This window comes from Streptomyces gottesmaniae, from assembly GCF_031845845.1.
Lineage (GTDB): Bacteria > Actinomycetota > Actinomycetes > Streptomycetales > Streptomycetaceae > Streptomyces > Streptomyces akebiae.
The window spans coordinates 1-57,671 of record NZ_JAVRFJ010000037.1; the positions used below are offsets into that span (position 1 = coordinate 1).

At 68.6% G+C, this 57,671-nt stretch carries 52 protein-coding genes and 1 tRNA gene (1 of these 53 running past the window's edge); 46 read left to right on the top strand and 7 right to left on the bottom strand.

Annotated elements, in window-relative coordinates; all coding sequences use genetic code 11:
- The 3 genes from RM704_RS33305 to RM704_RS33315 form a co-directional block, all read left to right on the top strand.
- On the top strand, window positions 1–1,807 hold a 1,807-nt coding region (locus RM704_RS33305; protein WP_311591751.1), incomplete at its 5' end, for an ATP-binding SpoIIE family protein phosphatase.
- Window positions 1,808–2,345: 538 nt separating this feature from the next.
- A complete protein-coding gene (locus tag RM704_RS33310; protein ID WP_033526594.1) occupies window positions 2,346–2,726 on the top strand; it encodes a hypothetical protein in 381 nt (126 codons plus the stop codon).
- Window positions 2,727–3,043: 317 nt separating this feature from the next.
- Window positions 3,044–4,162: a substrate-binding domain-containing protein gene (locus RM704_RS33315; RefSeq protein WP_033526593.1), complete on the top strand. Its 1,119-nt coding sequence runs from the start codon at window positions 3,044–3,046 to the stop codon at window positions 4,160–4,162.
- Here RM704_RS33315 and RM704_RS33320 read toward each other — a convergent pair.
- Window positions 4,119–4,601, bottom strand: coding sequence for a MarR family winged helix-turn-helix transcriptional regulator (locus RM704_RS33320; protein WP_033526553.1), 483 nt, complete (start codon window positions 4,599–4,601; stop codon window positions 4,119–4,121). The genes RM704_RS33315 and RM704_RS33320 overlap by 44 nt on opposite strands.
- A gap of 404 nt (window positions 4,602–5,005) precedes the next feature.
- Between RM704_RS33320 and urtA the strand changes: the two genes are divergently transcribed.
- The 5 genes from urtA to urtE all read left to right on the top strand — a co-directional run bounded on the left by urtA (window position 5,006) and on the right by urtE (window position 9,854).
- Window positions 5,006–6,259 carry an urea ABC transporter substrate-binding protein gene (gene urtA, locus RM704_RS33325; protein WP_033526552.1) on the top strand — a complete coding sequence of 418 codons (1,254 nt, stop codon included), beginning with the start codon at window positions 5,006–5,008 and terminating at the stop codon, window positions 6,257–6,259.
- A 97-nt stretch (window positions 6,260–6,356) separates the two neighbouring features.
- Window positions 6,357–7,244 carry an urea ABC transporter permease subunit UrtB gene (urtB, locus tag RM704_RS33330; RefSeq protein WP_033526551.1) on the top strand — a complete coding sequence of 296 codons (888 nt, stop codon included), beginning with the start codon at window positions 6,357–6,359 and terminating at the stop codon, window positions 7,242–7,244.
- Window positions 7,241–8,368: an urea ABC transporter permease subunit UrtC gene (gene urtC / locus RM704_RS33335; protein ID WP_033526550.1), complete on the top strand. Its 1,128-nt coding sequence runs from the start codon at window positions 7,241–7,243 to the stop codon at window positions 8,366–8,368. The genes urtB and urtC overlap by 4 nt, the downstream gene beginning before the upstream one ends.
- Window positions 8,365–9,156, top strand: coding sequence for an urea ABC transporter ATP-binding protein UrtD (gene urtD / locus RM704_RS33340; RefSeq protein ID WP_033526549.1), 792 nt, complete (start codon window positions 8,365–8,367; stop codon window positions 9,154–9,156). Before urtC ends, urtD begins: the two co-directional genes overlap by 4 nt.
- A 5-nt stretch (window positions 9,157–9,161) precedes the next feature.
- Window positions 9,162–9,854 carry an urea ABC transporter ATP-binding subunit UrtE gene (urtE, locus tag RM704_RS33345; protein WP_033526548.1) on the top strand — a complete coding sequence of 231 codons (693 nt, stop codon included), beginning with the start codon at window positions 9,162–9,164 and terminating at the stop codon, window positions 9,852–9,854.
- A gap of 285 nt (window positions 9,855–10,139) precedes the next feature.
- On the opposite strand, the gene RM704_RS33350 is transcribed toward urtE, so the two are convergent.
- Together RM704_RS33350 and RM704_RS33355 are read right to left on the bottom strand one after the other, a co-directional pair.
- A complete protein-coding gene (locus tag RM704_RS33350) occupies window positions 10,140–10,538 on the bottom strand; it encodes a hypothetical protein (protein WP_033526547.1) in 399 nt (132 codons plus the stop codon).
- Window positions 10,539–10,973: 435 nt separating this feature from the next.
- On the bottom strand, window positions 10,974–11,588 hold the full coding sequence (locus RM704_RS33355; protein WP_033526546.1) for a TetR/AcrR family transcriptional regulator: 615 nt from the start codon (window positions 11,586–11,588) through the stop codon (window positions 10,974–10,976).
- Window positions 11,589–11,700: 112 nt separating this feature from the next.
- Between RM704_RS33355 and RM704_RS33360 the strand changes: the two genes are divergently transcribed.
- From RM704_RS33360 to RM704_RS33370, 3 genes are all read left to right on the top strand, one after another.
- A complete protein-coding gene (locus tag RM704_RS33360; protein ID WP_052145957.1) occupies window positions 11,701–12,003 on the top strand; it encodes a hypothetical protein in 303 nt (100 codons plus the stop codon).
- Between the two features lie 82 nt (window positions 12,004–12,085).
- Window positions 12,086–12,730, top strand: a complete 645-nt coding sequence (locus RM704_RS33365) for an NADPH-dependent FMN reductase (protein ID WP_052145956.1) — start codon at window positions 12,086–12,088, stop codon at window positions 12,728–12,730.
- A gap of 290 nt (window positions 12,731–13,020) precedes the next feature.
- Window positions 13,021–13,296 (top strand): hypothetical protein, encoded by a 276-nt coding sequence (locus RM704_RS33370; protein WP_033526545.1) that lies wholly within the window; start codon window positions 13,021–13,023, stop codon window positions 13,294–13,296.
- A gap of 374 nt (window positions 13,297–13,670) precedes the next feature.
- On the opposite strand, the gene RM704_RS33375 is transcribed toward RM704_RS33370, so the two are convergent.
- Together RM704_RS33375 and RM704_RS33380 are read right to left on the bottom strand one after the other, a co-directional pair.
- On the bottom strand, window positions 13,671–14,876 hold the full coding sequence (locus RM704_RS33375; protein WP_311591760.1) for a restriction endonuclease: 1,206 nt from the start codon (window positions 14,874–14,876) through the stop codon (window positions 13,671–13,673).
- A gap of 613 nt (window positions 14,877–15,489) precedes the next feature.
- A complete protein-coding gene (locus RM704_RS33380; RefSeq protein WP_052145954.1) occupies window positions 15,490–16,527 on the bottom strand; it encodes a hypothetical protein in 1,038 nt (345 codons plus the stop codon).
- A 313-nt stretch (window positions 16,528–16,840) separates the two neighbouring features.
- On the opposite strand from RM704_RS33380, the gene RM704_RS33385 reads away from it, so the two are divergent.
- The 7 genes from RM704_RS33385 (at window position 16,841) to RM704_RS33415 (ending at window position 27,381) form a co-directional block, all read left to right on the top strand.
- Window positions 16,841–19,453 (top strand): Z1 domain-containing protein, encoded by a 2,613-nt coding sequence (locus tag RM704_RS33385; protein ID WP_157856671.1) that lies wholly within the window; start codon window positions 16,841–16,843, stop codon window positions 19,451–19,453.
- On the top strand, window positions 19,450–20,466 hold the full coding sequence (locus RM704_RS33390; protein ID WP_052145952.1) for a PD-(D/E)XK motif protein: 1,017 nt from the start codon (window positions 19,450–19,452) through the stop codon (window positions 20,464–20,466). Before RM704_RS33385 ends, RM704_RS33390 begins: the two co-directional genes overlap by 4 nt.
- Entirely contained in the window at window positions 20,463–22,301 is a 1,839-nt protein-coding gene (locus tag RM704_RS33395; protein WP_157856670.1) for a hypothetical protein, read from the top strand. Before RM704_RS33390 ends, RM704_RS33395 begins: the two co-directional genes overlap by 4 nt.
- The gene (locus tag RM704_RS33400; protein ID WP_033526542.1) at window positions 22,301–23,221 is read left to right on the top strand and encodes a hypothetical protein; all 921 of its coding nucleotides are present in this window, start codon (window positions 22,301–22,303) and stop codon (window positions 23,219–23,221) included. The genes RM704_RS33395 and RM704_RS33400 overlap by 1 nt, the downstream gene beginning before the upstream one ends.
- Entirely contained in the window at window positions 23,218–23,988 is a 771-nt protein-coding gene (locus RM704_RS33405; RefSeq protein WP_052145951.1) for a DUF6339 family protein, read from the top strand. Before RM704_RS33400 ends, RM704_RS33405 begins: the two co-directional genes overlap by 4 nt.
- A gap of 638 nt (window positions 23,989–24,626) precedes the next feature.
- Entirely contained in the window at window positions 24,627–25,124 is a 498-nt protein-coding gene (locus RM704_RS33410; RefSeq protein WP_033526541.1) for a hypothetical protein, read from the top strand.
- A 445-nt stretch (window positions 25,125–25,569) separates the two neighbouring features.
- Window positions 25,570–27,381, top strand: a complete 1,812-nt coding sequence (locus RM704_RS33415; protein ID WP_078937054.1) for an ATP-dependent nuclease — start codon at window positions 25,570–25,572, stop codon at window positions 27,379–27,381.
- A gap of 304 nt (window positions 27,382–27,685) precedes the next feature.
- Here the strand turns inward: RM704_RS33415 and RM704_RS33420 are convergent, their stop codons facing one another.
- Entirely contained in the window at window positions 27,686–28,576 is an 891-nt protein-coding gene (locus tag RM704_RS33420) for an HNH endonuclease (protein ID WP_078937053.1), read from the bottom strand.
- A 444-nt stretch (window positions 28,577–29,020) separates the two neighbouring features.
- Here RM704_RS33420 and RM704_RS33425 point away from each other — a divergent pair, with 444 nt between their 5' ends.
- The 13 genes from RM704_RS33425 to RM704_RS33485 all read left to right on the top strand — a co-directional run bounded on the left by RM704_RS33425 (window position 29,021) and on the right by RM704_RS33485 (window position 38,664).
- Window positions 29,021–29,875 (top strand): helix-turn-helix domain-containing protein, encoded by an 855-nt coding sequence (locus RM704_RS33425; protein WP_078937052.1) that lies wholly within the window; start codon window positions 29,021–29,023, stop codon window positions 29,873–29,875.
- Between the two features lie 98 nt (window positions 29,876–29,973).
- Window positions 29,974–30,369 carry an ATP-binding protein gene (locus RM704_RS33430; protein ID WP_033526539.1) on the top strand — a complete coding sequence of 132 codons (396 nt, stop codon included), beginning with the start codon at window positions 29,974–29,976 and terminating at the stop codon, window positions 30,367–30,369.
- 172 nt (window positions 30,370–30,541) lie between these two features.
- The gene (locus RM704_RS33435; protein WP_033526538.1) at window positions 30,542–31,393 is read left to right on the top strand and encodes a sigma factor-like helix-turn-helix DNA-binding protein; all 852 of its coding nucleotides are present in this window, start codon (window positions 30,542–30,544) and stop codon (window positions 31,391–31,393) included.
- Window positions 31,390–32,211, top strand: a complete 822-nt coding sequence (locus RM704_RS33440; protein ID WP_033526537.1) for a protein phosphatase 2C domain-containing protein — start codon at window positions 31,390–31,392, stop codon at window positions 32,209–32,211. The genes RM704_RS33435 and RM704_RS33440 overlap by 4 nt, the downstream gene beginning before the upstream one ends.
- 184 nt (window positions 32,212–32,395) lie before the next feature.
- Window positions 32,396–32,743 carry an SCO3933 family regulatory protein gene (locus RM704_RS33445; protein ID WP_033526536.1) on the top strand — a complete coding sequence of 116 codons (348 nt, stop codon included), beginning with the start codon at window positions 32,396–32,398 and terminating at the stop codon, window positions 32,741–32,743.
- A gap of 5 nt (window positions 32,744–32,748) precedes the next feature.
- The gene (locus RM704_RS33450) at window positions 32,749–34,119 is read left to right on the top strand and encodes an FtsK/SpoIIIE domain-containing protein (protein ID WP_033526535.1); all 1,371 of its coding nucleotides are present in this window, start codon (window positions 32,749–32,751) and stop codon (window positions 34,117–34,119) included.
- Window positions 34,120–34,205: 86 nt separating this feature from the next.
- Window positions 34,206–34,931 (top strand): DUF2637 domain-containing protein, encoded by a 726-nt coding sequence (locus RM704_RS33455; protein WP_033526534.1) that lies wholly within the window; start codon window positions 34,206–34,208, stop codon window positions 34,929–34,931.
- Between the two features lie 16 nt (window positions 34,932–34,947).
- On the top strand, window positions 34,948–35,127 hold the full coding sequence (locus RM704_RS33460; protein ID WP_033526533.1) for a mobile element transfer protein: 180 nt from the start codon (window positions 34,948–34,950) through the stop codon (window positions 35,125–35,127).
- Window positions 35,128–35,142: 15 nt separating this feature from the next.
- Entirely contained in the window at window positions 35,143–35,298 is a 156-nt protein-coding gene (locus RM704_RS33465; RefSeq protein WP_005476066.1) for a hypothetical protein, read from the top strand.
- Between the two features lie 19 nt (window positions 35,299–35,317).
- On the top strand, window positions 35,318–35,620 hold the full coding sequence (locus tag RM704_RS33470; RefSeq protein ID WP_033526532.1) for a hypothetical protein: 303 nt from the start codon (window positions 35,318–35,320) through the stop codon (window positions 35,618–35,620).
- A gap of 106 nt (window positions 35,621–35,726) precedes the next feature.
- Complete coding sequence (locus RM704_RS33475; protein WP_033526531.1) at window positions 35,727–37,091, top strand: replication initiator; 1,365 nt, start codon at window positions 35,727–35,729, stop codon at window positions 37,089–37,091.
- Window positions 37,091–37,261: a helix-turn-helix transcriptional regulator gene (locus tag RM704_RS33480; RefSeq protein ID WP_033526530.1), complete on the top strand. Its 171-nt coding sequence runs from the start codon at window positions 37,091–37,093 to the stop codon at window positions 37,259–37,261. The genes RM704_RS33475 and RM704_RS33480 overlap by 1 nt, the downstream gene beginning before the upstream one ends.
- Window positions 37,258–38,664 (top strand): tyrosine-type recombinase/integrase, encoded by a 1,407-nt coding sequence (locus RM704_RS33485; RefSeq protein ID WP_033526529.1) that lies wholly within the window; start codon window positions 37,258–37,260, stop codon window positions 38,662–38,664. The genes RM704_RS33480 and RM704_RS33485 overlap by 4 nt, the downstream gene beginning before the upstream one ends.
- A gap of 229 nt (window positions 38,665–38,893) precedes the next feature.
- On the opposite strand, the gene RM704_RS33490 is transcribed toward RM704_RS33485, so the two are convergent.
- Window positions 38,894–38,965, bottom strand: a tRNA-Arg gene (locus RM704_RS33490).
- Window positions 38,966–39,138: 173 nt separating this feature from the next.
- On the opposite strand from RM704_RS33490, the gene RM704_RS33495 reads away from it, so the two are divergent.
- From RM704_RS33495 to glyA, 15 genes are all read left to right on the top strand, one after another.
- A complete protein-coding gene (locus RM704_RS33495) occupies window positions 39,139–39,723 on the top strand; it encodes a response regulator transcription factor (protein ID WP_311591775.1) in 585 nt (194 codons plus the stop codon).
- A gap of 211 nt (window positions 39,724–39,934) precedes the next feature.
- Window positions 39,935–41,269 carry an ArgS-related anticodon-binding protein NrtL gene (gene nrtL / locus RM704_RS33500; RefSeq protein ID WP_078937051.1) on the top strand — a complete coding sequence of 445 codons (1,335 nt, stop codon included), beginning with the start codon at window positions 39,935–39,937 and terminating at the stop codon, window positions 41,267–41,269.
- Window positions 41,270–41,581: 312 nt separating this feature from the next.
- Window positions 41,582–42,973, top strand: coding sequence for a diaminopimelate decarboxylase (lysA, locus tag RM704_RS33505; RefSeq protein ID WP_033526527.1), 1,392 nt, complete (start codon window positions 41,582–41,584; stop codon window positions 42,971–42,973).
- Window positions 42,974–43,135: 162 nt separating this feature from the next.
- Window positions 43,136–44,428 (top strand): homoserine dehydrogenase, encoded by a 1,293-nt coding sequence (locus RM704_RS33510; protein ID WP_033526526.1) that lies wholly within the window; start codon window positions 43,136–43,138, stop codon window positions 44,426–44,428.
- A 6-nt stretch (window positions 44,429–44,434) separates the two neighbouring features.
- Window positions 44,435–45,493, top strand: coding sequence for a threonine synthase (thrC, locus tag RM704_RS33515; protein ID WP_033526525.1), 1,059 nt, complete (start codon window positions 44,435–44,437; stop codon window positions 45,491–45,493).
- Window positions 45,494–45,817: 324 nt separating this feature from the next.
- On the top strand, window positions 45,818–46,771 hold the full coding sequence (gene thrB, locus RM704_RS33520) for a homoserine kinase (RefSeq protein ID WP_033526524.1): 954 nt from the start codon (window positions 45,818–45,820) through the stop codon (window positions 46,769–46,771).
- A gap of 404 nt (window positions 46,772–47,175) precedes the next feature.
- A complete protein-coding gene (rho, locus tag RM704_RS33525; RefSeq protein WP_192829619.1) occupies window positions 47,176–49,206 on the top strand; it encodes a transcription termination factor Rho in 2,031 nt (676 codons plus the stop codon).
- 197 nt (window positions 49,207–49,403) lie between these two features.
- Window positions 49,404–51,119 carry a trypsin-like serine protease gene (locus tag RM704_RS33530; protein WP_192829622.1) on the top strand — a complete coding sequence of 572 codons (1,716 nt, stop codon included), beginning with the start codon at window positions 49,404–49,406 and terminating at the stop codon, window positions 51,117–51,119.
- A 244-nt stretch (window positions 51,120–51,363) separates the two neighbouring features.
- Window positions 51,364–52,506 (top strand): LCP family protein, encoded by a 1,143-nt coding sequence (locus tag RM704_RS33535; protein ID WP_033526522.1) that lies wholly within the window; start codon window positions 51,364–51,366, stop codon window positions 52,504–52,506.
- 294 nt (window positions 52,507–52,800) lie between these two features.
- Window positions 52,801–53,022, top strand: a complete 222-nt coding sequence (gene rpmE, locus RM704_RS33540; protein ID WP_028804216.1) for a 50S ribosomal protein L31 — start codon at window positions 52,801–52,803, stop codon at window positions 53,020–53,022.
- Window positions 53,023–53,121: 99 nt separating this feature from the next.
- Window positions 53,122–54,198 (top strand): peptide chain release factor 1, encoded by a 1,077-nt coding sequence (prfA, locus tag RM704_RS33545; protein WP_033526521.1) that lies wholly within the window; start codon window positions 53,122–53,124, stop codon window positions 54,196–54,198.
- 38 nt (window positions 54,199–54,236) lie between these two features.
- Window positions 54,237–55,082: a peptide chain release factor N(5)-glutamine methyltransferase gene (gene prmC / locus RM704_RS33550; RefSeq protein WP_033526520.1), complete on the top strand. Its 846-nt coding sequence runs from the start codon at window positions 54,237–54,239 to the stop codon at window positions 55,080–55,082.
- A 71-nt stretch (window positions 55,083–55,153) separates the two neighbouring features.
- Window positions 55,154–55,801 (top strand): L-threonylcarbamoyladenylate synthase, encoded by a 648-nt coding sequence (locus tag RM704_RS33555; protein WP_033526519.1) that lies wholly within the window; start codon window positions 55,154–55,156, stop codon window positions 55,799–55,801.
- On the top strand, window positions 55,798–56,469 hold the full coding sequence (locus tag RM704_RS33560) for an arsenate reductase/protein-tyrosine-phosphatase family protein (protein WP_033526518.1): 672 nt from the start codon (window positions 55,798–55,800) through the stop codon (window positions 56,467–56,469). Before RM704_RS33555 ends, RM704_RS33560 begins: the two co-directional genes overlap by 4 nt.
- Before the next feature lie 129 nt (window positions 56,470–56,598).
- Window positions 56,599–57,671: the 5' portion of a serine hydroxymethyltransferase gene (glyA, locus tag RM704_RS33565; RefSeq protein WP_033526584.1), read on the top strand. The gene runs 166 nt beyond the window's last position; the window shows 1,073 of its 1,239 coding nt (coding positions 1–1,073); it begins with the start codon at window positions 56,599–56,601; its stop codon lies off the right edge, out of view.

The following is a 57,671-nucleotide window of genomic DNA, read 5'->3' on the forward strand; positions in this document are numbered from 1 at the left end:
CCCACACCCGCCCCCGCAGGCAACCCGGCGAACGACACCCACCCCACCCCCGGACGCCACCGCCGACGCCACCTCCGACGCCTGGCTGCTTCTCATCGGTGAACCCGGGGTCGGCCGACTCGCCGTGCTCGCGCGTCGGCGGCTGGAGCTGCTGCACGACGCCGGAGTCCGCATCGGCACCACGCTCGACGTCACCCGCACCGCGGAGGAGCTCGCCGAGGTGGCCGTCCCCCGCTTCGCCGACTTCGCTGCCGTCGACCTGCCCGTCCCCGTCCTGCTCGGTGACGAGCCGGAGCCCCTCGACCCCGGCACACGGCTGCGCCGGGTCGCGTTGAGCGCCGTACACGAGGAGTCCCATCTGTACGAGGTGGGGGACCCGGTGTGCTACGTCGACTCCACCCCGCAGGCACGCAGCTGGGAGACCGGTCGCTCGGTGCTGGAACCCGTACTGGCGGAGGCGGGCGGCTGGCTCGCCCAGGACCCGCCACGGCTGGAGCGCGCCCTCGCCGCCGGCATCCACTCCCTGATCACCGTGCCGCTGCGGGCACGCGGCGTGACCCTCGGCGTCGTCAGCTTCTACCGCTCCGAGCAGCCGGCCCCGTTCGAGGACGACGACCTGTCGCTGGCCCAGGAACTGGTGGGCCGCGCGGCGATCTGCATCGACAACGCCCGCCGCTACACCCGCGAGCACAACACCGCCCTCGCACTGCAACGCAGCCTGCTGCCGCGCGGACGCCCCGAACAGAGCGCGGTCGAGGTCGCGTACCGCTACCTCCCCGCGCAGGCGGGCGTGGGCGGCGACTGGTTCGACGTCATACCGCTCTCCGGCGCCCGGGTCGCGCTCGTCGTCGGTGACGTCGTCGGTCACGGCCTGCACGCCGCCGCGACCATGGGCCGACTGCGCACCGCCGTCCACAACTTCTGCTCCCTCGACCTGCCCCCGGACGAACTGCTCACCCACCTCGACGACCTCGTCGGCCGCCTCGACCGGGGCGAGGGCTGGGCGGTGGAGAACACCCACGAGGACTCCGGGATCGTCGGCGCGACCTGCCTGTACGCCGTCTACGACCCGGTGTCCCGACGCTGCGCCCTCACCCGTGCGGGGCACCCGCTGCCGGCGGTCGTCGCCCCGGACGGGACGGTGGAGTTCGTCGACCTGCCCTCGGGGCCGCCGCTGGGCCTCGGCGGCATGCCCTTCGAGACCGTGGAACTCGAACTGGCCGAGGGCAGCCAGCTGGTCCTCTACACCGACGGCCTGGTCGAGGACCGGCACCGTGACATCGACACCGGCCTCGACCTGCTCCGCACCGTCCTGGCCCGCCCCGACCGCGCCCCCGAGGACACCTGCGAGGCGGTCCTCGACGCCCTGCTCCCGGCCCGGCCCGGCGACGACGTGGCCCTCCTCGTCGCCCGTACGAACACCCTGGGCCCGGAGCAGGTCGCCCAGTGGGACCTGCCCAGCGACCCGGCGGTCGTCGCCCGCGCCCGGGAGGCCGTCACCGGGCAGCTCGCCGCCTGGGGCCTGCACGAACTGGCCTTCACCACGGAACTGGTGGCCAGCGAACTCGTCACCAACGCCATCCGCCACGCCACCGGCCCGGTCCAACTCCGTCTCCTGCGCGACCGCGCCCTGATCTGCGAGGTCTACGACGGCAGCGGCACCTCACCCCGGCTGCGCCGCGCCCGCACCGAGGACGAGGGCGGCCGAGGCCTCTTCCTCGTGGCCCAGCTCACCGAACGCTGGGGCACGCGCTACACCCCCGACGGCAAGACCATCTGGACCGAACAGCCCCTGCCCGGGCCGTGATGCAGCGCCGGGCGCCGGGCGCCGGGCCGCGGCAGCCCGGGACACCCGCGCCGCTCAGCGGGCACACGAGAATCGCCGAAAGCCCGCAGCCCGCAGTCCACGGCCGGCAACCCGCGCACCCGCCAGTGCCGCGGCGGGCAACGTTCGCCCCGTCGCGACGCCCGGCATGCCTTCTCGCCGCACCGGCCGAAAGCCCAAGTCCCTCCGCTTCCGCGCCTGAAGAACACCCTCCCGACAAGATCGCCGACACCGCACGAAGCCGACACCGCACGAAGCCGACGACTGCCGGCCGGCCGACGGCCGGGGCCGAAGACGCGAAGCCCCTGATGACGGACGGGCAGGGACGGCGGACCGACTAAACTCCCCCGCGAAAAAACCAGCCCACCAAGCCGCCCCCGTAGACCCAACCGCACGAAGCACACGAACGCATGAGGCCCACAAGGCCCACAAGGCCCATAAGGCACACGAGGCACGCGAGGCACCGAATGACGACGCCCCCCACACCCACCGCCCCGACCCTCAGGTGACTCCCGACCGGCTGAACCCAGGCCCCGCCCCAGCCCCCGCCTCCGTCCCCGCCCCATGCCGGGTAACGGTCTGCCGAGACTGCTGCTGCGGCACCCCCAAACTCCCCGGCGTGGACCACGAGGCCCAGACCACCCGCCTCCAGTCCCTCGTCCCGACCCGCGTCTCCGCCTGCCTGGACGCCTGCGACCAAGCCAACGTGATCGTCGTCCAACCCTCGGCGGCAGGCCGCGCCGCGGGCGCCCGCCCCGTGTGGCTGGGCCTGGTCAACGACCCGGACGCCACAGAGGACATAGCCACCTGGGTCCGTTCCGGCGGCCCGGGCATCAGCCCCATGCCCCCCATCCTCGACCTCTACCTCTTCACCCCACCGGCCCGCCGCACGTCTCCCTGACGGCCGACCCGCCCTCACCTCCGCGAAGCCTGCGCGAACGGCCGGGGAGCTGTGCCGCCTCCGTCCGCTTCCCGGGGAGCTGTGCCGCCTCCGTCCGCTTCCCGGGGAGCTGTGCCGCCTCCGCCCGCCTCCCGCGGAGCTGTGCCGCCTCCGCCCGCCTCCCGCGGAGCCGTGCCGCCTCCGCCCGACCTCCCGCGGAGCCGTGCCGCCTCCGCCCGACCTCCGGGGGAGCCGTCGCCTCCCCCGTGATCTCTACGAATCGGTCTCGATCCCGGCCGTCGCTTGGGCCACGGCGGAGGCCGGGCAATCATGTGGCCATGCACCGGCCACTCAGCCTTCACACCCCCGCATGGGTCACGGCCGACGACTCGACCCTGAACGTCGCGCTCGTGTACCCGATGCAGGGGCCTGCCGGGATCTTCGGCCCCGCCTGTGAGGCATGCGCGCGGCTGGCCGCCGAGGAGATCAACAAGGCCGGCGGGGTACTCGGCAAGGAGCTGAGGCTGTTGGAGGTCGACGGCGGTGCCGAACCGGAGCAGGTCGCCGCCGAGGTGGGGGCCCTGGTCGCGACCGGCGCGGTGCACGGTGTCACCGGCTGGCACATCTCCTCGGTCAGGCAGGCCGTGGCGCCGCGCGTCGCGGACCGGGTGCCGTACGTCTACACCGCTCTCTACGAGGGCGGGGAGCGCACCGACGGCGTCTTCATGACCAGCGAGACGCCCGACTGGCAACTGCTGCCCGCCATGCGGGTGCTGGCCGAGACACGGCGGGTGCGGCGATGGTTCGTCGTCGGCAACAACTACGTCTGGCCCCGGCGCACCGCCCGGGCCGCCCGCCGTTACGCCCGCGTGTGCGGGGGCGGGCGGGTCTGCGGCGAGGAATACCTCCCGCTGGGCACCGGAGACTTCCGTGACGTGTTGCGGCGCATCGAGCACACGGACGCGGACGGTGTGCTGATGCTCCTGGTCGGCAGTGACGCCGTCCGCTTCAACCGGGCCTTCGCCGCGTCCGGCCTCGACCAGCGGTGTCTCAGGCTGAGCACGCTGATGGACGAGAACATGCTGATGGCCAGCGGACCGGAGGCGACCGGCGACCTGTACAGCACCGCCGGGTTCTTCGCCTCACTGGCCAATCAGGACACGCTGGACTTCCACGGTCAGTACGCCGGCCGGTTCGGTGTCGAGGCCCCGGCCCCCGGCAGTCTCGGCGAGTCCTGCTACGAGGGTGTGCTGCTGCTCGCCTCACTCATCGAACGGGCCCGCACCCTGGACGTGTCGGCGATCTCGGCCGCCGCCGAGACCGTCTCCTACGAGGGTCCGCGCGGCCTGCTCCACCTCCAGGACCGGCATGTCCGCCAGCGCATCTACCTCGCCGAGGCGGACGGACTCGACTTCAACGTGCTCGCCCAACTGCGCGCTCCCCACGACCTGTGGTGACCTTGACCGGGCCGGCGGTGTCCCCGCCCTCCAGCGCCTCGGCCAGCCGGACGAGCGGACCGTTCAGCTCCCCGTCCGGGAGCAACTGCTCCAACTCTCCCCAGTCGGCCCGCACTTCACGGACGAGCAACTGCCAACGCCGCACGCCCCGCGGGGTGAGGTGGGCCAGGACGCGGCGTCGGTCGGCGGGGTCGACGCGGCGGTAGACCAGGTTCTGGTCGACGAGTTGGTCGACGAGCTTGGTGAGGCTCGGCGCCGGCAGGAAGGCGTGGTCGGCGAGGGACGTCATGTGGTGGCCCTGCCCGTCGGAGAGCAGGTCGAGCACCCGCCATGCCTCCACCGAGCAGTCGAACTCATCGAGTACGGACTGGAGTCGGCGCACGGCGAGACGTTCGGCCCGTGTCAGCAGGTAGAGCAGTTCCTGGGGCCGTGTCGCCATCGTGCTCCTCCACTCGCGCTCCTCGGCTGGCGCCCGAGCCTACCGCCGATCACCCGGCCCTTGACAAGGGGAACAAGGGAAACCAGCTCTTTCCACAGGAAGCATTAATTGCCGCTTCCATGACGCCGCCGACCCAACTTCCGCAGCAGCGGCCCCTTTTGTTTCATCCGCTATTTTACTTCCGCTGGAAACTATCCTTCAATTGCTCCGAAACGCAGTGGAAACAGTTCCGGCGCAGGCTGTGGTCGCACTTCAGCGACCAGCCCGGACGTCACCCCGGAACGGCTGGGGACCCGTGCGTCAACGCCGCCGCTCTGAAGCGCGTCACATTCATTCCCTCCCGATGCTCCTCTGTGGAGCTCTTCCGCTCTTTCACATCGCCCCACGGGGCATGGAGGTTTTGTATGTCCGGGCTCAGCATCAGCAGACGCGGTCTCCTGGCCGGTATTTCGGCGGCCGGTGCGTCCGCCGCCCTCAGCGCGTGCGGCGCCAAGACGGGCGACAGCACGTCCGCCGATTCCGGCGCCAAGGCGGACACGTCCGGCGACACGGTCAAGGTCGGTCTGCTGAACTCGCTGTCGGGCACCATGGCGATCAGTGAGGTGACCGTCCACAACGCGCTGCTGCTCGCGGTCAAGGAGATCAACGCCGCCGGCGGTGTGCTGGGCAAGAAGCTGAAGCCCATCAGCCAGGACGGCGCCTCCGACTGGCCGACCTTCGCCGAGAAGGCCGAGGCCCTGATCACCGACGACAAGGTGGTGGCCACCTTCGGCTGCTGGACCTCCGCCAGCCGCAAGGCCGTCAAGCCGGTCTTCGAGCGGTACAAGTCGCTGCTGTTCTACCCCGTGCAGTACGAGGGTCTGGAGCAGTCGCCGTACATCTTCTACATCGGCGCGACCACCAACCAGCAGATCGTCCCGGCCCTCGACTACCTCAAGAAGCAGGGCCTGACCAAGCTGTACCTCGTCGGCAGCGACTACGTCTTCCCACGCACCGCCAACAAGATCATCAAGGCGTATGCGAAGGCCAACGGCATGGAGGTCGTCGGCGAGGACTACGCGCCGCTGGGCTCCACCGAGTTCGGCACCATCACCAACAAGGTCAAGGACTCCGGCGCGGACGCGGTGTTCAACACCCTCAACGGTGACAGCAACGTGGCCTTCTTCAAGGAGTACAAGTCCGCGGGCCTGACCGCGAAGAGCCTGCCGGTTCTCTCCGTCTCCATCGCGGAGGAGGAGGTCAAGAGCATCGGCACCCAGTACCTGGAAGGCCAGCTGACCGCCTGGAACTACTACCAGACCACCCCGGGCGCCGCGAACACCGAGTTCGTGGCGGCGTACCAGGCCGCGTACGGCAAGGACAAGCCGACCTCCGACCCGATGGAGGCCGCCTACATCTCCGTCTACCTGTGGAAGGAGATGGTCGAGAAGGCCGGCTCCTTCGACGTGGCGAAGGTGAAGGCCGCCTCGGACGGCATCGAACTCGACGCCCCCGAGGGCAAGGTCACCGTCGACGGTGCCACCCAGCACGTCCACAAGACCGCCCGGATCGGCAAGGTCGGTGCGGACGGGCTGATCACCGAGGTGTGGAACTCCGGCAAGCCGGTCAAGCCGGACCCCTACCTCAAGGGCTACTCCTGGGCCTCCGGCCTCTCCTGAGCCGCGCCCTCACCGGTGAGAACCCGGCCCCGCCACGGGGCCGGGTCACGCCCATGGCGCACACCCGCACCTCCGTCCCCGACCCGGAGCCGACCTCATGACGGTCATCCTCAACCAGTCCTTCACCGGCATCAGCATCGGTGCCGTCCTCCTGCTCATCGCGCTCGGCCTGACCCTGACCTTCGGTCAGATGGGCGTGATCAACATGGCGCACGGCGAGTTCATCATGGCCGGCGCCTACACGACGTACGTCCTGCAGAAGTCCATCAGCGGCGCGGGTCTCTCGCTGCTCGTCGCCCTGCCGGTCGCCTTCCTCGTCGCGGGCGCCATGGGCGCGCTGCTGGAGTGGCTGCTGATCCGGCGCCTGTACACGCGCCCGCTGGACACCCTGCTGGTCACCTGGGGCGTCTCCCTGATGCTCCAGCAACTCGCCCGGGACGTCTTCGGCGCCCCCAATGTGCAGACCGCGGCCCCCGACCTGCTCACCGGCAACATCTCCCTGGGCGGGGGCATGACCTTCGCCAACAGCCGGCTGTTCATCCTCGCTCTCGCCCTGCTGAGCGTCGTCGCCCTCACGCTGATCCTGAAGCTCACCCCACTGGGCCGTCGTATCCGGGCGGTCGTGCAGAACCGGGACCTCGCCGAGGTGTCCGGCATCGCCACCGGCCAGGTCGACCGCGTCACCTTCTTCATCGGCTCCGGCCTCGCGGGCGTGGCCGGCGTCGCGCTCACCCTGGTCGGTCCGATCGGCCCGACGATGGGCACCAACTACATCGTCGACGCCTTCCTCGTCGTGGTCGTCGGCGGCATCGGGCAGTTGAAGGGCAGCGTCATCACGGCCTTCGCGCTGGGTGTGCTCCAGTCGGTGCTGGAGTACTCGACGACGCTGAGCGTCGCGAAGGTCATCGTGCTCGTGGCGATCGTCGCCTTCCTCCAGTGGCGACCCCAGGGCCTGTACACACTGCGCACCCGGAGCCTGGCATGACGACAACGACGCCTCCCGTCGCCACACCCCCCGTCACGACGCCCCCCGTGCCCCTGCTGGAACGCCTCCGCGTGCCCGGCGGATTCGTCCTGGGCGCCGTCCTCCTCCTCGGCGTCGCCCCCCTCGCGCTCTCCGACTTCCGGCTCTCGCTCCTCGCGAAGTACCTGTGCTACGCGATCGTGGCCGTCGGCGTCAGCCTGGCCTGGGGCCGGGGCGGGCTCATGGTGCTCGGCCAGGGCGTCTTCTTCGGCCTCGGCGGCTATGCCATGGCCATGCACCTCAAGCTCACCGACGCCGCCGCCACCGGCGAGACACTCCCCGACTTCATGTTGCTCTACGGCACCGGAGACACCCTGCCCTGGTGGTGGAAGCCCTTCGCCAACCCGGCGTTCGCGCTCGCCATGACCGTACTGCTGCCGATGGCGGTCGCCGCGGTACTCGGCTTCTTCGTCTTCCGACGCCGGGTGAAGGGCGCCTACTTCGCGATCCTCAGCCAGGCGCTGGCCGCCGCCCTGTCGATCTGGCTGATCGGCCAGCAGGCCACCACCGGCGGCACCAACGGCCTCACCGACATCCAGGGCTTCTTCGGCTACTCGCTGGACGACCCCGTCAACCAGCGGATGGTGTACTTCGTCATCGCGGCGGCCCTGCTCCTGCTGATGGCTCTGGCCCGCCAACTGTTCGTCAGCCGCTACGGCGAACTCCTCATCGCCGTACGGGACTCCGAGGAGCGGGTGCGCTTCCTCGGCTACGACCCGGCCAACGCCAAGCTCGTCGCGTACGTCGTCGCGGCCGGCATGGCGGGGCTCGCGGGCGCCCTGTTCGTCCCGGCCGTCGGCATCATCTCCCCGGCGCTGATCGGGATCGTGCCGTCCATCGGTTTCGTCATCGGCGCGGCGGTCGGCGGGCGGGCCTCGCTGGTGGGCGCGGTGCTCGGCGCGGTCGCCGTGGCCTGGGCACAGAGCACGCTCTCGGACGAGTTCCCCGCGGCGTGGACGTACCTCCAGGGCCTGCTGTTCGTCCTGGCGGTCGGCTTCCTGCCCGGCGGCCTCGCCTCCCTCGGCGTCGTCCTGCGCAGACGCCGCACCCGTACCGGTACTCCTGCGACTGGAGAGACAGCATGAGCGGCGAGGGACTGACCGTCCGCGACCTGCGGGTCACCTTCGACGGGTTCACCGCCGTCGACGGCGTCGACCTGGACATCCACCCCGGCGACCTCCGCTTCCTCATCGGCCCCAACGGTGCCGGCAAGACCACCCTGGTCGACGCGGTCACCGGCCTGGTGAAGGCCACCGGATCGGTTCGCTTCGGCGACCAGGACCTGCTCGGCAAGCCCGTGCAGAAGATCGCACGGCTGGGCATAGGCCGTACCTTCCAGACCGCCACCGTCTTCGAGGAACTGACCGTCCTGCAGAACCTCGACATCGCCGCCGGCGCCGGTCGGGGCGTGTGGACGATGCTGCGGCGCCGCAAGGGCATCCCCGCGCCGGTCGCGAAGGCCCTGGAGACCACCGGACTCACCGAGCTGCGCGACCGCCCGGCCGGTGTCCTCGCCCACGGCCAGAAGCAGTGGCTGGAGATCGGCATGCTGCTCGTCCAGGACGTGAGACTCCTCCTCCTCGACGAACCCGTCGCCGGCATGAGCCACGACGAACGCGAGGCCACCGGCCGGCTCCTGCAACGGGTCAGCGAGGACCACACGGTCGTCGTCATCGAGCACGACATGGACTTCATGCGCTCCTTCGCCCGCAGCGTCAGCGTCCTGCACGCCGGAAAGGTCCTCAGCGAGGGCACGGTCGCCGAGGTCCAGGCCGACCCCCGCGTCCAGGAGGTCTACCTCGGACGCGCCGTGGAACCCTCGGCATCCGAGCCCGCACCCGCCACCGCCGTGGCCGTCGCCGAGGAGGCGTGAGACCCATGCTGGAACTGAGCAACGTCCAGGCCGGATACGACCGCACCACCGTCCTGCACGGCGTCACGGTCTCGGTCCCGAAGGACGGCGTCGCCACCGTCCTCGGCCACAACGGCGCCGGAAAGAGCACCCTGCTGCGCGCCGCCATGGGCCTGATCACACCGCGAAGCGGCACCATCCTGCTCGACGGCGAGGACATCACCCGCCTCGCCCCCCACCAGCGCGTCGCCCGCGGCATGGCCTACGTCCCCCAGGGCCAGCAGTCCTTCCCCCACCTGACCACCGCCGAGAACCTCCAACTCGTCGCCGACGGCCGCGCGGACGGCAAGGAGGCGATCGCCGAGGCCCTGGACCTCTTCCCCGTACTGCGTGAACTCTCCGGCCGCCGCGCCGGCCTGCTCTCCGGCGGCCAACGCCAGCAACTCGCCATCGCCCGCGCCCTCATCACCCACCCGAGACTCCTCCTCCTCGACGAACCCACCGAGGGCATCCAGCCGTCCGTAGTCGCCGAGATCGAGGAGACGATCCTCGCCCTGACCCGGCGCGGCGGCCTCTCCGTCCTCCTCGTCGAACAACACGTCGGCTTCGCCATGCGCGCGGCCCAGCACTACTACGTCCTGGAAGCGGGCCGCGTGACCTCCTCGGGCGAGGGCGGATCGGCCGCCGAACAGACCGTACGGGCCGCACTGAGCGTGTGAGCCCCGGCTCGGGGCCACCACTCAGCCGCCGCACCGGGCGCATCGGCCGCAGACCATCAGCGACCCGAGGCGCCCGGCTGCGGCACGGTCGGCTTCTCGATGCTGCCCACCCCTCCGTCAGTCGCCTTCGATCGAGAGAGCACGGCGGGGTGGGGATGAGCAGGGGGATTCTGAGTCTGTGGTCGGCGTCGACAAGCCGACGGGCCAGGAGGCACGCGAAGCCTGGAGCTCAGAGGCGTACTCGATCCTCGTAGGCGTAGCGCAGACCTACCACGCAGTGATCACTTACAAGGAGTTGGCGGAGGAGATCCAGAGCAGGACCGGCATCCGGACAAGACTCTTCTGCCCAACTGGCTCGGTCCGATTTTGGGCCGGGTGGTGCGCGAAGCCCACCGCCGTGGCGATCCCCCACTGACGGCTCTGGTGGTTTATACAGACGACGGCAAGGTGGGCAGCGGCTACAAGGAAGTTCTGGCGGTCGCCGGAGAGCCGCCGGTAGATGACGAGATGGAACGCGAGCATCACGCTGCCGACGCCCGCCTGGCTTGCTACCGCCACTTCGGGGCGGCCATGCCGCCTGACGGTGGTGTGCCGGCCCTCGCCCCCAGACTTCAAGGAGCCGTCGAGCGTCGGCGCGAGCGCACCGAAAAGCCCGCCCGGATCTGTGAGGGCTGCTTCGTTCAACTGCCTTCGACAGGCATGTGCGATGCGTGCGGTTAGTCAGTCCGCGACTGCTTGGTCCCGAAGCGACTCGGAAGGGTCCTTGCCCCAGGGCCCGTCTGCCTCTCACCTGCGCTGATGGTCCGCAGACGTCCGTAGCTGTCCGCGGTTGTCCGTCGGCGTCGTCACGCGGTCAGACACGCACCGCTCAACGGCCGGCACTTACAACGCCGCTGTCAGTGCCGGCCTTTAGGGTTTCAAGCGCGCGGTCGGCTGCCGGGGGTTCCAGCTCTGAAGGGAATGGTTGCATCCCCGGCCTGTCTGGGGGCGGCCTGGAAAATCCTCCGGGACCTAACCGACGGTCGGGCTTCGTCGATGGCCAGCAGACGACCTGCCAGCGCCGACCGCGCACCACTCCTTGCGTGAGCGACACCTGATCCGTACTTCTGGACGGTTCGGTCACCGGCACAGGCCGCGCTCGGCGGTCGTCACCAGGAGGTCGGCGACCTCGTCGACGGGGGCACCGCGGCCCGTGTACAGCAGGTCGAAGCTGTCGAAGCCGGTCAGTAGCCAGAGCACGTCGGTGGCCCGGTCGACGGTGGTGTCCGGGCGCAGCAGGTCCTGCTCGGCCAGGCGTCCCGCGAGGTGGGCCATGCCGGACGCCCGGCCCTGTTCCATCCGCTCGACCGCCCCGCCGACGGCGGCGGAGTCCAACAGGGCCATGGAGGACAGCACGCGGAGCACGTCCCGGTGGGCCGCGTACATCTCGACCACCCCGCGGATGCCGCCGCGCAGGGCCTCGCGGGCATCGGGATGGTCCGACTTCTCGATCATCGACTCGAAACCGCCGCGCTGCAGCAGGTCCGCCCCGACGGCGTCGAACAGGCCCGCGCGCGAGCCGAAGACCAGGTACACGGTGGGCCGCGCGACCTTCGCCGCCTGGGCGATCCGGTCGATGCTGACCGGCTTGGACGGCGCGGCTCGGAGTTGGTCGTAGACCGCGTCGAGGATGCGACGTCGGGTCTCCTGTGCCGCCTCGGCGCGCTGGCGCTGCTCGTACTTCCGGGTTGGCATGGCACCATCCTAGTTCACTTGACAGTATGTCTTCTGAAAGACAGAGTGTTGTGTGAAAGCGGCGCACGCAAGAGTCCACGACGGCGCCCGGCCTGTGGGATGAGGGAGAAGAGTGACCGCGCAAGTGATGATCCGGTGGAAGCTCGGCCCCGACGCGCTGGAGCGCCACGAGGGGATGCTCCGGACCGTGTATGAGGAACTGGACTCGGCCCGGCCGCAGGGCCTGCGCTACGACACGTATCAGCTCGACGACAAGGTCACCTTCGTGTCCTTTGTCGAGATGGCGGACGGCCCGGACGTGCTCGGGGGCCTGAACGCCTTCCAGTACTACCGGGCGGCCCTCGACGCCCTGTGCGTGGAGCCTCCGGAGGTCATCGTGCTCCACCGCGCCGGTGAGTACGCGTCGCCGAGTTGACCGGCGGCCCCCGCGACACCGAGCGACATCGAGACAGCCCCAGGCGATGACAAGACACCGTTTACAGAGAGGCGGTATCACCATGACCGCATGGGCCGCGCGGACCCCGCTCAAGGTCGCGATCATCGTCGGCACCACCCGTCCCGGCCGCAAGGCCGACACCGTGGCCCACTGGGTGCACGACATGGCCGTGAAGCGCGAGGACGCGGCCTACGAGGTCGTGGACATCGCCGAGTTCGCCCTGCCCCACCTCAACGAACCCATGCCGGCCCTCACCGGTGAGTACTCCCAGCCGCACACCCGTGCGTGGGCGGACAAGGTGGGCTCCTTCGACGCGTACGTCTTCGTGACGCCGGAGTACAACGCCTCCATCCCCGGCGTGCTCAAGAACGCCATCGACTACCTGGGCGCCGAGTGGGGCGGCAAGGCCGTCGGCTTCGTCGGCTACGGCATGGAGGGCGGCGTGCGCGCCGTCGCCCACCTGCGGGTCGTCCTCGGTGACCTGAAGGTCAGCGACGTGCAGCCGGCCGTCGAACTGACCCTCCCCGAGGACTTCGAGAACTTCTCCGTGTTCACGCCGCGCGAGTCCCAGGAGAAGCAGGTGCTTGCCGTACTCGACGCGCTGCTGCCGGAGGCCGCTCGTCTGAGGGCCGAGCCCCCGACGACAGCGAAGAGGAGAACAACAGGAGGATCGAGAGAACCATGGGTTGACGTCGACGTTCCGTAACCCATCGGCCGGGCGCTACAGTCACCGATCATGCGAAAGGCCGGAAGGCGTGTAGCGCCCTTCATGCTCCTAACACTTGTGGCCGGTTGCGGCACAAAGAGCACGACGACGAAAACTGGCGGCGTCACGACGACCGTTGTGCAGGATAGTCAGTGGGTAACGGCACTGATATTTTCCAGCTGTCCTGGTTAGTAGCGGTCTGGCAGCTTGGACGGCTCACTACTTCACGGCCCGTGCCGAGAAGACGCGACAGGCACACGCTGAGAAGCAGGAAGACTCCAAGCGGCGTCATGAAGCAACGACTCGCCGAGGAACAGCGAGTACGAGAGCAGGTAATCGCTACGGCGACGGCCATCTCAAACATGCTGCATGACTTCCGTGCGAAGGCAGGCGAGGCGGCCGATGCGTTGAACGTCCAAGCAGCGGACTTGTACGACGAGTGCGACAAAATTGTGCGTAAGCACCACGATGAAGCGTTGCCGGTCATCGAAGTCATGCCGGACTTCGATCTGAGACAGAGGGCCAACAAGTGTTCGAGGTCCATGGGGGCTGGGCAGCCCAGATGACGGCAGCCATCGTGAATGGCGCCCCACAACCTGACGCTGGCGGGTTGGATGACAGTCGCGAGCGGTTCTACCGGCACGCTCGAACGGTCATCAAGGACGCCGCAGCTTGACCCACACGCTACTCACACGCGAACAGTGCGCGACGACGAAAAAAAACGGGACCCAGTGAGACTGGGTCCCGCTCCCTCATGTCGGCATCCGCCCTGGTCAGCGCGTGATTTCTGCTGTTCCTAGGCAAGTGCCCCCGGCAGGATTCGAACCTGCGCACACGGCTCCGGAGGCCCCGTGAGCTAGCGGTATAGCGGCAGTTCAACGGCCTGTGGTGGGTGGGACGAGACTGCCCAGTCCACGAATAGCCCACGTCACCTGGGCGCCTACTCCAGCAGGATTTCCTCCGGCCGGCGGTTAGTGACCGCGGTTTCGCGGACCCGCAGTATGTGCTCGATGCAGGCTTCTAGGTCTCCACCATGATCGTCCCGGGCCATGCTCCTGAGCTCCCGCGCCAGGTCCAGCCCGTTGACGAGAACGATCGGGTATTGGTCCTCGACCATCTCGGTCTGCGCCGGTACGGAGTACGCCCCGGTCGTGACGTAGACGCCGATCCAGCCGCGGCGGAGACGAGCCACGACACGAGCGATCTGGTCGGCGGAAACCACGTGGTCGAGCCGGACGCACTTCGCCTGACCGAGGACGACGAGGCTGGTGCCAGCCAGTCCGCTGCCGATGTCGAGCCTTCCGACGAAGTCAGCCCCTCCATCGCCGGACCGCTGGGTCAGCCACCCTTCGACATAACTCTTCCCGGCACCACGCAGAACGCGCGCTGCGACCGCGGAGGCCACGGCCTCGAAGTCATGCTTGCGCCCGTCAAAGTACTTGTAGATCAGCTCCAGGTCCTTAGCCTCGGACGTTCCCGGCTTCGGCCGCTGCTCAGGCACTTTGGTCACCTTGGCCCGTGCAACCCGCCGGCGGAGCCGCGGAAGCTCCGAGCTGCCGTTCTTGACCCACTCGCGCCACGCCCGCGGAGCCAGTGCGAGTGTCTCTGCGTCGCACAGATCCGTGTTCCTGCGGGAGTCGATCCACTCCCAAGAGACCTTGTCATCCTCGTCGGTGAGGTCGAGCAGGGCGATGTCGTACACATAGTTGGTAAATGTGGTGTGGTCACTGCCGCCCCACTGCACCAGCCGCTCGGCCCGTTCGATGATGCCCAGTCCGCAGAACTCGACGTGCCCCTTGACTTTCCCGCTGCGTGACACCGCTCGGAAGAGCAACAGGGGGACGGCGCCGGCTCGCTCCTCAGGCGTGTGCCCCTGGTGCCCCACGAAGGCATCGAGCAGGGCGGCATTCCCGATGGTCTTGCCCGGCTCGACGGTTGTGGTGGCCTTGTGGTCACCGAAGTAGCGGACGTGCCCGTTGTCCATGTCGAACACGTCGTGCCAGGGCGTCTGTTCGGAACCGGCCTTCCAGGGGCTTGACCGCACAAGGATCACCGGCCGCCGTTCCCCGCTCGGAGCGGCTACCTTCCGCATGCCGTTGATGCCAGCCTCCAGCAGAGCTCGTGGCAGGCCGGGGGAATGGGTCACATGATGGAAGTTGGGGTACCCCTCCAGCTCGGCAGGCCCTGGATCCTTCCCAGTGGCGTACCGATAGACCTGGCCAGCGCGCAACTGCCCACCCATGCATCCCCCTGTAACGACTCCCGGATGACAAGTCTGAGGTAGCGAAGGTAGCGGTTCCCACCGACAACGAGACGAGCTGGATGGGGAGATGAGGGACAAGCTGACGGTGCTGCGGGGCCGTCACGTGGTACGACACCCGCTGTACCAGGTCCTGAATCTTCGCCGGATCACGAGGTGGCGGGCCTGAAGCCACGACCTCTTCGTCCCGAACTCTCGGCTCCGAGGTCATTGTGGTCAGGTGAGCTGGTCAATGGGTCGTTGTGGGGCGTTGGCGGTCGCCTGCGGTCACAGGGTTGCTGTACTTCGCTGCTGTACTGCAGCGGTTCCGGAGGGCCCGCGTGCATCAGCCCTCCAAGCAGAAGTTCAGCGGTGTGTCAGCAGATTTACAGCGGGCTCCGCGCATAACTGGTGAGCTGCAGTTGTGCCTGCAATTGAGGTTGTTGGGGGACGCCCGGGGGATGTCCACTCAGCGAGCGAGCGCAGTAGGCCGTCTGTCGTCGTGGCCGTCGCAAGGCAGTCATGAGGCCATGCGTCCCGTATGACGAAGGACAAGGGAGATAGCAGAGACAAGCCGCACGAAGAGATAGTCGATAGCGGCGTCCGTAGGAACGTCCTCCTTGTCGTGCTCGTGATGCCGGATGGTGAAACCGTTGCCGATCCCCGTCAGAGTCTTGAACTCTGCTTCCAGCAGCTCGCGGAACGGCTCAGAGCCGGAGGCGGCGCGTGTGAGCAGTTGACTGACTGATGACTTTTTGAGGGAGCCGCCGCCAAGTTCCAGCGTCTTGAGCCGTTCGAAAGCATCCCAGAGCTTCTCAAGAGCGTCCCGCCGGTCGGCCGAATCTCTGGAGAGGAAGCGCTCCATGGCGTCCTTGAGCTTGTTGTCTAGCTGGGGGTCGCCGGTCGAGGGTCTGAAATCGGAGATCAACGGAAGCGCCTCAGGCGGTCCGAGGCGCCGGACGCGCATATCGTCACCGAGCGTGTATGCGATGCCGTTCCTTGCGAACAACAGATCGATGTCATGTCGCCACTGATCCTGTCCTGGCGTTAGCTCGGTGTCATAGAAATGGTCGTGCTGCTGGAAGGAGTAGTGGGTGTGATCAAAGTTCCAGTTATGGGACGAACGGCGGGTCGGCTGGTCGATGTGGAGGGCAACGAAGTCAATGAGGTCCAGTGTGGTAGCCGTGTCCGGCACCTTGTCGGGATCCAGCGGGGATCTCGGGGGCTGCGCCACGTGGGACGCTTCGGAGGGCCAGCCGGAAGCAGTCTCCGCGTGCTTGCCATCCTGACCCGGATCAGGTGCCACGGGGGGTTCGACCAGGTCAGGAACATGGGCTGTGAGGGAACGGAGGAACTTCTCCTCGTCCGTGCCGGTGACAGTGTTGCGGCCGGGGTCGTCAGGGCAGGCGTACAGAGGAAAGGCTCGCGCGAGTGAGCCGTCGTTGATGCGCTGCTGGATCAGTGCGGTCAGTCCAGCCCACGCTTCGGCGGAGATGGTCTCGCTGACGCGTGCCTTACCAAGTCCCGCACGGTCGGAGTAGAAGGCGCTCTCGGTCACGCAACTTAGCCTGGCAGGGGACTACGGCCTTCTCAAACTGGGTTTTGAATCGGGGCGGCAGCTACCCTTCGAAGAGGCCCAACCGTCGTGCCTGTCAGACCGCAATGAACGGCTGCGGGGACTCGGCCAGCTCATCGACGGTTTCCTCGTACTGACGGGCGAGGAGCCGATAGCACCGCCTTCACACCCTCCCCCCACTTGCCCCTACCAGCCCTCGGCCCGGGCGGACGCCACGGCGCATGGAACGCACCGGCCCAGGGGCCGTCCTGTTCGGGAAACACCCCGAGTGCCTGGAGCCCCCAAGTACGCATGTGTGTCAGTAGGTTGCCCTAGAGTCTGGTCCGTGGATGACTTCTTCGACGTCTTTGCAGCTCAGGCTCAGCGAAATGGTCTGGAGCAGACGGTGCTCAAGTTCCAGAAGCGGTTCGACCCGGACGAGATTGAGGGCTACGTCCGGGAGTTCCAAAGGCGTGCGGAATCGGTCCGGGTGGGTTACCCGCCGAAGATCCTTGCCGCGCCAGGGATGAAGCCCTGGTATCCGGGGCCGTTGGCGGACGATCCCTATTGGGTGCCGTACGCCGAGTTTCTGCGACAGGACGGCTGGCCTACGGATCGCCTGGAGGTGCTGGACGAGGCCTCCTCGAAGATCATCGCGTACACCAACGACCCCTCGCACGCGACGTTCTTGACGAAGGGCCTGGTCGTCGGGCACGTGCAGTCGGGCAAGACGACGAACTACACGGCGGTGATCGCGAAGGCGGCCGACGTGGGGTACCGGTTGATCATTGTGCTGTCCGGCATTCACAACGGGTTGCGCCGGCAGACCCAGGAGCGGTTGGCCGAGCAGCTGTTGGCCCGCAAGGACGACGGGTGGTTCACCCTGACGTCCGCAGAGGCGGACTTCGAGGAGCAGAACTCCAAGGCGGCCGCGTATCTGCATCAAAGCGGCACCGGGGTGACCCTGTGCGTGGTGAAGAAGAACCACAAACGGCTGCAGCGGTTGATCGAGTGGCTCAGGCCTGCCGTCAAGGCCGGGACGTTCGCCGACCTGCCGGTGCTGATTATCGACGACGAGGCCGACCAGGCGAGCGTGGACACCCCCATCATCAATCCGCAGATCCGCCAGTTGCTCGACCTGTTCGACAAGCGGACCTACCTGGGCTACACCGCCACCCCCTTCGCCAACGTTCTCATCGACCCCTCGGCCGGTGATCTGTACCCAGAGACGTTCATCCTCAGCCTGCCCCAGCCGGATGGGTACTTCGGCGCCGAGAAGATCTTCGGCCGGGAGGCGGTGGAGGGCGAGGCGACGGGCAGTGATCTCGACGGCCACGACATGATCCGCATCGTTCCCGCCGCCACGGTCGACCGGCTGCGGCCGCGCCGGCGGGCAGACACCGCCGGCTTCGTCCCGACCATGACCGACGAACTGACCGCGGCGGTGCACTACTTCTGGCTGGCGACCGCGGCCCGCCGCTGCCGCGGGGACCACGACCACTCCACCATGCTCGTGCATCCCAGCATGCAGACGGTGGTGCACGAGGCCTACCGGGAGCCGCTGGAGCGGATGCGCCAGGCCATGGTCGACGCCTTGGAGCAGGAAGACGAGGAGGCGGTGGGACGGTTGCGCCGGCAGTGGGAGGAGGAGAGCCGCAAGGTTCCCGCCGCTCAGTTCGGCAATCGTTTCGTCCCCTTCGACGATCTGCGCGAGCACCTGCCCGGCATCGTGGCGCAGACCGATGTGGTCCTTGACAACCACCGCAGCCGCGACCGGTTGGACTACTCCCGGCCCGAGCCGGTGGTGGCGATTGCGGTGGGTGGCAACACCCTCTCGCGGGGTTTGACGCTCGAGGGACTGGTGGTGAGCTTCTTCGTCCGTTCGGCCCGCACCTACGACACGCTGCTGCAGATGGGCCGATGGTTCGGGTTCCGTCCCGGCTACGAGGACCTGCCCCGGATCTGGATGACGCAGCAGCTCAAGGAGTACTTCCGCCATCTGGCGACGGTCGAGCACGAAATCCGCCTGGACATCAAGCGTTATGAGGAGGACGACATCCCGCCTGGCGAGGTGGGGGTGCGCATCCGCACGCATCCGGTGCTGAACGTGACGGCGAAGATGGGGCGGGCCCGGACGGCGTACGCCTCCTACGGCGGCCGCCGGGTGCAGACCCGCTACTTCAACGAGGACGAGCGGGAGTGGCTGGCCGGCAACCTGCGCGCGGCTCGCACCCTGGTCGGCGACGCGCTGCGCGACGGCGCGGCGCTGGACGACCGCGGCACCGGGGAGGTGCTTTTGCGCGACGTGGACGTGCGTCACGTCCTGCACTTCCTGGAGAGCTATCGGGTGCACGAGGACTCGCCGGACCTCGAGCCGCGTCTGATCCGCGCCTACATTGAGACCGAGAACCGGCGCTCGCCGCAGAGCCTGCTCAGTTGGACCGTCGCCGTCATGGGCGGCCCTGCCGCAGACGCCCGGCACGTGGTGGAGTTCGACGAGCGGGTGCGGGTCGGCACCATCAACCGGTCCAAGTTGAAGGACAGCGGCGGTGCGAAGGCCGACATCAAGACGCTGATGACGAAGGAGCACCGGGTCGTCGACATGGACGTGCCCGCTGCCGAGGCACGGCGCCGGTCCGAGGAGGGCCTGGTGGCGCTGCGCAACGACCACCCGGACTTCCAGGATCGGGGTTTGCTGCTTCTGTATCCGATCGCCAAGGACTCCCCGCCCGACGAGGCCAACCGGGACACCCGTCGGCCGCTTCGGGCCGTCGAGCACGTCGTCGGCGCCGCCTTCGTCTTCCCCGGCAACTCCAAGGACAAGGTCGCCAACCGGTACGTGCAGGTGGGCGTCGACCACCAGGCGGTCGACGACGCGGAGTACGACGACCAGACCAACGCCCTCGACGACGAGGCGGACGACGCATGAGCGGCGCGGACACCGACTGGCGGCGCGAGCTGCGGTTCACCTGGCCGGTGCTGGGGGCGAGGCGGATAGCTGGCGAGCACATGACGTTGGCGCCGATCGGCCTGGCCGTGACGGCGGGCGAGGTGCAAGTGGGGCTGGACGCGCGGGGGGACCGCCATCTGCTGCTGCCCGTCGCCCGCTCGGAGGAGGTCCACGAGGACCTGCGCTCGGCGCACGTGCGGCTCAAGCGGGAGAGTCTGCGGGTCGAGGGCCGGGTGCAGCACTACGCGGACCTGGTATGCCACCGCACGGACCTGGGCGACCTCTTCGACGACGTGGTCAGCGAGGTCTTGCAGCGCCTTGCTGTGGACGGCGGCGCTCCCGCGCACACCTGCCGGCAGACCCTGGACGCCTGGCGGGAGATGTTCCAGGGGCGTGGAGGGCGGCTGGCGACTTCCGAACAGCGCGGTCTGTTCGGGGAGTTGACCGTGCTGGAGCACGTCCTGCACGGCGATGCGTTCCTGCGGCCCACCCAGATCTGGACCGGGCCCGACCGGGTTCCCCACGACTTCCGCCTGCCCGGCACCTGGGATGTGGAGGTCAAGACGCTGGGTCGGGGCGGCTCCACCGTGGAGATCCACGGTCTGGACCAGCTGGCCCCTCCGCCCGGCGGCCGGTTGACACTGGTCCTGGTCCGCCTGGTCGAGGACGCGTCCGGCACGTCGCTGCCCGAGCTCGCCGAGCGGGTGGTGGCTGCGGCCGCCGACTCCCGGGGCGTGATCGAGCAGTTGGCTAAGGCCGGATACAGCACAGCGGACGCGGATCTGTACGCCGGCGCGCGCTACGGCCAGCCTCGGCTGCTCGGGCTCGCTGTCGACGCTGGCTTCCCCGCCCTGACACCGGCCGACCTGCGCGGCCCCCTGCCGCCTGGCATCGACGCCCTCCGCTACACCCTGGACATAGCCGACCGACTGCCCGACGCCCTCGACCACGAAGAGGTCGTGGCCCGTCTCGAAGGACGGTCGACGCCATGAATGCTCCCGTGTGGTGGGCCCAACCCTCCGCCCCTGAGGGTGCCTCCGACGCGGAGGGCATCCGCAAACAGCTCGGCCGCCCCGACCTGGACCCCCTGCAAGTCCTGGTGCGGGAGGCCGCGCAAAACACCTGGGACGCCCGCCTGGGCACCGGGGAGGTCGGTTTCGATCTCGCACTCGCCCGACCGGGCGAGGCGGGCCTGGCGCCCTGGATCGATGCCCTGTTGCCGGTGTTCGGCGACGACACGTCGCTGGGCCTGGCCGCAGTGCTGCACGACCCCGACACCGTGCTGCTGACCGTCAGCGACCGCGGCACCGGCGGTCTGGGCGGACCGCTGCGGGGCGACCGCGTCCACCACGGCAGCACGGACTTCGTGGGACTGGTCCGCGACATCGGTCGCACCAACCGCCGCGCGCACAGCGGAGGGACGTACGGATTCGGCAAGGGCGTGCTGTTCACCACCAGCGCGGCCGGCACCGTCCTGGTGCGCACCCGCTGCCGGTGGCAGGACCGCGTGCAGACCCGCCTGATCGCCGCCGCGCTGGGAACCGGCTTCGACCACGCCGAGCGCCGTTACACCGGCCGCCACTGGTGGGGACGCATTGCCGAGGACAACATCCCCGACCCGTTGCTGGACGAGGACGCCGACGCCGTCGCCGACGCTCTTGGCCTGCCGGCGCGCGCCGGCGACGAACTGGGCACCGACATCGTGATCGTGGGCGCCCGGCTCGGCTCGAGCGCCCCCGTGGAGGCTGACGAACCCGAGCGCCCCCGCACGATGGAGGAAGCTGCCCAATTCCTCGGCTCCGCCATACTTTGGGAACTGTGGCCCGTGATGATCGACAACGGCCCGGGCGCCGCGCGCATGCGCTGCCGCGTAAGCGTCGATGGCCAGCCGCTGGACCTGCCCGACCCGGACCGGGTCCCCCGTCTGCAGCCGTTCATCCGCGCCCATCGCAGCGCCCACACCGACGGGCGTCACGTGCGCAGCAGGAATCCCGCCGTCGAACTCGGCCGCTTCGCCCTCGAGGCGTTCATGACACCGGTGCGCCCTCACTGGACGGACGTAGCCGCCCCATCCGAGGGGCCCATGCACCACTGCGCCCTGATGCGGCAGGCGGGCCTCGTGGTGCACTACCGACCGGGCCCCCAACTCCCCGACACCGACGTCTCCTACGGCGCGGTATTCCGCACCGCGGTGGGGGTGGACGACGCCTTCGCTGCCGCAGAACCGCCCACCCACGACGCCTGGGTGCCCAAGAACATGCCTGACCCCGACGACAGGAAGCTGGTGCGCTCGGCGCTGCGCACGATCGACAACCGCATGCGCGAGTACGCCCTCGCCGAACCCGAAGAGGTGTCGGCCGCTGGCCCCCAACCGCCGTTGGGCGCCCTGTCCCACCGCTTCGCTTCCCTGGTGCCCACCGGCAGCGGCCAGGGCGCCGACCATCCGTCTCCTGCCCCCCGGCGACCAGGGGGTGGGGGAACGGGCAGCCTACTAAGCACCGTCACTCCGCCCCGACTCGTCGAGATCGACGGCGCCTTCTACGTCATCACCGATATCACCGTCTCCTCGGCCGCCGCCCCCATCCGTGTCCTGGCGATGGCTTCAGTGGCCCTGGACCACGGCAGCGAGAACGATCCACCGGTCGGCGCGATCGGCCCGGAGGTGGTGGGCTTCCGCAGCCCCGACGCGGCCGAGATGCGCGAGGGCGATGTTCTGACCCTCACCGCTGGCGACCGACGCGACTGGGTTGTGATGGTGCGCCCCGTCGCGGGCGCCGCAACGCGAGTCCGCGTCAGCGCCCACCTCGTGCGCGAAGGAGCCCGCTGATGGCACACGACGTCATGCCCTTCCTACAGCCCGCCCCCCAGGTCCTGACGTGCGGACCCTGGCAGCTCGCCGACACCGAGGGCACCGGCGAGCTGCCCGCGCTGCTGCCGGACTGGGACCCCCAGGCCGACCTTGCCCTTTCCCGTCACGTCACGGTCGACCACCCGCGGGCGCTGGCCGACTGCAGGTTGCCCCCCGACACCCCGCTCGCCCTGGTTGTCGACTGGCACTCCTCAGCCGCGCACTACACGGGATCAGCCTTCCGGCGCCTCGTGGTCGACGCGACGACCCTGACCGTGCAGATCAAACTGTCGGGCACCGACCTCGGCGGCACGCTCGTGATCCACACACGCCTGGTGCTCGCCGACGACGTCTCCCGTCCCGAGGCGGCGCCGCCCTTCACCCCCCTTCACGCCGGGGAGATCCTGTGCGAACAGAGCACAGAAGTCCGCCTAGAGGGCAGCGCCTCTCGCTTCCCCATCTCCGTGATCGACTTTCCTCTGCACGGCTTCGACGAGGACGCCCGATGGGTGCTAGGCCTGCCCGAGGACCCCGCCGTCCCCGTCACCGGCGGCATCCGCCTCTACCTCAACCGGACCGACACCGAACTGGTCACCGCCGCGACCCGGGCAGCAGCCCCCACCTCGATGCAGCGCCGTTTGCTGGAGACGATGTACGACGACGTCGCCCGCCAACTGGTGGAAGCCTGCCTGCGCCCCGCCTGGCGCGACGCGGTCACCGACGCGGCCGACGAACCTGGCAGCCTGGCCGAAAGCCTGACGGTGTTGGTCTCCAACTTGTTCCACGGCGCGTCACTGCAAACCGTGGCTACCTGGCGCGAGGCCGAGCCCTCCGTTTTCGCCGCTGCCCTGCAGGGCGCCCTACGCCGCCAGCACCAAAAGCGCCGGGAGACGCCATGAGCCTGCTGTATCCACGGATCACCCCCGCCGAGGCCAAGACGCTCCTGGCCCACTACACGACACTGAACCCACAGGAAATCAAGAACCATGCTGGGCACTCCCCCACGGCCTTCTACGGCACCACCGGCGGCACCCCCGTTACCCCAGCCCACCTCGACCGTCTCGCCGACACCCTGCGCGACTGTGCACGGCGCGCCGGTCAGCCGACCCCGCCCGGCGACCACAACAAGATCCTCTTCGACCGCGCCGCGGCTAAGGCCCTGCACACCACGATGGACATCACCCTCGCCGAGGCTGGCCAAGGCGACATGTGGACCTACCTCGCCACCTGCCTCGTCCCCGACGTCACCGCCTGGCGCTTCGGTACCCGCACCCCCGAACGCTGGATCGGCACCGGCCTGGTCCGTCACACCCTCGCCCGCCTGTGGTGGCAGGCCCATGCCCTCGCTGAGACCCGGGACGGCGCCACCCACTACGGCCTGCTCGACCGACTCACCGAGTCCGACCTCAACCAGATCTTCGAACGCCGCACCATCGGCGGCACACCACCCCTCGCTCGCGCCCTCGCCCGCGAACTAACCGCCTCCTACCTCACCACCCTGCCTGTGCCCCGCCGTGCCATTGTCCGCGACACCACCAAACGCCTACGCCGCCTTCTGCCCTACACCTCCTTCACCTCCGTCGACGAAACCGTCATCCAAAACAGAATCCACACCCTCATCACCCAATCCATCCAAGCCCTCCAACACGACAGCACTCACCCCTGACACCACCCGCCAACAACCACTGCCGCATCGGTGCCCAATACTCTGAACTGCTCAAGCGAGCTCTGTCGGAAGACTTACTGCGGGCCGACTTGAGATCCTCTGACCAGCCCAATCCGTAAGTCCTAGTTCCCTCTGGGGGACGTATGGGGGAATCGGCGACGTGGAGCCCCACAATAGTGAGCACCGCTTTAGGAGTTCGATCCAATCCCCTTCCAGCTGCTATTGGCGGTTGGCACGACGGCCGGACAGAGGTGCTGCTGTTCGTGCTTGTCCAGAGTCGTTGATGTCAGCCGTGGATGTCAGGAGCCTGTGGAGCGCCGCCGTCAAGCCGGCGGGTGGGGCCGCTTCCTGGTCCTGACCCTCACGCGTGACCATCAGCCCAGTCCGCCTGTTGGCCAGCCGTAGACATGCGACTTGGGATCGGGAGCGTCCCAGCTGACGGCGGGGAAGTGACGGTGCAACCCGGCGAACACGGCCGCCCCCGGGACAATGGAGATGAGCGGTGGCACGTACCGGACGGGGTGGACCTGCACCCCGACCCAGAGTGGCACTACTGCTCTCTACGTCCAAAACCACTTCAGAGGTAACCGCACTGCTGATCCCCGGGATCTGGGGGCCCTTGCCGTACGCTCCCCGCCGTGGACGTCTTCACAGCCGTGTTGCCTGTAGTCACGCTCATGCTCGGTGCTTGGATGAACCAGCTGAGCGAAGCGAAGAGGGAGAATGCCGCCCTCCAGCGTGAGAGGCAGGTGCGCGAGCTAGATCGGGAGCAGTCACGCTTGGATCGTCGCGAGGCGTTCGAACTCGATCACCTTGCGAAAGCTAGCGAGTGCCTGTCTCGCTTGTTCAGTGCTGCGCTGATGGAGCACCTGCACAGAGTTAATGCTGCATCGCCGGCGCCCCAAGCAGATGCATTCGTGCGGGAGACGGAGGAGCTGGCTCGCTTGCAAGCGCTCATCCTCGACGAAGGAATCCGGACCCTCGTTGAGAGCGCCCGTCAGCAGCTGTCGAAGTTGGGGTGGGCTGGCGCGGGCACGCCAGAGGAGCTGGGTGATCTGGTTGTGCAGAGTCACAACCATCTCACAGCAGCACAGGAGGCTCTCGCCAGCCGTCTGCGTACTATCTACGGCGCTTAGTCACGTGGCCAGTTGCACTTTGATCGATCACGCCTCACGCTGAGCCGCAGATCGTGGCACACACCGCGTGACTGTTCTGCGGCGCCCTCAGCTTGGGAAGCTTAGGTTCTACAGGCCCGATAGTCCCGCTGACCTGCTGTCGATCCATGTCATGGCCTGGATGCGTCTCTGGGTGGGTGACCGCTGTTCCCTGTGGCTCCCCGCAGTATCTGGCACGAGTCTGGCACGGGGCGCGTTCAGGTGGGTTAGTCAGTCGCACCGCGACCCTGGCACGCCGATACCGGATCCGAGATCGGTGCGGACCATGCCCCGCCCGCGCGTCTGTGCAGCTCGGCTGCCATCTTCTCGCCGATCCCTGGTCTGCTCGGCGTGAGAGGAAGAAGCGGACGAACCGGATTCGCTGGAATGGAAGACACCAACTGTTCCTGTGCAGGATCATCGTGCCATGGGCGACATGATCCAACTGGGTGGGCAACTCGTAGAAGCACAGCAGTTCCTCCCTGCGGAGTTGCTGGGCGGCGATGTAAGCAACTTTCACCTCGCTGTTAAATCAGCTCAACTGCGCAGCGGTTCGAGGATCGACTTTTCCGAGAGGGGGGTGACTGTGATCGTTGGCTCCAACAACGTAGGAAAAACCACCCTGATCAGAGAGTTGGTTAACCGTCTCTCGGCTCAAATGGGAGCCGACCCCAACGCATACAAAATCGTCGAATCAATTGATCTCGGAGAGCAATCCTCGACGAAGGACTTGTTCGCCTGGTTCATGGTCAACGCCACTTACAAGACTGAAGGCCACCAGGCAGGATTCGTCAGAGGCGCACGGCAGAATCCATTTAACGTGCTATCAATGGCGAGCGTATGGGATTCTGGAGCAATCGGAAAGGATAGACTATGGGACATCGCAAGCTATTTGGTTCACCACTCGACTCCCTTTGACAGAATGAGCCAGGTCGGCGGTGCACCAATTCGGCCTAACTTCACCGATCCCCCTCAGCAGCCCATGCACTATTTTCAGGACAGCGAGGAACTTCGACAAGAGATCGATTCATACAGCCAGCGCGTCTTCGGTGAACATCTGACGGTCGACTACCTGAGCGCAAATAGCCACTTTAGAGTTGGCCGTACAGCAATCCCAGCGCCACCCATCGACCGCGTATCTCAGGAATACCGGCGCGAGTTGGCCACGCTCCCATCACTTCATGAGCAGGGGGATGGGATGAGGAGCCTTTTGGGCCTCTTGATTCCGCTGGTTACAACACCCTTCCCTATCGTACTTGTCGATGAACCCGAGGCGTTCCTGCACCCGCCACAGGCAGTTGCCTTGGGGAAGATTCTTGGGGAACTCGCTGAGCGCAAGCACATGCAGATCATCCTGGCCACACACGACAAGAATCTACTCGCGGGCTTGATGGGGTCCGGGGCCCCGGTGTCAGTTGTGAGAATTGACCGCAGAGGCGACGAGGTTCGTTCAAATCAGCTGAACAATGAAGACTTGCGGGAAATTTGGAAGAATCCGACCCTGAAGTACAGCAATGCACTTGATGGCCTGTTCCACAAGCTTGTGGTGATCGCCGAAGCGGACCCGGACTGCAGGTTCTATGCCGCAGCTCTGGAACACTTCTTGAAAAGCTCCTCTAACACTTTGCAGCTATCGGCTGATGACGTCTTGTTCGTTCCTTCGGGAGGTCTTGGCGAAATGCCAAAACTGGCTAGTGCTCTCCGTAAGTTGAGCGTTCCTGTAGTCGTATCACCGGACATGGATGTATTTAGTAACCAGGCTACAGTGAGGAAGCTAATTGCAACTCTGGGCGGTGCATGGGGAGATTTTGAAGCCCTAGATAGAAATCTACGGGCTCCCTTTTCATCGCCAAGGTCCCCGCGAACGGTTGGTGCAGTCCTGAATTCTATTCAGGTCGCGCTACAGGGGCACGAGAATGAAAAGTATTCAACCAATCATAGAAAATCTGTCGAGGCCGAACTTCACGTTGATAGCGTCTGGCGTGAGGTGAAGCGGTATGGCCTCAAAGGATTTCGAGGGCAGTCGCGGCTCGCCGCTATCGAGTTCATGGAGAAAGCGTCTAAGGTAGGCTTTGTCCCCGTCCATGCTGGCGAGCTGGAAAGCCTGTCTGACGTGGCAGTGGCCAAAGGGCCCGAATGGCTTCCGGCAGCTTTGGAAGCTCGTTCGCATGAGTCTGCCGATGCCCAGAGGCACGTACAGAATATTCTCGCTTCGAGCCTGGTCGTTATGGAGCACTAACAGCAGCTAACACTATGGGATGGATCGCTGCTGGTGACCGTGGCTATGGCAGGAATTGAGTGTTCGGACCGGTGGCGAAACACGAGGTGTGAGGCCCCCTCGGCTCGATCGATACCAGTTCTCCGGGCTTCGGCATAACCCTCCCAGTGTCGCAGATCAACTCGGGGAGCCCAGGCCAGGAGGGGGTGGGGGTGGTCACCCGTGGGTGCCGACTGTCAACGTTGGGCGGCCTCGCGCGGCCCAGGGACGGCCCAGGCCCGGCGCTTTGCCGTCACTGCCGTCGACATCAACCTGACGATCTGGATCAATACCAGCGACGATACCGATTACTAGGGGCCACAATTTTGTCGGCCTTTTTCAAATTACAGTTCTCGCAGAGCAATTGCAGATTAGTCACGTCATTCAATCCGCCTCGCGCAAGCGGCATCATGTGGTCATAATTACCAACGTTCAATGTATCAATGAGCCCCGACAAGTCTGTTCCACAAGCCGTACATCTGCCGCGATCACGGTAGAAGACGGCCCTGCGTGCCCACATCGGGGGGCGAACTCGCTTCAGCTCTCCGTCTCGCACAAAAAGGTCCACCAATGGCGCTTCATCCGTACCAAAATGGTCGCTAGCGACCTCCCCGACATGCATGGCGAGAAATTCATTCAAATTAGCCAAAGCTCGCCGGTTCAGGAACATCACGTAGAAAACTTCGTCAGTAATGCGGGACATGAGGTCCTCATAGACCTGAGTCCACCGTAGATTCAAAAGGTAGTCATAGCACGCATTGACGACATGGTACGGATCTTTGGACTCTGACGAGTCACCTCCACTGTCGGTGACCTCCTCAGGAACAGGCTCGTCAGGGATGAAGAACAAGGGCTCGTCGATAATGCCATATTGCAACATCGCGGCATCAACGGGAAGAATCCAATCGGGATAGATGGGGTCAGACCCGAATGGCACTCGCGTTGGACCGTCAGTGTCATTCATCAGGATTTCATCAGCAACGTAGCGGATGAATTTATGGAGTGCGGACTCCTTCTGCCAATGCGGAAGGAAATCGTAAATCCCGTCGTTTACCGTTAACCCTTCCAGGTGGCGCAAATATGAGAACGGGTCGCGCATGATGGTGTCCACCGCATTGGCAATCCGATACGTCCGAAAGTACTCATGCGTCAGCCACTCGTTCTTCTTTGCCCTCACATGCCCTCCCCTGGGCTTGTTTACCGTCAACCCAATCTTGCCTGACGGTTTGGCCCATGCACGCGTCTTGAGCGAACCTGAGGTCGGCGGAGCGGCTTTGGGCTGGAGCTGCTTTGGGGCGAGTGATCATGGCCCCGTAAGCTCATGGCGAGTCGGGCAGTCAGTGGATCTGCCCGTAAAGCACGACGCTGGGGCCATGATCTTAGAGGCTCGCCCCAAAGTGGCTGCCTAAAGCCGTGGAGCCGACCGCCCCAGCCAGAGAGGGTGTCTCCCACTTCATGCCCGCAGCCGCCGAGCGCGCCGCCGGGCGCGGCCAGCCGGGGCGCAGACAGGAGGCAGGCCGCGCCGCAGAGGCGGCGCGCGCCCGCGCCGTGCGCGGGCTCTTGAACCAGTAGAGAAAGTTTGAATCATGCTCCCGTTGCCCTGTGGTGTAGAACCCTGACCATGGGGAGTGAGCGGCGGGAGCGGATGCAGGCGCTTGGTGCGCGTCTTCGTGTTCTTCGGGCAGAGGCCGGGTTGACGGGGGCTGTGCTGGCGCAGCGTGCCGGTGTAGGCCAGCCGACTGTGTCCAAGGTGGAGACCGGGCGCATGGTTCCGAGCGGTGACGTGCTCGACCGGCTCTCACGGGCCCTCGGCCTCGATGAGCTGGCGGCTCGCGAGGTCCGAGAGCTGTTGCAGGCCGTGGTGGCTGCTTCGGATGCCGGCCAGTCCGCGGATGACGCAACTCCGCTCGTCGGCACCAGCGTTGATGGAGAGGTTCGGTCCGCGCAGCTCGTGCGGTCCTTCCAGTGCGTTGTGTTGCCCGCGTTGCTTCAGACTGCGGAGTACGCCCGGCACGTCTTCGCCAGTGTGCCGAACTCGGCGCCTGATGCTGTAGGTCGGGCCGTGGCTGCCCGCGTTGAGCGACAGAGTGTGTTGTACGAGCCTGGGCGGGAGTCGGTATTCGTGCTGACGGAAGCTGTCTTGCGTACTTGGCCAGGGACTCCGGCGCTCATGCTGGCGCAGCTCGACCGGCTGCTGGCCGTCGAGAGCTTGAGCACGGTACGGCTCGGGGTCATCCCCTGGCGCCGCCCCGTGCCGGTGCTGCCTCGCCACGGGTTCACGCTGTGCGACCAGCGGGCCGTGGTCGTCGAGACCTTCGACAGTGATCGAGTCTCGGCTGATCCCGTCGAACTGGCCGCCTACGAGGAGACGTTCACTCGCTTCGAGGAGGCTGCGATCTTCGGCGACGACGTGCGCGAATTGCTGTTGAGGGCGATGGCGCAGTTCCGCGACTTGGGAGACCTGCTCACTCGATAGAGGAATAATTCCTCAAGATGCCTGGCCCATCACCTAGTCATGGGAATACCCTGCCGTTGCGCTGTCTAGCCCCCTAGACGTAGAGTGAGGGATCTCCCATGCGAACCAAGTGGTGCCGCGCCTTTCCCGGCCTGGCTGAGGAAGTGGGCCATGCTCGACATTTCGTTGCGGCTCTGCTCGACGGGCAGGGGCCGGTCGACGAGGCGGTCCTGGTTGTCAGTGAGCTTGCGACCAACGCTGTGCGGCACTCGTTGAGCGGCGCGGCTGGCGGGTGGTTCGTCGTGATCGTCAGCCTCGGTGGCGACAGTGACCTTGTTCGCATCGAGGTAGTCGACCTGGGCGGCGAACGTCAGCCCCACCTGTGCGACGTGACGGATCACGAAGAGGGCGGCCGTGGGTTGGCGCTCATCGTAGCTTGCGCCAAGGACTGGGGGGTCAAGACCTGGCCCGACGGGCGAACTGTGTGGGCAGACCTGGTGCGGGAGAGCGTGTGATCGCGTCTGCCTCGGCCGTCGCCTCTGGTGTGGCGGGCGGTGACGGGTGAGCCCTCGGGGTGTGCCCAGTCGACGGTCCCGGTTCTTTGTGGTCGGCGTCGATACGGGACGCCGTCTCCCGCCCATTCCGTCTAGGGCCCTAGACTCCTGGTTATTGCTAGGAGGTGAGGTCATGTCGGACGAGTTGCAGCGGATCATGGCGATCGATGATCCGTATCTGCTCTTGCGCGAGGTCACGACCAGGTTGGCCGATGCGCAGCAAGAGGTGACGGAACTGGCTCGCCTCCGTCGACGCGTGGTGCAGGACCTCCACGCGCAAGGGTTGTCGTATGCGCAGATCGCCGAGAAGGCTGGCCTGAGCCGCGGTCGTATCCACCAGATCCGCCACACCGGCCCGGCTCCCGAGGGTGCCTTCTTCGGCTCGGGCGTCGTCACGGTGGTCACTCCGCTTCGGTCGGACGACGTGAAGAAGCGCACGGTCGTCGCCATGGACGACATGAACTCGGGCAAGCGTCTCGAAGAGCTGGCGAAGTCGTACAGCCTCGATGTCGCGTCCGGCAACGTGCTCGTGAGCGGCGAAGTCAATCTCAACCGCAACGGCCTCGTCGTCGTCTGCGGGCCGGGCATGTCCGAGGACATGCGCAACCTGTACGCCCAGGACCCGGTTCTGAGCTGGCAGCATGCGGAGGGCGAACCCTGGACGCTGCTGGACCGGCGCACCGGCACCGTCCACCGCTCAGGGATGGACGCTGATCCGTCTCGCCCGCACGACGTGGGATATCTCGGCCGGCTGTCCCGTCCGGACGGCAAGGGCTCCGTGCTCGCCATTGCCGGTATCCACACCCAAGGCTCACTCGGGGTCGTGCAGTTGCTCGCCTCGGACCTCAATGCCCTGTGGGGGCAAGTGGGAGAGCGCCGCTTCTCCACACTGGTGGGTGTCGAGTACGACCCTGAGACCAGCGAGCCGCAGTCCGTCGAACTGCTCTGCCCGCTCTACCTGCACGACGAAGGAGCCGAAGCGTGAGAGTCGCCCTCGGCTCTCTGCCCTCCGCCCCCGGTCTGGACAACGAAGACTTCGCAGCCGCCGCACCTGGTGCCGCCGTTCTCCTCGACGGTGCCGGGGTGGCGGGGGCTGAGACGGGGTGTGTGCACGGGGTCGCCTGGTTTTCCGGGACCCTTGGGGCACTCTTGCTGCGTAAGGTCACCGCTCACCCTGACCGAACTCTCGCTGACTGCCTGGCCGACTCGATCGGGGAGGTTCGCTCCCTGCACGGCGACCGCTGCGACCTGACGTATCGAGCCAGCCCGACCAGCACGGTCGTCGCGGTTCGGCTTGGCGACGCGGGGCTGGAGTATCTCGTTCTCGGCGACTCGTCGCTGCTGCTGGCCGACCGCGACGGGGCCACGTCTGTGCTGACGGACCGGCGATTGGATGGGGTCGGCAAGCGACTCCGGGGCCACGTCGACGACTTGCCCACCGGCTCACCCGAACACGCTGCCGCGCTCGCCGAGTACCGGAACGCCCTGACAGGGCTACGCAACCGGCCGGGCGGTTTCTGGATCGCCGGCCCCGATCCGCGTGCCGCCGAACATGCCCTGACCGGGACCGTGCCGGTCGACTCCCTCACCTCGGTGACCCTGCTGAGCGACGGCGCCACCCGACTCGTCGACCGCTTCGAACTCGCCGACTGGGACAAGCTGTTGCGCGTGCTCAACTCCTCCGGCCCCGATGAACTGATCCGCTTGGTGCGGGAAGCGGAGGCCGGAGACCCCGATGGCCGTCGATGGCCGCGCGGCAAGGCCCAGGATGACGCAACGGCCCTTCACTGGGTGCTGCCGTAGGGCCGGCTGGGCCTGACTGCAGCTCTGCTCGTATACCCCCCCTAGACAGTTGATGGGGTGTCGGTTTACTCTTGGCGTTAACCCCCCTAGACAGTTCGGGCGGGGCCTACCCCTTGCTGTCTAGGGGGGTATCCAGTTCGGATCGGCGCCGAGAGCGGTGCCGCCAACCAGTGAGGTTCGAAGAATGCGCGTCATCCCCGTGGACACTTCCGCCGCGACTCTGCTCGTCACCAAGCTGCCCGAGGTCAAGGTGAGGGACCGGCAGACCGGTGAGGTCGCCGTCGACCCGGTGACCAACCAGCGGCTCATGACGCTGGAGCTGGTCTTCATCGCCGCTGGCGGCTCGGACATGATCAAGGTCACCGTTCCCGAGCCGGGCATCGGTGACGGGCTGGTCATGGGCGCCCCGGTCATCCTGTCCGGTCTGTTCGCCCGGCCCTGGGAGAGCGAGTTCGGCGGCCGTACCCGGCACGGCATCGCGTACCGGGCGGACGCCGTCATGGTGAACGCTCCGGCGCCGGTGCAGGGCTGATCGCCATGACCGATGCCGTGTGGACTCTGGTCCTGGTGCTGCTGACGGTGGCCGCCTTGGTGGTCCTGCGTCGGCGGACGCCGGTCCTGTTCTGGTGGCTCGTCGGGTACCCGGTCGTCGCCCTGCGTGTGCTCACCACCTACAGGGCGACCATGGATGCCTGTGGCCTGACGGTTCCGGCTTCGGCCGTCCGTCGGGCCACGGCCCGGATGATCGGGCGGGAAGCGGCCCCGGTACCGCCCTGGCGGTCGCTGCCACGCCCGACCGGGTCCGGGCTCGTGATGCGGCTGCGCATGGCGGCCGGGCAGGCACCCGAGGACTTCACCGCCTCGGCCGACCGGCTCCGGCACGCCTGGGGCGCCCACGCCGTGCACATCCGCCCCACCAAGCCGGGACGGCTCGAACTGCGCCTGATCGGCTGGGACGTGCTCTCCGACGTACGCCCCGCCCGCCGCTGGCGGGGGAGTGGGCCGCTCACTCTCCCGCTGGCCCTGCGGGAAGACGGCCACTGGCACGTACGGGACTTCCGCACCGTGCCGCACGAACTGATCCTCGGCGCCACGCAGTCGGGCAAGTCCGTGTACCTGCGCAACCTGCTGTGCGGGCTCGCCCGGCAACCTGTCGCCCTCGTCGGCATCGACTGCAAGTGGGGCGTCGAACTGGCGCCGTTCGCGCCCCGCCTGTCGGCCCTCGCCGACACCTCGGACCGTGCGAACGACGTCCTTGACGCCCTGCTGGAGGAGATGGAAGCGCGGTTCCGCCTCATCGGGCTGACGGGCGCTGCCGGGCCGGATGCCGTGCTCACCTCCGATGTGTGGGGGCTGCCGGACGAGGTGCGGCCGGTGCCGGTCGTGGTCGTCGTCGACGAGGTTGCGGAACTCTTCCTCGCCGCGAGCCGCGACGACGAAAAGCGACGCGACGCCATGGTCACCAAGCTCATCCGCCTCGCCCAGCTCGGCCGCGCGGCCGGCATCTACCTGGAGGTCTGCGGACAGCGCTTCGGTTCCGAACTCGGCAAGGGCGCCACCATGCTCCGCGCCCAGCTCACCGGCCGTGTCTGCCACCGCGTCAACGACGAGACCTCCGCCAACATGGCTCTCGCCGACATCGCCCCCGAAGCGGCCCTCGCCGCTACATCCATCCCGGCCGAACGGCCCGGCGTCGCGGTCGTCGGCGACTCCTCCGGCGGCTGGAGCCGCGTCCGCTCGCCCCACCTCACCCTCGACGAAGCGGCAGCCATCTGCCGCGACACCTCGGCCCTGGTCCCGGACCTGCCCCGGCTCGCCGCCTTCCGCCCCGCCCTCGCCGCGACGCCGGTCGAGTCGGCCCCGGCCGCAGCACCCGCCGCGCCCACCACGCGCCCGGTCACCGAGTAGCCACCCCTTCCGCCCACGGTCGGCGTGACCACCTCACGCCAAGGTCCCTACCCCTCCATGCCGAAAACAGGAAGGAAGACGAGCTGATGCGCGCCCAACTCGCCCGCCTGGACGCCGTGATCATCCAAGCTGTCATCGCGGGCGCCCTGTCCTTCTCCCACCTCCACGACCTCGCCGAAGCGGCCGGACAGGGCGGCTGGAAGGCATGGGCCTACCCGATCAGCGTTGACCTGCTGCTCGTCGCCGCCTGGCGCCGGATGCGTGAAGAACAGCGGGCCGGACAGCCGTCCGGGGGCCCGCGGCTGTGGTTCCTCGTCGCCCTGGCCGCATCCCTCGGCGCCAACGTCGCCACCGCCGGACTCCTCGACCTGGACCACGTACCCGCCTGGCTCCGCGTCGTGGTCGCGGGCTGGCCGGCCGTCGCCTTCTTCGGCGGCACGCTCCTCGCCCACGCACCCCACCACCAGGAAGCGCAAGAGGTCCCGGCTCCGTCGACAGCCGACCCGCACGACGAACCACGCACCGCGCCCGTCGCCGTCGACATGCCCGACCGGGACGTGCTCCCGGCACCGCCCACTGACTCCGACCCCGCCCCTGAGCCGACGGCCGCTGAACCAGTGACCGATCCGGTCCCCACGCCGGGCCCGGCGTGGGGACCGGCCGTTGCGCTTCCTCCCGTACTCGTCGACCGCGTCCGGGCCCTGGCCGACGAACACCACTCGGCCACTGGCCACCCCGCCGACCCCGACGCCGTACGCGTCCGGCTCGGCCTGCCCCCGTCCATGACCGCGTCCGTCGCCGCCCACCTCTGAGAAGGGGACCCAAGCCATGCACCGGCGCTTCCGCAACGTCCGCCGTATCGGCCCCGTGAACGTCGCCTCGTATATCGAGCGTGGCAAGCACCGTCACCTGGCCGCCTGCACGGCGCCCCGGTGCGACTTCTCCGCCGAGTACGACTCCCGCGCCGCCGCCGAACTCGCCGCCCGCACCCACCGCTGCTCGGCCTGACAGGAGACCAAGCCCATGGACGTACCGCTCTGGCTCGCCCTGCTCTGCGTCGGGGTCCTCGGCGTCAAGCTCATCCGCCCGCCCTGGTGGCTCATCACCGTGCTCCTCCTCGGCGGCTACCTCATCGCTGACAGCCTCCTGGCCCCCGTCATCAACTCCCTCGTCAAGTAACCGAGAAGGAGACCCGCTCATGTTCCAGCCGAAGATCCCGACCATGCCCCAGCCGACCGGCCTGGTCACCCCGCCCGCTGTCATCGAGCCGACCACCATCACCCCGGCCACACCGACTCCGCAACCGGCTCCCGCCGCCCCCGCGCCGTCCCGACCGGCTGTCCAGCTCACCCCCGGTACCGCGCTCGCCCTCGTCGGCGGTACCGCCGTGGTCCTGGTCGTCGGCGCCGTCCTCGTCTCCATGCTCCTCGCCGTCGCCGTCACGGCCACCTCGACCGCCGTCTGCGCCTGCGTCATCCGCTCCCTTCTCACCCGCCGCTGACCCAACGGCTCCACTCGCGCCTACGCCTGCCCACGCTGTCTAGCCCCCTGGACGGTGTGGGCGGTGGACGCCTACACCCCGAACCCCTGGCAGGAGGAACCCGCACATGCACCCCCCGGCTCCCCTCGGAGCCATCCGCCAAGTGGCCGCCCTCGCCAGATACGGCGACCTCGGCGCCTACGCCCGCCAGATCCAGCGCCTCGGCGGCTGCGAGCGGCCCGTACGGATGGAGGGCCACCGGCTCGACGTCCACGCCGCGACCGGTGAGATCGTCCGGGAGATCACCGACACGGACCTTCCGGCCGGACAACTCCTCATCCGCTGCAACAACCGCCGGGCCACCCGCTGCGCGGCCTGCGCCGAGATCTACCGCAAAGACACCTTCCACCTCGTCACCGCCGGACTCAGCGGCGGCAAAGGCATCGGCCCGGCCGTCGCCGAACACCCCCGCGTCTTCGCCACCTTCACCGCCCCCTCCTTCGGCCCCGTCCACAACCGCCCCACCGGCGGCCGGTGCCGCTGCGGCCGACTCCACCCCGACGACGACCCCGCCCTCGGCACCCCACTCGACCCCGACCGCTACGACTACCGCGCCGCCGTCCTCTGGAACGCCCACGCGGGAGCCCTCTGGGCCCGCTTCACCACCTACCTCCGGCAGCAACTCGCCTCCCGAGCGGGCCTCACCCGCTCGGAACTCCGAGACTCCCTCAAGGTCTCGTACGCCAAAGTCGCCGAGTACCAGCGGCGCGGCGCCGTCCACTTCCACGCCGTCATCCGCCTCGACGGCCCCGATGGCGCCGAAGACACCCCACCTACGTGGGCCACGACCGAACTCCTCACGGACTCCATCCGTGCGGCGGCCGGCCTCGCCGAGACCTCCGGCCCGGTCCTCGACGAACACGCCCACACCTTCCGCTTCGGTACGCAGCTCGACATCCGCCCGATCCGGTCGGCCGACTTCGCGGGCACCTCGGAACTGTCCAGCCGTGCCGTAGCGGCGTACATCGCGAAGTACGCCACCAAGGGCGCCGATACCGCTGGCACCCTCGACCGCCCCGTCCGTAACCCGATCACTGACCTCATCGGCTCCGGCGTCACGGACCACGCCCGACAGCTGATCCTCACCTGCTGGCACCTCGGCGCGCTGCCCGAACTCGAAGACCTACGCCTGCGCAAGTGGGCCCACATGCTCGGCTTCCGCGGCCATTTCTCCACCAAATCCCGCGCCTACTCCGTCACCCTCGGCGCCCTCCGCCAGGAACGCGCCGACCACAACGAAGCACTCACCCGCGAACGCGCGGCCCTGGCCGGCCACCCTCTCCCGGCCCCGGACAGCGTCCTTGTCCTCTCGCACTGGCGCTTCGCCGGTACCGGCCTGACTGCCGCTGAATCCTGGCTCGCCGCCTCGCGGAGATCCAGCACCCCCGACAAGGAAGGAGACTCGGCGTGGACCGCCGACGAGACGAACTGATGACTGTTCCGCAGATCCTCGCCGAGCTGGGCGGAGTCTCCCGGCGCACCTTCTACCGCTGGCGGGAGCTGGGGCAGGCTCCGGAAGCGATCAAGCTTCCGAACGGTGAACTCCGTGTCTGGCGCAGTGACTTCACCTCGTGGCTTCACGGACTCGGGGAGGCGGCGTGAAGTCACATGACGTGAAGGTGTGGGGCATCCGCAAGCGGCCGTACAAGACGCCGTCGTACGACGTGCGTTGGAAGGTCGGTGATGTCTCACCGTTCTCCGAGACCTTTCGGACCAAGGCGCTCGCCGACAACTTCCGCGCGAAGCTGCTCCGGGCTGCTCAAAAGGGCGAAGCCTTCGATACGGAAACCGGTCTGCCGGACTCCATGGCACCGGTCAGGGCGTCCCTCTCCTGGTACGACTTCGCGCGGGCGTACGTCGCCATGAAGTGGCCGCACGCTGCCCCGAACTCGCGAGACAGCCTGAACGAGACGATGACACTCGTCACGACCCAGCTCCTGGGCGACCGGCCCGGTCGTCCGGCAGACGACGTGTTGCGGCGTGCACTGCGCGGCTGGGCCTTCGTCGTCCAGGCCCCGGACGAGGAAGCGCCGCCGGTGGACATCGCCAATGCCCTCCGCTGGGGCGCCAAGTCCTCGTTGCCGCTGGCCACGCTCAAGAATGCGGCAGACATCCGCAGCGTCCTCGACTCGCTCAAGCTCACGTTGTCCGGGGCCCCGGCCGCCGCTGAGACGGTGCGGCGCAAGCGAGCCGTCCTGTTCAACGCCCTGGCCTACGCGGTCGAGCTGGGGGAGCTCCCCGAGAACCCGGTCACGCTCGTGAAGTGGAAGCTGCCGAAGGTGACCAAGGAAGTAGACCGCCGAGTCGTGGTGAACCCGCGGCAGGCTGCTGAACTTCTTGGCGCTGTCTCGTACGTCGGTGGCTACCGTCGGGCTCGTGGGCGCCGTCTGGTCGCGCTCTTCGCCTGCATGTACTTCGGTGGGCTTCGGCCGGCGGAAGCGGTGGCGCTGCGTCGTCCGGACTGCACGTTGCCGGACACCGGGTGGGGCTCGCTGATCCTGGAGAAGAGCCGTCCCACCGTCGGCAAGCGTTGGACCGGAACGGGGGAGGTACACGACAACCGCGGGCTCAAGAACCGGCCCGCGAACGAGACCCGCATCGTTCCGATTCCGCCCCGCCTCGTCCGCATCCTGCTCGCGCACATCGAGGAGTTCGGTACGGCCGAGGATGGGCGGCTGTTCGCCAATGAGCGCGGGGGAGTGGTCGCCTCCACCACGTACTGGCGCGTATGGGACGAGGCGCGGCACCTGGCACTGACGCCGGAACAGGTGGCCTCGCCGCTGGCTGCCCGCCCGTATGACCTGCGGCACGCCGCTCTGTCGTCCTGGCTTAACGCCGGCGTAGACCCCACCGAGGTCGCGGAGCGCGCGGGCAACAGTGTTGAAGTGCTCCTGAGCCGGTACGCCAAGTGCCTCGACGGTCGGCAGGACGTCGCCAATCGGCGGATTGCCGAACTCCTCGGCGAGGAAGACGGCCAGGAGGACGGGCCCGGCGCCGGGCCCTGATCCACGCGCTCCTCACACACGCCTGCGGCATGATGGCCCCTGGACTACGGTCCGGGGGCTTCGTCGTTTTCTGGGGTTGACCTGCGGATTCTGCCTCGGCGGCCAGTCCACACATAGTCCACAGCACCCGACATACGGCCGCTCCGAGCGGCACACGGCTGCACATACGCGAAGACCCCGGCCTCAGCGTTTCCGCTGGTGACGGGGTCTTTGGGCACCTCATACAGGGTGCCCCCGGCAGGATTCGAACCTGCGCACACGGCTCCGGAGGCCGTTGCTCTATCCCCTGAGCTACGGGGGCGTGTCAGGCGCCTTGTGTGGCGGCGACGGGTAGAACCCTACCAGCTCTCCGAGGTAGATCATGAACGGGTTTTGCGGGGGTGGGGGCGGGGTTGAGCCCCCAGGGACCGCCCGCACGGGGTGGAAGTGGGGAAAACCCGGACGCGGCGGTGGGCGCGGACCTACTCTCGAGTTGTGTCAGGCGCGTCCGGCCGGGTGCTTGTTGTGGACGACAACAAGGTCATCCGGCAGCTGATCAGGGTCAACCTCGAGCTGGAGGGCTTCGAGGTGGTGACCGCGGCCGATGGTGCCGAGTGCCTGGACGTCGTTCATCAGGTGCGGCCCGACCTCATCACCCTCGACGTCGTCATGCCTCGGCTCGATGGTCTCAGCGCTGCCGCCCAGCTCCGTGGGGATCCGCGGACACGGCGGCTCCCGCTCGCCATCATCAGCGCCTGCAACCAGTACGAGGTCGAGGCCGGGCTCGATGTCGGCGTCGACGCGTTCCTCGCCAAACCCTTCGAGCCGAGCGAACTCGTCGCTCTGGTGCGGCAGTTGGTCGAGCGCGCGCATGGCGGGGGCGGTGAGGCCGTGCCGGACGGGGCCGGCGTCGACAGTCCAGTCGCCACTGCCACCAACACTGCTTCCGGCACCGCTGTCACCAATGTCCCCGCCGCTTCTGGCCCTGCCGTCGCTTCCCCCTCCGCCGGTGTCCCGGCCGGCGGCATCGGAAACGCGAGCGAGCACCCCGAACGTGCGGAGCGCGCCGGCCGCGCATGATGTTGACGGCGGTGTCGCCAGAGGGGGAGTAGGTCCGTGATCTCGGAGCCTCCGTCCCGGTGACGACTGCCGCCCCTGCCGCCCCCGCCACTCCGGCACATCCCACCCCCACTCCTCCCCCCTATCCAGTCCCACCCCGCCCGTCCACATCGCGGACCGCGAGGTAAACCGGTTCGCATACCCACCCCCCTCCTCCCATACGCTTGTCCCCGTGACCCCCGTCGAGCTCTCCCGCACCGTGCTGCGCGCGGTGCGTCGTGCTGTGGACGAGGGGGAGCTGAGCGTCGCGGTGCCCGCACGCGCGGTCGTCACTCCGCCCGGGCCCGGTGGACGAGGGGACTACGCGACGAACATCGCCCTGCAGCTGGCCCGGCCCGCCGGTCGCCCCCCGCTGCAGGTCGCCGAGATACTGCTACCCCACCTCAGCAGTACCGAAGGTGTCGCCGCCGTCGAGATCACCGGCCCCGGCTTCCTCAACATCCACCTCGACCGGGCCGCCGTCACCTCCCTGGTGCGCCGGATCCGCGGAGCTCAGGACACACGGAGCGCCCAGGACACACGGAGCGCCCAGGACGCCCAGAGCAGCCAGGGCAACCGACCCCGCCAAGGCCCCGCCCCCGCCCCGCTCCCCTACGGTCACAGCGACACCCTCGCCGGGCACGTCGTCCGGTTGCGCGTCCCGTACGACATCCGTGCCGAGGTCGTCGCGGACGCGCTCGTACGGATCGTCGGCAGCCAGGGCGGTCGAGTCGAGGTCGATCACATCCGGCCCCCCGTCAACGCCGAGATCGCCGACACCCACCTCGCAGGTCCCGGAGAAGCCGCCCCGCCACGTGAACCCAGCGCCGGTGAACCCGGTCCCGGTCGGCCCGGCGAGGCCACCGAGTCCAGCCGCCCCCGCAACGGCACCACCGGCTCAGACTCGCCCAGCGATCCGGAATCGGCCACAGCCCCCATCGATCTCCGCCCCGTCCCCGCCCCGGAGGACCCCACCCCCCTCGGCCCCGACGCCCTCCGCTGGGCCCTTCTGCACCCGGCCGCCCACGACCGCCCCCGGATCACGGCGGACCTCCTCGTGCAGCGGGCAGCCAACCCCCTCTTCCGTGTCCGTTACGCCCACGCCCGAGCCCGCGCGCTCACCCGCAACGCCGCGGCCCTCGGTTTCACCGGCACCCCGGGCGACCTGAACACCCCCGACGCCCTGCCCACCTCGCGCGCGGCCCTTGCCGTCACCACCCCAGACGCCCCGGCCGCGCCGCCCCTCGCCGTCGCCATCCCCGACGTGACCACCCCCCTCGTCAGCGCCCTCACCGAATACCCCTCCACCCTCGCCCGAGCGGCCACGCACCGCGCTCCCGATCGTCTCGCCCGGCACCTGGTCGTCCTCGCCGACGCCCTGCTCGCTTTCCAGCACACGGTGCTGCCGCGCGGCGACGAGAAACCCTCGGCCGCCCACCGGGCCCGGCTGGCCCTTGCCGAAGCAGCCGGGACGGTGCTGGCCGGCGGCCTGTCCCTGCTCGGCATCGACGCACCCGAATATCTCTGAGTGATCCCGCGGAGCCCATAGCCACAGCCCCAAGGAGCCGACGGCCGAGAGCCGACAGCAGAGCCGAGGCAGCCAGCCGACAGCAGACAGCCGACAGCGGACAGCCGAGGCAGCCACCCGACAGCGGACAGCTGAGGCAGCCAGCCGACAGCAGAAAGCCCACAGCCGACGCCCAAGCCCAAGCGCCCCCGCAGCCGACAGCCCCAGCCGACGCCCCACCCCTCGGCCACGCCCCACCTCTCGGTCCACGCCCCACCCCGGCCGACGAAAACCCCGCGCCCCCTCAGAGAGCACACAGAAAGCCCTACAGACATGAGCCGTTCCGCACACCCCGCCGGGCCCCGTCACGCCGACGTGCTTCCCGAGGGGCACTACACCGCCCCGCCCGCCGACCTGAACACGCTGGACCCGAAGGTATGGGCGCAGACCGTCACCCGTACCCCTGACGGGGTCGTCAGTGTCGGGGGGATCGATGTGAAGGCGCTCGCGGAGGAGTTCGGTACGCCCGCGTACTTCGTCGACGAGGCCGACTTCCGCGCGCGGGCGCGCGCCTGGCGCACCGCGTTCGGGCAGGACGCCGACGTGTTCTACGCGGGCAAGGCGTTCCTGTCCCGGGCCATCGTGCGCTGGCTGCACGAGGAGGGGCTCAACCTCGACGTCTGCTCCGGCGGTGAACTCGCGACCGCGCTCTCCGCCGGTATGCCCGCCGACCGGATCGCCTTCCACGGCAACAACAAGTCCGAGGAGGAGATCCGCCGGGCCGTCGAGGCCGGCGTCGGGCGGATCGTGCTCGACTCGTTCCAGGAGATCGTGCGGGTCGCGCACATCGCCCAGTCGCTCGGCACGCGGCAGCGGGTGCAGATCCGCGTCACCGTCGGCGTCGAGGCGCACACCCACGAGTTCATCGCCACCGCCCACGAGGACCAGAAGTTCGGGATCCCGCTGGCCGGGGGGCAGGCCGCCGAGGCCGTACGGCGGGCGCTCAAGCTCGACGGGCTCGAACTCATCGGGATCCACAGCCACATCGGGTCGCAGATCTTCGACACCTCCGGGTTCGAGGTCGCCGCCCACCGGGTGGTCGGGCTGCTCAAGGAGATCCGTGACGAGCACGGTGTCGAGCTGCCCGAGATCGACCTCGGCGGCGGGCTCGGGATCGCCTACACCAGCGACGACGACCCCCGTGAGCCGCACGAGATCGCCAAGGCGCTGACCGAGATCGTCAACCGGGAGTGCGACGCCGCCAGGCTGCGCGCCCCGCGTATCTCCGTCGAGCCGGGGCGGGCCATCGTCGGGCCCACCGCCTTCACGCTCTACGAGGTCGGCACCATCAAGCCGCTGGACGGGTTGCGGACGTACGTCTCCGTGGACGGGGGCATGTCCGACAACATCAGGACCGCGTTGTACGACGCCGAGTACAGCGTCGCGCTGGTGTCGCGTACCTCCGACGCCGAGCCGATGCTCGCGCGCGTGGTCGGCAAGCACTGCGAGAGCGGTGACATCGTGGTGAGGGACGCGTTCCTGCCGGCGGACCTGGCACCGGGTGACCTGATCGCCGTACCGGCCACCGGCGCGTACTGCCGTTCCATGGCGAGCAATTACAACCACGTCCTGCGCCCGCCCGTCGTCGCCGTCAATGATGGAGAGGCCCGTGTCATCGTCCGCCGGGAGACGGAGGAGGATCTTCTCCGGCTCGACGTCGGCTGAGAAGCGGTCCCGGAATTCACGAGCCGGAAGATCTCCGTCTTCCGGCGCTGAGAAAATGAAATAGATGTCTCACGATCCGGACCGGGGATAGAAACTCCCGTCCGGTGAGTGAGACTGGTCCCACCGTGTTCGGTATGTCGGTATGTGAGGAAACGAGGTCGGATGATGCGTACGCGTCCGCTGAAGGTGGCGCTGCTGGGCTGTGGGGTTGTCGGCTCAGAGGTGGCGCGCATCATGACGACGCACGCCGACGACCTCGCCGCGCGTATCGGCGCGCCGGTCGAGCTCGCGGGCGTGGCCGTGCGGCGGCCCTCACGGGTGCGTGAGGGCATCGACCCGGCGCTCGTCACCACCGACGCGACCGCCCTGGTCAAACGGGGGGACATCGACGTCGTCGTCGAGGTCATCGGCGGTATCGAGCCCGCCCGCTCCCTCATCACCACCGCGTTCGAGTACGGCGCCTCCGTCGTCTCCGCCAACAAGGCCCTCCTCGCCCAGGACGGCGCCGCCCTGCACGCCGCCGCCGGGGACCACGACGCGGACCTCTACTACGAGGCCGCCGTCGCCGGCGCCATCCCGCTGATCCGGCCGCTGCGCGAGTCCCTCGCCGGTGACAAGATCAACCGGGTGATGGGCATCGTCAACGGGACGACCAACTTCATCCTCGACAAGATGGACACCACCGGGGCGGGCTATCAGGAGGCCCTCGACGAGGCCACCGCCCTCGGGTACGCGGAAGCCGACCCGACCGCGGACGTGGAGGGGTTCGACGCCGCCGCGAAGGCCGCGATCCTCGCCGGTATCGCCTTCCACTCGCGCGTGCGGCTCGACGACGTGTACCGCGAGGGCATGACCGAGGTGACGGCGGCCGACTTCGCCTCCGCCAAGAACATGGGCTGCACCATCAAGCTGCTCGCCATCTGCGAGCGGGCCGCGGACGGCGGGTCCGTCACCGCGCGGGTGCACCCCGCGATGATCCCGCTGACCCACCCCCTCGCCTCCGTGCGCGGCGCCTACAACGCCGTGTTCGTGGAGTCGGACGCCGCCGGGCAGTTGATGTTCTACGGTCCCGGCGCGGGCGGTGCCCCCACCGCCTCCGCCGTCCTCGGCGACCTCGTGGCCGTGTGCCGCAACCGGCTCGCGGGGTCCACCGGCCCCGGCGAGTCCGCCTACGCCGCCCTGCCGGTCTCGCCGATGGGCGAGGTCGTCACGCGCTACCACATCAGCCTCGACGTCGCCGACAAACCGGGAGTTCTCGCCCAGGTGGCGACCGTGTTCGCGGAGCACGGTGTGTCGATCGATACGGTTCGGCAGCAGGGCAAGGACGGCGAGGCCTCTCTCGTCGTCGTCACCCACCGCGCCTCCGACGCCTCCCTCACCGGGACCGTCGAGGCGCTGCGCAACCTCGACACCGTGCGGGGTGTCGCAAGCATCATGCGGGTTGAAGGAGAGTAACCAGCAATGACCCACCAATGGCGCGGAATCATCGAGGAGTACCGGGACCGGCTGCCCGTCTCCGACACCACGCCGGTCGTGACGCTCCGCGAGGGCGGCACGCCCCTCGTACCCGCGCAGGTGCTCTCCGAGCGCACGGGCTGCGAGGTCCACCTCAAGGTGGAGGGCGCCAACCCGACCGGATCCTTCAAGGACCGCGGGATGACCATGGCCATCACGCGCGCGAAGGAAGAGGGCGCGAAGGCCGTCATCTGTGCCTCGACGGGCAACACCTCTGCCTCCGCGGCCGCCTACGCCGTACGCGCGGGCATGGTCTCGGCCGTGCTCGTCCCGCGGGGCAAGATCGCGCTGGGCAAGATGGGCCAGGCCCTGGTGCACGGCGCGAAGATCCTCCAGGTCGACGGCAACTTCGACGACTGCCTCACCCTCGCGCGTGAACTGAGCGACAACTACCCGGTGGCGCTGGTCAATTCGGTGAACCCGGTGCGCATCGAGGGTCAGAAGACCGCCGCGTTCGAGATCGTGGACATGCTCGGCGACGCGCCCGACATCCACGTCCTGCCGGTGGGCAACGCGGGCAACATCACGGCGTACTGGAAGGGCTACAAGGAGTACGCCGCCGACGGCATCGCCGCGAAGACGCCCCGGATGTGGGGCTTCCAGGCCTCCGGCTCCGCGCCGATCGTGCGCGGCGAGGTTGTCAAGGACCCGTCGACGATCGCCACCGCGATCCGCATCGGCAACCCCGCGTCCTGGAGTTACGCCCTGGCCGCGCGGGACGAGTCGGGCGGCTTCATCGACGAGGTGACGGACCGTGAGATCCTGCGCGCCTACCGGCTGTTGGCCGCTCAGGAGGGTGTCTTCGTGGAGCCCGCCTCCGCCGCCTCCGTGGCCGGTCTGCTGAAGGCCGCCGAGCAGGGCAAGGTCGACCCGGGCCAGACCATCCTCTGCACGGTCACCGGCAACGGCCTCAAGGACCCGGACTGGGCCGTCGCGGGCGCCCCGCAGCCCGTCACGGTCCCGGTCGACGCGGCGACGGCGGCCGAGCGCCTCGGTCTCGCGTAACCTCACGCCGGGCGGCTCGCGTATCCTCTCGCCCAGCCGTTCGAAAAGACCTGGGAGCCGCGCGTAGACGTGGATTCTCGGGGGATAACCCTGACAGGACCCGACAGGGGGTGCACAGGGGGCTTACGACACGCATCGTGCGCCTCCTGTGCGCCCTATGTCGCCACAGAACCTTCCTTCGATAGGCTGTGGTGAACCCGCCCGCTGCATATGCCCCGCAAGGGTGCGGCGCCGCGCCGTCTTGAGCGGCCGCAGGGTTTCACGTACCTATCGAATGTCATTCGACAATCGTCAATCTCGCAGCTCAAGGAGAGTCATCGAGCGATGGCCGGTCCAGCGTTCCGCGCCGCCGCCGTACGGGTGCGCGTCCCCGCCACCAGCGCCAACCTCGGTCCGGGCTTCGACGCCCTGGGCCTGTCGCTGGGGCTCTACGACGACGTGGTCGTCCGGGTGGCCGACTCCGGCCTGCACGTCGACATCGCGGGGGAGGGCAGCGAGACCCTCCCGCGCGACGAGCGGCACCTGCTCGTCCGCTCCCTGCGCACCGCCTTCGACCTGCTGGGCGGACAGCCCCGGGGCCTGGAGATCGTGTGTGCCAACCGCATCCCGCACGGCCGCGGCCTCGGCTCCTCCTCCGCCGCCATCTGCGCCGGCATCGTCGCCGCCCGCGCCGTGACCATAGGCGGTGACAACCGGCTCGACGACGCCGCGCTGCTCGAACTGGCCACGGAGATCGAGGGCCACCCCGACAACGTCGCGGCCTGCCTCCTCGGTGGTTTCACCCTCTCCTGGATGGAGGGCGGCGCCGCGCGGGCGATCAGGATGGATCCCGCGGATTCCGTCGTTCCGGTGGTTTTCGTCCCCGGCAAGCCCGTGCTGACGGAGACGGCGCGCGGACTGCTTCCGCGCAACGTCCCGCACGTCGACGCGGCCACCAACGCGGGCCGGGCGGCCCTCCTCGTGGAAGCCCTGACCAGGCGCCCCGAGCTGCTGCTGCCCGCCACCGAGGACCGGCTGCACCAGGAGTACCGGGCGCCCGCGATGCCGGAGAGCACGGCTCTGGTCGAGCGACTGCGGGCCGACGGCGTCCCGGCGGTCATCTCCGGCGCCGGACCCACGGTCCTGGCCCTGGCCGACGAGGCCAGTGCCGACAAGGTGGCCGATCTCGCGGGTGCGGGATGGGCCGCCAACCGGCTGGACCTCGACGCCCGAGGGGCGTGTGTCCTGCCGCTCACCACCACCGTCGCCGAGCCCGGCGCCGACAGCGGCGGCGAGTAGGCGTTCGGTTGCCGGATTTCGAGAGGGGGAATGTTTGTTGGATCCGGTAGTGTTAACCTCAAGTCTGCACCTGCCCCAGCCATGGCGAGGTGCTTATCGTCCCCGTCCGGGACAACCATTCTTCCGGGAGTCTCCCAAGCCGCACTGTGCTTCGTACGTCAAGCTGTACGCCGTACGCAGGCACTGAGCGGTCTGCCGAGCAGGCCCCGGAACCGGCGTGGCCGAGCCGCGTGACACAGACACTCAGTGCCACGGCCCGGAAAGCGCCGAATCACCAGATATCTCTTCCGCCGCCTTTGGCGGACCACCGCCCCGGCACGGTCCACCCCAACAGGGCCGAAGCCGGACAGCACAAACGGTCGCCGAGCCAGAAGGCCGACGTCCGCTCCAGGGAAGGACCCTTCGTGAGCGACACCACCGATCTGATGGGCGCACGTGTCGAGGACACCGCTGCCGCGCCCGCCACGGACGCCGCGCCTGCCAGCGGTGCCGGCTCCCGGCGGCGCCGTGGTACCGGCCTCGAGGGCATGGTGCTGGCCGAGCTGCAGCAGGTCGCATCCGGCCTCGGCATCAGGGGCACCGCGCGGATGCGCAAGAGCCAGCTGATCGAGGTCATCAAGGAGGCGCAGGCGGGCGGGGGTGCCCCGGCGAAGGCCGAGGCCGCCACCGAGACCAAGCCGAAGCGCCGCGCCACCTCGAAGGCGCGTACGGGCGACGACGCCGCCCCGGCCGAGAAGGCCACCGCCAAGAAGGCCGCTGCGCCCGCCGAGAAGGCCGAGAAGGCCGTGGCTCAGCAGCAGATCGAGATCCCCGGCCAGCCGGCCGGTGGCGACGAGGCGCCCACCGAGCGCCGTCGGCGCCGGGCCACCGCCGACGCGGGCAGCCCCGAGACGGTCACCGCCGAGGCGAAGAGCGAGCCGAAGGCCGAGACGCCGGCGGCGACGACCGCCGAGACCAAGGCCGACGCCGGTGACCAGGGCGGCGAGGGCCGTCAGGGCCGCCGCGAGCGTGGCCGTGACCGGGGCGAGCGTGGGGACCGCGGTGAGCGCGGCGACCGCGGCCGCCGTGGCAAGGGCGACGAGCAGCAGGGCGGCGGTGGGCCGCAGCGCGACCGCGGTCAGCAGCAGGGCCAGCAGCAGGGCGGCGGCCGTCAGGACCGCCAGCGTGACAACGGCCCGCAGGACGACGACGACTTCGACGGCGGACGCCGTGGCCGTCGCGGCCGCTACCGCGACCGCCGTGGCCGCCGTGGCCGTGACGAGATCGGCGCCCCCGAGCCGCAGCTCGCCGACGACGACGTCCTGATCCCCGTCGCGGGCATCCTGGACATCCTCGACAACTACGCCTTCATCCGCACCTCGGGCTACCTGCCCGGCCCGAACGACGTGTACGTCTCCCTCGCCCAGGTCCGCAAGAACGGCCTGCGCAAGGGTGACCACGTCACCGGTGCCGTGCGTCAGCCCAAGGAGGGCGAGCGCCGCGAGAAGTTCAACGCGCTGGTCCGGCTCGACTCCGTCAACGGCATGGCGCCCGAACACGGCCGTGGCCGCCCGGAGTTCAACAAGCTGACGCCGCTGTACCCGCAGGACCGCCTCCGGCTGGAGACGGACCCGGGCGTGCTCACCACCCGCATCATCGACCTGGTCTCGCCCATCGGTAAGGGCCAGCGCGGTCTGATCGTGGCCCCGCCGAAGACCGGTAAGACCATGATCATGCAGGCGGTCGCCAACGCGATCACGCACAACAACCCCGAGTGCCACCTGATGGTCGTCCTCGTGGACGAGCGTCCGGAAGAGGTCACCGACATGCAGCGGTCGGTGAAGGGCGAGGTCATCTCCTCGACCTTCGACCGCCCGGCCGAGGACCACACGACGGTCGCCGAGCTCGCCATCGAGCGTGCCAAGCGCCTCGTCGAGCTGGGCCACGACGTGGTCGTGCTCCTCGACTCGATCACGCGTCTGGGCCGTGCCTACAACCTGGCGGCGCCGGCCTCCGGCCGCATCCTGTCCGGTGGTGTCGACTCGACCGCCCTGTACCCGCCGAAGCGCTTCTTCGGTGCGGCCCGCAACATCGAGGACGGCGGCTCGCTGACCATCCTCGCCACCGCCCTGGTGGACACCGGGTCCCGCATGGACGAGGTGATCTTCGAGGAGTTCAAGGGCACCGGCAACATGGAGCTCAAGCTCGACCGCAAGCTCGCCGACAAGCGCATCTTCCCGGCGGTGGACGTGGACGCGTCCGGTACCCGTAAGGAAGAGATCCTGCTCGGCAACGAGGAGCTGGCGGTCGTCTGGAAGCTGCGCCGGGTGCTGCACGCGCTCGACCAGCAGCAGGCCATCGAGCTGCTCCTCGACAAGATGAAGCAGACCAAGTCGAACGTCGAGTTCCTGATGCAGATCCAGAAGACGACGCCGACGCCCGGTAACGGCGACTAGGTCTCGTACCTCGCAAGCGCTGGGGCCACCCTCTTTGTGAGGGTGGCCCCAGTTTTCTGTATGCGACACGTGTACGATCACGGTCTTCTACGATCAGTTTCTGCACTATCTGATCAACCTATGCACTCCCAGGGGGGAATTGAGTGGCTAGACGTTTGTCCGGAGCCATAGCCGCCGCGATAGCCGGGACGCTGCTGATGTCGTCCGCGAGTGCGGCCGGCGCCGACAGCACCTCGACACCGGACGAGGCGGATGTACGGATCGCCAAGGCGATGGCGGCGGACGACACCGCACGGGTGGCGACGCGGGAGCCGTCGTCCACCGAGAGTGCGGACAGCGACAGCGACGGCGACAGTGGCCTGAAGCCGTCCGCCCAGATCATCGGCGGGTCGGAGACGACCATCGCCTCCGCGCCGTGGATGGCGCAGCTCTGGTACTACGACGAGACGCAGGACCTCGGCTTCTTCTGCGGCGGCACGGTCGTCTCGCCGACGAAGATCCTCACCGCCGCGCACTGCGTCGACAAGAACTACTACAACTGGGTCAAGTACGGCGAGATCGTCACCGGCACCGACCAGCTGCCCACCGCCGTCTACAACGACGACGGCGGCTTCGACCACCTCGACTACCACGGCGGCACCCCGAGCAAGGTCTCGCGCCAGTGGAACCACTCCTCGTGGAACGAGGAGGCGATCGACAACGACGTCGCGGTCCTCACGCTGGCCAGTCCCGTCAAGGCCACGCCGATCAAGATGACGACGTCGACCGACACGGCCTCGTACACGGCGGGCACCAGCGCGAAGGTCTACGGCTGGGGCCGTACCACCTCCACCAACGACGACATCTCGCAGACGCTGAAGACGGCCACGCTGCCGATCGTCAGCGACACGACCTGCGCGAACACGTGGAGCCCCCATTTCGTCAAGGGGCACATGGTCTGCGCGGGCAAGCCCGCCGGCGGCAGCGACGCCACGACCACCGCCACCTGCAACGGTGACTCCGGTGGCCCGCTCGTCGTCAACAACAAGGTCGTCGGCGTCGTCTCGTGGGGCGTCGAGGACTGTGTGTACAAGGGCGCCTACCCGGTCTTCGCGAAGGTCAGCAACTACGTCGGCGCGACCCAGCCGCGGGTCGACGACGCCGCCATCACCCGTGACGGCAAGGCCGACGTCTTCCTGCGCAACAAGGAGACCGGCACGGGTTACGTCCGCGCCTCCACGGGCTCCAAGCTCGCCGACCGCGTGGCCCTGACCGCCGAGGGCAGCTGGAAGGGCTACAACCTGGTCCAGCAGACCGACCTGAACCGGGACGGCTACCAGGACTACGTCCTGCGCCGCTCCTCCGACGGTGACGTCTTCTGGCGGCGGCGCACCGCCTCATCCGCCACGTGGACGACCACGCAGATCTTCGACAACTGGACGACCCGCACCCGGATCCTCACCCCCGGCGACGTCACCGGCGACGCCCTGCCCGACCTGCTCTCGGTCGACTCGGCGGGCGCCCTGTGGATCTACCCGGGCAAGGGCAACGGGACGTTCTCGACCCGCGTCAAGGTCGGCACGGGCTGGAACACGTACAACGCGGTGCTCGGGCACGGCGACTTCACCGGCGACGGCAAGGTCGACCTGATCGCGCGCACCAAGACCGGCTCGGACGTCTACCTCTACAAGGGCGTCGGCAAGTCCGGCACGGGCGCCTTCGCCACCCGGATCAAGGTCCGCTCGGACTGGAGCGCCTACAACACGCTCATCACTCCCGGTGATGTGAGTGGCGACGGCAGGGCGGACCTGTTGGCCCGCACGCCGGCCGGCACGCTGTACCTCTACACCGGCACCGGCAAGGCCACGAGCGAGATCTTCAACACACGGGCCTCGGTCGGCACCAGCTACGCCCAGTACGACCTGCTCGGCTGAAACACCAGGTGAACCCGGTCCCGCCGGGCTCATCCGTCACACACGGTGCCCATCGCGCTTTGCGCGATGGGCACCGTTCGTTGTGCAACCCTTTCCCGGCATATCCCGTCTGACCGGGCGGATGCGGCCACTGGATCGTCGATGCGTGTCGATGAGCGTCGGCGGAATGTCATGGCCGCATCCGACCCGACAGGCCTGGGCCTGAGCGCAGGGGGTAACCGACCGGAGAGAGAACGAGGAGCAGATGTCCGCCGAGAGCACGCCGGACGACGGCATACCGGGGAAGACAGGCACCACCGGCCCGCGACACCGCGCGGCCAAGGGCCGCCGCCGCAAGTCCCGCGACGGGCACAGCAGAGCGGCGCTCGCCGTCGTCTGGACCGCCGCGGGCGTCCTGGTACTGGGCGGCACCGGAATCGGCTACCTGTACTTCAAGCTCAACGGCAACATCAAGAGCGTCGACATCAACCAGGCCCTCGGCACCGACCGGCCCCTCGACGTCGACAACGGCTCGCAGGACATCCTGGTCCTCGGCTCCGACACCCGCGCGGGCAGCAACAAGAAGCTCGGCGGTGGCCTCGACGACGGCAGCGCCCGCTCCGACACGGCGATGGTCGTGCACGTCTACGAGGGCCACAAGCGGGCCAGCGTGGTCTCCATCCCCCGGGACACCCTCGTCGAGCGGCCCGAGTGCACCGACGCGAAGGGCAAGGACCACCCGGCGGCCTCGTACGCGATGTTCAACTCCGCGTACTCCACGGGGGGTGCCGCGTGTGCGGTGAAGACCGTCGAGTCCATGACCGGGATCCGGATGGACCACTACATCGAGATCGACTTCGCGGGCTTCGAGAAGCTGATCAACGTCCTCGGCGGGGTCCCCATCACCACGACCAAGGACATCAAGGACCCCGACAGTCATCTGAACCTGAAGGCCGGGGAGCACACCCTCACCGGCAAGCAGGCGCTCGGGCTCGTGCGCACGCGGCACGGGGTGGGGGACGGGTCGGACCTGGGGCGCATCCAGCTCCAGCAGGCGTTCATCAAGGCGCTGATCGAGCAGGTCAAGTCGGTGGGGATCTTCAGCAGCCCCAAGAAGATCTACGACCTCGCCGACTCCGCGACCGACGCCGTCACCACCGACTCCGAACTGGACACCGTCAAGGACCTCGCGTCCTTCGCGAACGGCCTCAAGGGCATCAGCTCCAAGAACATGAACATGGTCACGATGCCGGTCCAGTACGACCCCGCCGACCCGAACCGCGTCCTGGTGGACGAGGCGAAGTCGAAGCAGGTCTGGGCGGCCCTGAAGGACGACAGAACCATCCCGAAGTCGGCGACGAAGGGCACGGCCACGGGGTCGGCGGACGGGGTCGTCGCTCCCTCCTGAGGGTGCCCGAGGCTGGGGGCAAGGCTGGGCGGCAGCGCGCCTGCCTGCGGTCGCGTGCGGCACTGACGAGACCCCTGCGCGTGCCGTCGGCGGGCGCTGACCGCGCGCACCCGGAGCCGGAACGGCGGCGCGAGGCGGTGTGATGGTCCGCCGGGTGTCGGGGCGGGAATACCTGCGGGCGCCCCCTGGTTTTGGGAGATGGCGCCAGTCCTGGCAGACTGGTACGTCGGCTCCGGTTCACGCGCTCGCATCCCGCGGACGCGACCCGGCGCCCTCCCGAAACTAGGAGACACCTTGAAGCGCGACATCCACCCCGAGTACGTCGAGACGCAGGTCAGCTGCACCTGTGGCGCGTCGTTCACCACCCGCAGCACGATCGAGAGCGGCACTATCCGTGCCGAGGTCTGCTCCGAGTGCCACCCGTTCTACACGGGCAAGCAGAAGATCCTCGACACCGGTGGCCGCGTGGCCCGCTTCGAGGCCCGCTTCGGCAAGGCTGCCGCTGCCAAGAAGTAGCGAGCCCCCAGCGCCGGTCCGCGGTGCCCCCATCGGGGGCGTCGGGACCGGCGCTTTGCGGTGCAGCCCACTCACAACGTCGTACAGGGAGCCGGAGAGATGTTCGAGGCGGTCGAGGAACTGGTCGGGGAACACGCCGACCTGGAGAAGAAGCTCGCCGACCCGTCGGTCCACGCGGACCAGGCCAACGCGCGCAAGCTCAACAAGCGCTACGCGGAGCTGACCCCGATCGTCGGCACGTACCGCTCCTGGAAGCAGACCGGCGACGACATCGAGACGGCCCGTGAATTCATCGCGGACGACCCGGACTTCGCAGCCGAGGTCAAGGAGCTGGAGAAGCAGCGCGAGGAGCTGACGGAGAAGCTGCGGCTGCTGCTCGTGCCCCGGGACCCGTCCGACGACAAGGACGTCATCCTGGAGATCAAGGCCGGCGCCGGCGGCGACGAGTCCGCGCTGTTCGCCGGGGACCTGCTCCGCATGTACCTGCGGTACGCCGAGCGCGTCGGCTGGAAGACCGAGATCATCGACGCCACCGAGTCCGAGCTGGGCGGCTACAAGGACGTCCAGGTCGCCGTGAAGACCAAGGGCGGCCAGGGCGCCACCGAGCCCGGGCAGGGCGTCTGGGCGCGGCTGAAGTACGAGGGCGGTGTGCACCGCGTGCAGCGTGTGCCCTCGACCGAGTCGCAGGGCCGTATCCACACCTCGGCCGCCGGTGTGCTCGTCACGCCCGAGGCCGAGGAGGTCGACGTCGAGATCCACGCGAACGACCTGCGGATCGATGTCTACCGCTCCTCCGGGCCCGGCGGGCAGTCCGTCAACACCACCGACTCCGCCGTGCGCATCACGCACCTTCCCACCGGAGTCGTCGCCTCCTGCCAGAACGAGAAGAGCCAGCTGCAGAACAAGGAGCAGGCGATGCGTATCCTGCGCTCCAGGCTGCTCGCCGCGGCGCAGGAGGAGGCGGAGAAGAATGCCGCCGACGCCCGCCGCAGCCAGGTCCGTACCGTCGACCGCTCCGAGAAGATCCGCACGTACAACTTCCCGGAGAACCGCATCTCGGACCACCGCGTCGGCTTCAAGGCCTACAACCTGGACCAGGTGCTCGACGGTGAACTCGACGCGGTGATCCAGGCCTGTGTCGACGCGGACTCGGCCGCGAAGCTGGCCGCCGCGTAAGGCCGTTTCGAGCACGACCAGTACGACGGAGGACTTGCGTGAACCTGCTGCTCGCGGAAGTGGCCCAGGCCACCCAGCGCCTGGCCGACGCCGGCGTGCCCTCGCCGCGCAACGACGCGGAGGAGCTCGCCGCGTTCGTGCACGGCGTCAAGCGGGGCGAGCTGCACACCGTCAGGGACTCCGACTTCGACGCCCGGTACTGGGAGGTCATCGCCCGGCGCGAGCAGCGTGAGCCGCTCCAGCACATCACCGGGCGCGCCTACTTCCGCTACCTCGAACTTCAGGTCGGCCCCGGGGTGTTCGTGCCCCGGCCCGAGACCGAGTCGGTGGTCGGGTGGGCCATAGACGCCGTCCGCGCGATGGACGTCGTCGAGCCGCTCATCGTCGATCTGTGCACCGGCTCCGGTGCCATCGCCCTCGCCCTCGCCCAGGAGGTGCCGCGCTCGCGCGTGCACGCCGTGGAGCTGTCCGAGGACGCCCTGACGTGGACCCGCAAGAACATGGCGGGCTCACGCGTCGACCTGCGCCAGGGCAACGCCCTGGACGCCTTCCGCGACCTCGACGGCCAGGTCGACCTGGTCGTCTCCAACCCGCCGTACATCCCGCTCACCGAGTGGGAGTACGTGGCGCCCGAGGCCCGCGACTACGATCCCCAACTCGCCCTGTTCTCAGGGGAGGACGGCCTGGATCTGATCCGAGGCCTGGAACGCACCGCACACCGGCTCCTGCGCCCGGGCGGTGTCGTCGTCATCGAGCACGCCGACACCCAGGGCGGCCAGGTGCCCTGGATCTTCACCGAGGAGCGGGGCTGGGCCGACGCGGCCGACCACCCGGACCTCAACAACCGGCCGCGGTTCGCGACCGCCCGCAAGGCGCTGCCCTGATGAGCACGAGCATGAGCGCGCGCCCGACGACAACCCCCCAGCAGCAGTACGTGTACGAGGAGGCCCGCTAAATGGCACGGCGATACGACACCAACGACGCGACCGACCGCGCCACCGGTCTGCGCGAGGCCGCGTCCGCCATTCGCCGGGGCGAGCTCGTGGTGCTGCCGACGGACACCGTGTACGGCATCGGCGCGGACGCGTTCACGTCGGAGGCCGTGGCCGACCTCCTGGAGGCCAAGGGCCGGGGCCGCAACATGCCCACGCCCGTGCTCATCGGCTCCCCGAACACCCTGCACGGCCTGGTCACGGACTTCTCCGAGATGGCCTGGGAGCTGGTCGACGCGTTCTGGCCGGGCGCGCTGACCCTCGTCGCCAAGCACCAGCCGTCGCTGCAGTGGGACCTCGGCGACACCCGGGGCACCGTCGCCGTGCGCATGCCGCTGCACCCGGTCGCCATCGAGCTGCTGACCGAGGTCGGTCCCATGGCGGTCTCCTCGGCCAACCTGACCGGTCACCCGGCCCCGGAGAACTGCGACGCCGCCGAGGCGATGCTCGGCGACTCCGTCTCCGTCTACCTGGACGGTGGCCCGACCCCCGGCAACGAGCCGTCGTCGATCGTCGACGTCACGGGCAAGGTGCCGGTGCTGCTGCGGGCCGGGGCCTTGTCGGCAGAGGAACTCCGCAAGGTCGTCCCCGACCTTGAGGTGGCGAATTGACGGCCCCTGACGCGGGGCGTGGCATATGGGACGGGGAAGAGACGCGGACCTTCACGGGGCTGCCGCGGGACACCTTCCGCATCCTCCACGTCAGCACCGGCAACGTGTGCCGCTCGCCGATCACCGAGCGGCTGACCCGCCATGCCCTGGCGGACCGGCTCGGGGACCCGCTGTGGGGCGGACTGATCGTCGAGAGCGCGGGGACGTGGGGGCACGAAGGGGCGCCCATGGAGGCGAACGCGGAGGCGGTCCTCGCGGACTTCGGCGCGGACGCCTCCGGCTTCACGGGGCGCGAACTGCTGGACGAGCACGTCATCCGGGCCGACCTGGTGCTGACGGCCACCCGTGACCACCGGGCGCAGGTCATCTCCATGGGGCACTCCGCCGGGCTGCGCACCTTCACCCTGAAGGAGTTCACCCGCCTGGTGCGCGCCATCGACCCCACCACGCTGCCTCCCCTGGAGGAGGGCATGGTCGTCCGCGCACGCGCCCTGGTCCGCGCCGCCGCCGCTCTACGCGGGTGGCTCCTGGCCCCCACCGCCGAGGCCGACGAGGTCTACGACCCGTACGGCGCCCCGCTGCCGTTCTTCCGCTCGGTGGGTGACGAGATACACCAGGCCCTGGACCCGGTGGTGACCGCCCTCACAGGGGTGCCGGCGAGGGCGTAGCCGCCGCGGTGCCCCGGCACCGGCGGTCGGTGCGGGTGCCCGCGGCCCTAAGTGGTGACGATGTCGGGCATGCCGGGCGTCCGCGGTCTACATTGGCCGTACGTCATCGTCGACGCCCCGGAGTCCATCATGTCGGTCACCCCTGTCCTAGAGGCCGATGTCCTGCGGCGGCAGGACCCCGAGCTGGCCGACATCCTGCTCGGTGAGTTCGATCGGCAGGCGACGACGCTGCAGCTCGTCGCCGCCGAGAACTTCACCTCGCCCGCCGTCCTGGCCGCGTTGGGCTCCCCCCTCGCGAACAAGTACGCGGAAGGGTACCCGGGCGCCCGGCACCACGGCGGCTGCGAGATGGTGGACCTCGCCGAGCGGCTGGCCGTGGAGCGCGCCAGGGCCCTCTTCGGGGCCGAGCACGCCAACGTGCAGTCGCACTCCGGTTCTTCGGCCGTCCTGGCCGCGTACGCAGCCCTGCTGCGCCCCGGCGACACCGTGCTGGCGATGGGCCTGCACTTCGGCGGCCATCTCACCCACGGGTCGCCCGCCAACTTCTCCGGCCGCTGGTTCGACTTCGTCGGATACGGCGTGGAGGCCGAGTCGGGGCTGATCGACCGCGAGCAGGTGCGCACCCTCGCCCGCACCCACCGCCCCAAGGCCATCGTCTGCGGGTCCATCTCCTACCCCCGGCACATCGACTACGCCTTCTTCCGCGAGGTCGCCGACGAGGTGGGCGCCTATCTCATCGCCGACGCGGCCCATCCGATCGGGTTGGTAGCCGGGGGAGCGGCGCCCAACCCGGTGCCGTACGCCGACATCGTGTGCGCCACCACGCACAAGGTGCTGAGGGGGCCGCGCGGCGGGATGCTGCTGTGCGGGAGCGAGCTGGCGGAGCGGGTCGACCGGGCGGTGTTCCCGTTCACCCAGGGTGGCGCGCAGATGCACACCATCGCAGCGAAGGCCGTCGCGTTCGGGGAGGCGGCAACGCCGGCGTTCACCGCGTACGCCCATCAGGTGGTCGCGAACGCCCGCGTCCTGGCCCGCGGGCTGGCCGAGGAGGGGCTCGTGGTCGTCACCGGCGGCACCGACACCCACCTCCTGACCGTCGATACCGCGCCACTCGGGATCGACGGCCGTACGGCCAAGGGGCGGCTCGCGGCCGCCGGGATGGTCCTGGACTGCTGCGCGCTTCCGCACGGGGACGCCCGTGG

What these genes read in the sequence shown, in the direction of transcription:
- RM704_RS33455 (WP_033526534.1), top strand. Translation starts at nt 34,206, where the DNA reads ATGCGCGCCCAACTCGCCCGCCTGGACGCCGTGATCATCCAAGCTGTC.
- RM704_RS33415 (WP_078937054.1), top strand. Translation starts at nt 25,570, where the DNA reads ATGGGCGACATGATCCAACTGGGTGGGCAACTCGTAGAAGCACAGCAG.
- RM704_RS33430 (WP_033526539.1), top strand. Translation starts at nt 29,974, where the DNA reads ATGCGAACCAAGTGGTGCCGCGCCTTTCCCGGCCTGGCTGAGGAAGTG.
- urtE (WP_033526548.1), top strand. Translation starts at nt 9,162, where the DNA reads ATGCTGGAACTGAGCAACGTCCAGGCCGGATACGACCGCACCACCGTC.
- RM704_RS33530 (WP_192829622.1), top strand. Translation starts at nt 49,404, where the DNA reads ATGTCGTCCGCGAGTGCGGCCGGCGCCGACAGCACCTCGACACCGGAC.
- RM704_RS33555 (WP_033526519.1), top strand. Translation starts at nt 55,154, where the DNA reads ATGGCACGGCGATACGACACCAACGACGCGACCGACCGCGCCACCGGT.
- urtC (WP_033526550.1), top strand. Translation starts at nt 7,241, where the DNA reads ATGACGACAACGACGCCTCCCGTCGCCACACCCCCCGTCACGACGCCC.
- urtD (WP_033526549.1), top strand. Translation starts at nt 8,365, where the DNA reads ATGAGCGGCGAGGGACTGACCGTCCGCGACCTGCGGGTCACCTTCGAC.
- RM704_RS33400 (WP_033526542.1), top strand. Translation starts at nt 22,301, where the DNA reads ATGGCACACGACGTCATGCCCTTCCTACAGCCCGCCCCCCAGGTCCTG.
- RM704_RS33450 (WP_033526535.1), top strand. Translation starts at nt 32,749, where the DNA reads ATGACCGATGCCGTGTGGACTCTGGTCCTGGTGCTGCTGACGGTGGCC.
- RM704_RS33355 (WP_033526546.1), bottom strand. Translation starts at nt 11,588, where the DNA reads ATGCCAACCCGGAAGTACGAGCAGCGCCAGCGCGCCGAGGCGGCACAG.
- lysA (WP_033526527.1), top strand. Translation starts at nt 41,582, where the DNA reads ATGAGCCGTTCCGCACACCCCGCCGGGCCCCGTCACGCCGACGTGCTT.
- RM704_RS33425 (WP_078937052.1), top strand. Translation starts at nt 29,021, where the DNA reads ATGGGGAGTGAGCGGCGGGAGCGGATGCAGGCGCTTGGTGCGCGTCTT.
- RM704_RS33510 (WP_033526526.1), top strand. Translation starts at nt 43,136, where the DNA reads ATGATGCGTACGCGTCCGCTGAAGGTGGCGCTGCTGGGCTGTGGGGTT.
- RM704_RS33390 (WP_052145952.1), top strand. Translation starts at nt 19,450, where the DNA reads ATGAGCGGCGCGGACACCGACTGGCGGCGCGAGCTGCGGTTCACCTGG.
- RM704_RS33365 (WP_052145956.1), top strand. Translation starts at nt 12,086, where the DNA reads ATGACCGCATGGGCCGCGCGGACCCCGCTCAAGGTCGCGATCATCGTC.
- RM704_RS33405 (WP_052145951.1), top strand. Translation starts at nt 23,218, where the DNA reads ATGAGCCTGCTGTATCCACGGATCACCCCCGCCGAGGCCAAGACGCTC.
- RM704_RS33370 (WP_033526545.1), top strand. Translation starts at nt 13,021, where the DNA reads ATGAAGCAACGACTCGCCGAGGAACAGCGAGTACGAGAGCAGGTAATC.
- RM704_RS33320 (WP_033526553.1), bottom strand. Translation starts at nt 4,601, where the DNA reads ATGGCGACACGGCCCCAGGAACTGCTCTACCTGCTGACACGGGCCGAA.
- prfA (WP_033526521.1), top strand. Translation starts at nt 53,122, where the DNA reads ATGTTCGAGGCGGTCGAGGAACTGGTCGGGGAACACGCCGACCTGGAG.
- RM704_RS33460 (WP_033526533.1), top strand. Translation starts at nt 34,948, where the DNA reads ATGCACCGGCGCTTCCGCAACGTCCGCCGTATCGGCCCCGTGAACGTC.
- RM704_RS33445 (WP_033526536.1), top strand. Translation starts at nt 32,396, where the DNA reads ATGCGCGTCATCCCCGTGGACACTTCCGCCGCGACTCTGCTCGTCACC.
- RM704_RS33315 (WP_033526593.1), top strand. Translation starts at nt 3,044, where the DNA reads ATGCACCGGCCACTCAGCCTTCACACCCCCGCATGGGTCACGGCCGAC.
- RM704_RS33475 (WP_033526531.1), top strand. Translation starts at nt 35,727, where the DNA reads ATGCACCCCCCGGCTCCCCTCGGAGCCATCCGCCAAGTGGCCGCCCTC.
- thrB (WP_033526524.1), top strand. Translation starts at nt 45,818, where the DNA reads ATGGCCGGTCCAGCGTTCCGCGCCGCCGCCGTACGGGTGCGCGTCCCC.
- RM704_RS33480 (WP_033526530.1), top strand. Translation starts at nt 37,091, where the DNA reads ATGACTGTTCCGCAGATCCTCGCCGAGCTGGGCGGAGTCTCCCGGCGC.
- urtB (WP_033526551.1), top strand. Translation starts at nt 6,357, where the DNA reads ATGACGGTCATCCTCAACCAGTCCTTCACCGGCATCAGCATCGGTGCC.
- urtA (WP_033526552.1), top strand. Translation starts at nt 5,006, where the DNA reads ATGTCCGGGCTCAGCATCAGCAGACGCGGTCTCCTGGCCGGTATTTCG.
- RM704_RS33470 (WP_033526532.1), top strand. Translation starts at nt 35,318, where the DNA reads ATGTTCCAGCCGAAGATCCCGACCATGCCCCAGCCGACCGGCCTGGTC.
- RM704_RS33465 (WP_005476066.1), top strand. Translation starts at nt 35,143, where the DNA reads ATGGACGTACCGCTCTGGCTCGCCCTGCTCTGCGTCGGGGTCCTCGGC.
- thrC (WP_033526525.1), top strand. Translation starts at nt 44,435, where the DNA reads ATGACCCACCAATGGCGCGGAATCATCGAGGAGTACCGGGACCGGCTG.
- RM704_RS33435 (WP_033526538.1), top strand. Translation starts at nt 30,542, where the DNA reads ATGTCGGACGAGTTGCAGCGGATCATGGCGATCGATGATCCGTATCTG.
- RM704_RS33395 (WP_157856670.1), top strand. Translation starts at nt 20,463, where the DNA reads ATGAATGCTCCCGTGTGGTGGGCCCAACCCTCCGCCCCTGAGGGTGCC.
- RM704_RS33535 (WP_033526522.1), top strand. Translation starts at nt 51,364, where the DNA reads ATGTCCGCCGAGAGCACGCCGGACGACGGCATACCGGGGAAGACAGGC.